The sequence below is a fragment of the Caballeronia sp. LZ065 genome (assembly GCF_031450975.1).
Lineage (GTDB): Bacteria > Pseudomonadota > Gammaproteobacteria > Burkholderiales > Burkholderiaceae > Caballeronia.
Map to the genome: position 1 here is coordinate 56,265 of NZ_JARUXV010000003.1, position 55,431 is coordinate 111,695.

General features: G+C 64.4%; 56 protein-coding genes (2 of these 56 running past the window's edge). 23 read left to right on the forward strand and 33 right to left on the reverse strand.

From position 1 onward, the window contains the following. The 3 genes from QCE63_RS20550 to QCE63_RS20560 form a co-directional block, all read right to left on the reverse strand. A protein-coding gene (locus QCE63_RS20550) for an anti-sigma factor domain-containing protein (RefSeq protein ID WP_309835595.1) crosses the window boundary here: on the reverse strand, positions 1-211 show its 5' portion. It extends 530 nt beyond the left edge of the window; the window shows 211 of its 741 coding nt (coding positions 1-211); its start codon is at positions 209-211; the stop codon falls past the left edge of the window. Next, on the reverse strand, positions 208-798 hold the full coding sequence (locus QCE63_RS20555) for a sigma-70 family RNA polymerase sigma factor (RefSeq protein WP_309835597.1): 591 nt from the start codon (positions 796-798) through the stop codon (positions 208-210). The genes QCE63_RS20550 and QCE63_RS20555 overlap by 4 nt, the downstream gene beginning before the upstream one ends. 171 nt (positions 799-969) lie before the next feature. After that, positions 970-1,413, reverse strand: a complete 444-nt coding sequence (locus QCE63_RS20560; RefSeq protein ID WP_309835599.1) for an SET domain-containing protein — start codon at positions 1,411-1,413, stop codon at positions 970-972. 142 nt (positions 1,414-1,555) lie between these two features. On the opposite strand from QCE63_RS20560, the gene QCE63_RS20565 reads away from it, so the two are divergent. Continuing rightward, the gene (locus QCE63_RS20565; RefSeq protein WP_309835601.1) at positions 1,556-1,708 is read left to right on the forward strand and encodes a hypothetical protein; all 153 of its coding nucleotides are present in this window, start codon (positions 1,556-1,558) and stop codon (positions 1,706-1,708) included. Positions 1,709-1,713: 5 nt separating this feature from the next. On the opposite strand, the gene QCE63_RS20570 is transcribed toward QCE63_RS20565, so the two are convergent. Both QCE63_RS20570 and QCE63_RS20575 read right to left on the reverse strand, forming a co-directional pair. Next, a complete protein-coding gene (locus QCE63_RS20570) occupies positions 1,714-1,998 on the reverse strand; it encodes a hypothetical protein (protein WP_309835603.1) in 285 nt (94 codons plus the stop codon). 32 nt (positions 1,999-2,030) lie between these two features. Continuing rightward, the gene (locus QCE63_RS20575) at positions 2,031-3,086 is read right to left on the reverse strand and encodes a DMT family transporter (protein ID WP_309835605.1); all 1,056 of its coding nucleotides are present in this window, start codon (positions 3,084-3,086) and stop codon (positions 2,031-2,033) included. A gap of 144 nt (positions 3,087-3,230) precedes the next feature. Here QCE63_RS20575 and QCE63_RS20580 point away from each other — a divergent pair, with 144 nt between their 5' ends. Both QCE63_RS20580 and QCE63_RS20585 read left to right on the forward strand, forming a co-directional pair. After that, the gene (locus QCE63_RS20580; RefSeq protein WP_309835607.1) at positions 3,231-3,545 is read left to right on the forward strand and encodes a hypothetical protein; all 315 of its coding nucleotides are present in this window, start codon (positions 3,231-3,233) and stop codon (positions 3,543-3,545) included. A 108-nt stretch (positions 3,546-3,653) separates the two neighbouring features. Further along, positions 3,654-3,992 carry a cupin domain-containing protein gene (locus QCE63_RS20585; protein WP_309835609.1) on the forward strand — a complete coding sequence of 113 codons (339 nt, stop codon included), beginning with the start codon at positions 3,654-3,656 and terminating at the stop codon, positions 3,990-3,992. On the opposite strand, the gene QCE63_RS20590 is transcribed toward QCE63_RS20585, so the two are convergent. Then, complete coding sequence (locus tag QCE63_RS20590) at positions 3,989-4,891, reverse strand: LysR family transcriptional regulator (protein WP_309835611.1); 903 nt, start codon at positions 4,889-4,891, stop codon at positions 3,989-3,991. The two genes, QCE63_RS20585 and QCE63_RS20590, sit on opposite strands and share 4 nt — an antisense overlap. Before the next feature lie 143 nt (positions 4,892-5,034). Between QCE63_RS20590 and QCE63_RS20595 the strand changes: the two genes are divergently transcribed. The 3 genes from QCE63_RS20595 to QCE63_RS20605 all read left to right on the forward strand — a co-directional run bounded on the left by QCE63_RS20595 (position 5,035) and on the right by QCE63_RS20605 (position 8,693). Continuing rightward, positions 5,035-5,976 carry a hydroxymethylglutaryl-CoA lyase gene (locus QCE63_RS20595; protein ID WP_309835612.1) on the forward strand — a complete coding sequence of 314 codons (942 nt, stop codon included), beginning with the start codon at positions 5,035-5,037 and terminating at the stop codon, positions 5,974-5,976. A 7-nt stretch (positions 5,977-5,983) separates the two neighbouring features. Further along, the gene (locus tag QCE63_RS20600; RefSeq protein WP_309835614.1) at positions 5,984-7,141 is read left to right on the forward strand and encodes a CaiB/BaiF CoA-transferase family protein; all 1,158 of its coding nucleotides are present in this window, start codon (positions 5,984-5,986) and stop codon (positions 7,139-7,141) included. 112 nt (positions 7,142-7,253) lie between these two features. Next, the gene (locus tag QCE63_RS20605) at positions 7,254-8,693 is read left to right on the forward strand and encodes an MFS transporter (protein WP_309835617.1); all 1,440 of its coding nucleotides are present in this window, start codon (positions 7,254-7,256) and stop codon (positions 8,691-8,693) included. A gap of 113 nt (positions 8,694-8,806) precedes the next feature. Here the strand turns inward: QCE63_RS20605 and QCE63_RS20610 are convergent, their stop codons facing one another. After that, positions 8,807-8,998: a hypothetical protein gene (locus QCE63_RS20610; protein WP_309835619.1), complete on the reverse strand. Its 192-nt coding sequence runs from the start codon at positions 8,996-8,998 to the stop codon at positions 8,807-8,809. A gap of 15 nt (positions 8,999-9,013) precedes the next feature. On the opposite strand from QCE63_RS20610, the gene QCE63_RS20615 reads away from it, so the two are divergent. Beyond that, positions 9,014-9,403: a hypothetical protein gene (locus tag QCE63_RS20615; RefSeq protein ID WP_309835621.1), complete on the forward strand. Its 390-nt coding sequence runs from the start codon at positions 9,014-9,016 to the stop codon at positions 9,401-9,403. A gap of 102 nt (positions 9,404-9,505) precedes the next feature. Further along, complete coding sequence (locus tag QCE63_RS20620; protein WP_309837287.1) at positions 9,506-9,793, forward strand: hypothetical protein; 288 nt, start codon at positions 9,506-9,508, stop codon at positions 9,791-9,793. A 53-nt stretch (positions 9,794-9,846) separates the two neighbouring features. Here QCE63_RS20620 and QCE63_RS20625 read toward each other — a convergent pair whose 3' ends face one another. After that, the gene (locus QCE63_RS20625; protein WP_309835624.1) at positions 9,847-10,167 is read right to left on the reverse strand and encodes a hypothetical protein; all 321 of its coding nucleotides are present in this window, start codon (positions 10,165-10,167) and stop codon (positions 9,847-9,849) included. An 870-nt stretch (positions 10,168-11,037) separates the two neighbouring features. Between QCE63_RS20625 and QCE63_RS20630 the strand changes: the two genes are divergently transcribed. After that, a complete protein-coding gene (locus tag QCE63_RS20630) occupies positions 11,038-12,195 on the forward strand; it encodes a porin (protein ID WP_309835627.1) in 1,158 nt (385 codons plus the stop codon). Between the two features lie 79 nt (positions 12,196-12,274). Here QCE63_RS20630 and QCE63_RS20635 read toward each other — a convergent pair whose 3' ends face one another. Beyond that, on the reverse strand, positions 12,275-14,668 hold the full coding sequence (locus tag QCE63_RS20635) for an ATP-binding protein (RefSeq protein WP_309835629.1): 2,394 nt from the start codon (positions 14,666-14,668) through the stop codon (positions 12,275-12,277). Between the two features lie 299 nt (positions 14,669-14,967). Here QCE63_RS20635 and QCE63_RS20640 point away from each other — a divergent pair, with 299 nt between their 5' ends. Then, positions 14,968-16,755, forward strand: coding sequence for a ShlB/FhaC/HecB family hemolysin secretion/activation protein (locus QCE63_RS20640; RefSeq protein ID WP_309835631.1), 1,788 nt, complete (start codon positions 14,968-14,970; stop codon positions 16,753-16,755). A 20-nt stretch (positions 16,756-16,775) separates the two neighbouring features. Here the strand turns inward: QCE63_RS20640 and QCE63_RS20645 are convergent, their stop codons facing one another. The 4 genes from QCE63_RS20645 to QCE63_RS20660 form a co-directional block, all read right to left on the reverse strand. Beyond that, the gene (locus tag QCE63_RS20645; protein ID WP_309835633.1) at positions 16,776-19,124 is read right to left on the reverse strand and encodes a filamentous hemagglutinin N-terminal domain-containing protein; all 2,349 of its coding nucleotides are present in this window, start codon (positions 19,122-19,124) and stop codon (positions 16,776-16,778) included. A 277-nt stretch (positions 19,125-19,401) separates the two neighbouring features. Next, a complete protein-coding gene (locus tag QCE63_RS20650; RefSeq protein WP_309835635.1) occupies positions 19,402-19,770 on the reverse strand; it encodes a hypothetical protein in 369 nt (122 codons plus the stop codon). 112 nt (positions 19,771-19,882) lie between these two features. Then, the gene (locus QCE63_RS20655) at positions 19,883-20,176 is read right to left on the reverse strand and encodes an STY0301 family protein (protein ID WP_309835636.1); all 294 of its coding nucleotides are present in this window, start codon (positions 20,174-20,176) and stop codon (positions 19,883-19,885) included. 37 nt (positions 20,177-20,213) lie between these two features. Further along, complete coding sequence (locus tag QCE63_RS20660; protein WP_309835638.1) at positions 20,214-20,645, reverse strand: BPSL0067 family protein; 432 nt, start codon at positions 20,643-20,645, stop codon at positions 20,214-20,216. A 238-nt stretch (positions 20,646-20,883) separates the two neighbouring features. Here QCE63_RS20660 and QCE63_RS20665 point away from each other — a divergent pair, with 238 nt between their 5' ends. After that, a complete protein-coding gene (locus tag QCE63_RS20665) occupies positions 20,884-21,633 on the forward strand; it encodes a phosphatase PAP2 family protein (RefSeq protein WP_309835639.1) in 750 nt (249 codons plus the stop codon). A 35-nt stretch (positions 21,634-21,668) separates the two neighbouring features. Here QCE63_RS20665 and QCE63_RS20670 read toward each other — a convergent pair whose 3' ends face one another. Next, positions 21,669-22,763, reverse strand: coding sequence for a hypothetical protein (locus tag QCE63_RS20670; protein WP_309835641.1), 1,095 nt, complete (start codon positions 22,761-22,763; stop codon positions 21,669-21,671). Positions 22,764-23,004: 241 nt separating this feature from the next. On the opposite strand from QCE63_RS20670, the gene QCE63_RS20675 reads away from it, so the two are divergent. From QCE63_RS20675 to QCE63_RS20700, 6 genes are read left to right on the forward strand one after another with little or no spacing between them, the layout of a single operon-like run. Further along, a complete protein-coding gene (locus QCE63_RS20675) occupies positions 23,005-24,258 on the forward strand; it encodes an MFS transporter (protein ID WP_309835644.1) in 1,254 nt (417 codons plus the stop codon). Then, positions 24,255-25,493 (forward strand): FAD-dependent oxidoreductase, encoded by a 1,239-nt coding sequence (locus QCE63_RS20680; RefSeq protein WP_309835645.1) that lies wholly within the window; start codon positions 24,255-24,257, stop codon positions 25,491-25,493. Before QCE63_RS20675 ends, QCE63_RS20680 begins: the two co-directional genes overlap by 4 nt. Before the next feature lie 27 nt (positions 25,494-25,520). Beyond that, positions 25,521-26,423 carry a dihydrodipicolinate synthase family protein gene (locus QCE63_RS20685; RefSeq protein WP_309835647.1) on the forward strand — a complete coding sequence of 301 codons (903 nt, stop codon included), beginning with the start codon at positions 25,521-25,523 and terminating at the stop codon, positions 26,421-26,423. Then, positions 26,420-27,418, forward strand: coding sequence for a 4-hydroxyproline epimerase (locus tag QCE63_RS20690; protein WP_309835648.1), 999 nt, complete (start codon positions 26,420-26,422; stop codon positions 27,416-27,418). The genes QCE63_RS20685 and QCE63_RS20690 overlap by 4 nt, the downstream gene beginning before the upstream one ends. Positions 27,419-27,434: 16 nt before the next feature. After that, the gene (locus QCE63_RS20695; RefSeq protein WP_309835649.1) at positions 27,435-28,670 is read left to right on the forward strand and encodes an amidohydrolase family protein; all 1,236 of its coding nucleotides are present in this window, start codon (positions 27,435-27,437) and stop codon (positions 28,668-28,670) included. 50 nt (positions 28,671-28,720) lie between these two features. After that, the gene (locus QCE63_RS20700) at positions 28,721-29,431 is read left to right on the forward strand and encodes a GntR family transcriptional regulator (RefSeq protein WP_309835650.1); all 711 of its coding nucleotides are present in this window, start codon (positions 28,721-28,723) and stop codon (positions 29,429-29,431) included. Here the strand turns inward: QCE63_RS20700 and QCE63_RS20705 are convergent. The 5 genes from QCE63_RS20705 to glcC all read right to left on the reverse strand — a co-directional run bounded on the left by QCE63_RS20705 (position 29,418) and on the right by glcC (position 35,234). After that, positions 29,418-29,858 carry an aconitase X swivel domain-containing protein gene (locus QCE63_RS20705; protein ID WP_309835652.1) on the reverse strand — a complete coding sequence of 147 codons (441 nt, stop codon included), beginning with the start codon at positions 29,856-29,858 and terminating at the stop codon, positions 29,418-29,420. The two genes, QCE63_RS20700 and QCE63_RS20705, sit on opposite strands and share 14 nt — an antisense overlap. Further along, positions 29,845-31,098 (reverse strand): aconitase X catalytic domain-containing protein, encoded by a 1,254-nt coding sequence (locus QCE63_RS20710; RefSeq protein ID WP_309835653.1) that lies wholly within the window; start codon positions 31,096-31,098, stop codon positions 29,845-29,847. The genes QCE63_RS20705 and QCE63_RS20710 overlap by 14 nt, the downstream gene beginning before the upstream one ends. Positions 31,099-31,173: 75 nt before the next feature. Next, complete coding sequence (gene dld, locus QCE63_RS20715) at positions 31,174-32,898, reverse strand: D-lactate dehydrogenase (protein WP_309835654.1); 1,725 nt, start codon at positions 32,896-32,898, stop codon at positions 31,174-31,176. A 7-nt stretch (positions 32,899-32,905) separates the two neighbouring features. Continuing rightward, complete coding sequence (locus QCE63_RS20720; RefSeq protein ID WP_309835656.1) at positions 32,906-34,216, reverse strand: MFS transporter; 1,311 nt, start codon at positions 34,214-34,216, stop codon at positions 32,906-32,908. A 250-nt stretch (positions 34,217-34,466) separates the two neighbouring features. Next, a complete protein-coding gene (gene glcC, locus QCE63_RS20725) occupies positions 34,467-35,234 on the reverse strand; it encodes a transcriptional regulator GlcC (RefSeq protein WP_309835658.1) in 768 nt (255 codons plus the stop codon). Between the two features lie 226 nt (positions 35,235-35,460). Between glcC and fae the strand changes: the two genes are divergently transcribed. After that, positions 35,461-35,994 (forward strand): formaldehyde-activating enzyme, encoded by a 534-nt coding sequence (fae, locus tag QCE63_RS20730; RefSeq protein ID WP_309835659.1) that lies wholly within the window; start codon positions 35,461-35,463, stop codon positions 35,992-35,994. 113 nt (positions 35,995-36,107) lie between these two features. Here the strand turns inward: fae and QCE63_RS20735 are convergent, their stop codons facing one another. Both QCE63_RS20735 and QCE63_RS20740 read right to left on the reverse strand, forming a co-directional pair. Then, positions 36,108-36,584 carry a transcriptional regulator gene (locus tag QCE63_RS20735; RefSeq protein ID WP_309835660.1) on the reverse strand — a complete coding sequence of 159 codons (477 nt, stop codon included), beginning with the start codon at positions 36,582-36,584 and terminating at the stop codon, positions 36,108-36,110. Next, on the reverse strand, positions 36,581-37,009 hold the full coding sequence (locus QCE63_RS20740) for a DUF6516 family protein (RefSeq protein WP_309835661.1): 429 nt from the start codon (positions 37,007-37,009) through the stop codon (positions 36,581-36,583). The genes QCE63_RS20735 and QCE63_RS20740 overlap by 4 nt, the downstream gene beginning before the upstream one ends. Positions 37,010-37,356: 347 nt before the next feature. Between QCE63_RS20740 and katG the strand changes: the two genes are divergently transcribed. After that, complete coding sequence (katG, locus tag QCE63_RS20745; RefSeq protein WP_309835663.1) at positions 37,357-39,624, forward strand: catalase/peroxidase HPI; 2,268 nt, start codon at positions 37,357-37,359, stop codon at positions 39,622-39,624. A 133-nt stretch (positions 39,625-39,757) separates the two neighbouring features. Further along, the gene (locus QCE63_RS20750) at positions 39,758-40,573 is read left to right on the forward strand and encodes an isocitrate lyase/phosphoenolpyruvate mutase family protein (protein ID WP_309835664.1); all 816 of its coding nucleotides are present in this window, start codon (positions 39,758-39,760) and stop codon (positions 40,571-40,573) included. On the opposite strand, the gene QCE63_RS20755 is transcribed toward QCE63_RS20750, so the two are convergent. From QCE63_RS20755 to QCE63_RS20775, 5 genes are all read right to left on the reverse strand, one after another. Beyond that, positions 40,554-41,030, reverse strand: a complete 477-nt coding sequence (locus QCE63_RS20755; protein WP_309835666.1) for an NUDIX domain-containing protein — start codon at positions 41,028-41,030, stop codon at positions 40,554-40,556. The genes QCE63_RS20750 and QCE63_RS20755 overlap by 20 nt on opposite strands. Then, entirely contained in the window at positions 41,027-42,325 is a 1,299-nt protein-coding gene (locus tag QCE63_RS20760) for an adenylosuccinate synthetase (protein WP_309835667.1), read from the reverse strand. Before QCE63_RS20760 ends, QCE63_RS20755 begins: the two co-directional genes overlap by 4 nt. Positions 42,326-42,335: 10 nt before the next feature. Then, positions 42,336-43,007: an HAD hydrolase-like protein gene (locus tag QCE63_RS20765; protein WP_309835668.1), complete on the reverse strand. Its 672-nt coding sequence runs from the start codon at positions 43,005-43,007 to the stop codon at positions 42,336-42,338. Then, the gene (locus QCE63_RS20770) at positions 43,004-44,098 is read right to left on the reverse strand and encodes a hypothetical protein (protein ID WP_309835670.1); all 1,095 of its coding nucleotides are present in this window, start codon (positions 44,096-44,098) and stop codon (positions 43,004-43,006) included. Before QCE63_RS20770 ends, QCE63_RS20765 begins: the two co-directional genes overlap by 4 nt. Positions 44,099-44,166: 68 nt before the next feature. Continuing rightward, positions 44,167-44,922 carry a HisA/HisF-related TIM barrel protein gene (locus tag QCE63_RS20775; protein ID WP_309835671.1) on the reverse strand — a complete coding sequence of 252 codons (756 nt, stop codon included), beginning with the start codon at positions 44,920-44,922 and terminating at the stop codon, positions 44,167-44,169. 233 nt (positions 44,923-45,155) lie between these two features. Here QCE63_RS20775 and QCE63_RS20780 point away from each other — a divergent pair, with 233 nt between their 5' ends. Beyond that, complete coding sequence (locus QCE63_RS20780) at positions 45,156-46,502, forward strand: pyridoxal-dependent decarboxylase (protein WP_309835672.1); 1,347 nt, start codon at positions 45,156-45,158, stop codon at positions 46,500-46,502. Positions 46,503-46,505: 3 nt separating this feature from the next. Here the strand turns inward: QCE63_RS20780 and QCE63_RS20785 are convergent, their stop codons facing one another. The 5 genes from QCE63_RS20785 to QCE63_RS20805 all read right to left on the reverse strand — a co-directional run bounded on the left by QCE63_RS20785 (position 46,506) and on the right by QCE63_RS20805 (position 51,339). Further along, positions 46,506-47,384 (reverse strand): isocitrate lyase/PEP mutase family protein, encoded by an 879-nt coding sequence (locus tag QCE63_RS20785; protein ID WP_309835674.1) that lies wholly within the window; start codon positions 47,382-47,384, stop codon positions 46,506-46,508. A gap of 34 nt (positions 47,385-47,418) precedes the next feature. Next, a complete protein-coding gene (locus tag QCE63_RS20790) occupies positions 47,419-48,855 on the reverse strand; it encodes an MFS transporter (protein ID WP_309835675.1) in 1,437 nt (478 codons plus the stop codon). Positions 48,856-48,938: 83 nt separating this feature from the next. After that, positions 48,939-49,613: a GntR family transcriptional regulator gene (locus QCE63_RS20795; protein WP_309835676.1), complete on the reverse strand. Its 675-nt coding sequence runs from the start codon at positions 49,611-49,613 to the stop codon at positions 48,939-48,941. A 117-nt stretch (positions 49,614-49,730) separates the two neighbouring features. Continuing rightward, positions 49,731-50,546 (reverse strand): cytochrome c, encoded by an 816-nt coding sequence (locus QCE63_RS20800; RefSeq protein WP_309835677.1) that lies wholly within the window; start codon positions 50,544-50,546, stop codon positions 49,731-49,733. A gap of 10 nt (positions 50,547-50,556) precedes the next feature. Continuing rightward, positions 50,557-51,339, reverse strand: coding sequence for an IclR family transcriptional regulator (locus QCE63_RS20805; protein ID WP_309835678.1), 783 nt, complete (start codon positions 51,337-51,339; stop codon positions 50,557-50,559). Positions 51,340-51,487: 148 nt separating this feature from the next. On the opposite strand from QCE63_RS20805, the gene QCE63_RS20810 reads away from it, so the two are divergent. Continuing rightward, positions 51,488-52,843 carry an MFS transporter gene (locus QCE63_RS20810; RefSeq protein WP_309835680.1) on the forward strand — a complete coding sequence of 452 codons (1,356 nt, stop codon included), beginning with the start codon at positions 51,488-51,490 and terminating at the stop codon, positions 52,841-52,843. 13 nt (positions 52,844-52,856) lie between these two features. Then, positions 52,857-53,303 carry a type II 3-dehydroquinate dehydratase gene (locus QCE63_RS20815; protein ID WP_309835681.1) on the forward strand — a complete coding sequence of 149 codons (447 nt, stop codon included), beginning with the start codon at positions 52,857-52,859 and terminating at the stop codon, positions 53,301-53,303. On the opposite strand, the gene QCE63_RS20820 is transcribed toward QCE63_RS20815, so the two are convergent. Together QCE63_RS20820 and QCE63_RS20825 are read right to left on the reverse strand one after the other, a co-directional pair. Continuing rightward, entirely contained in the window at positions 53,300-54,904 is a 1,605-nt protein-coding gene (locus tag QCE63_RS20820; protein ID WP_309835683.1) for an acyl-CoA synthetase, read from the reverse strand. The genes QCE63_RS20815 and QCE63_RS20820 overlap by 4 nt on opposite strands. Before the next feature lie 62 nt (positions 54,905-54,966). Further along, positions 54,967-55,431, reverse strand: partial view of an MFS transporter gene (locus QCE63_RS20825; protein WP_309835685.1) — the 3' portion only. The gene runs 1,092 nt beyond the window's last position; 465 of the gene's 1,557 nt are visible here — the last part of the coding sequence; the start codon falls outside the window, past its right edge; the stop codon is at positions 54,967-54,969.

A 55,431-nucleotide genomic window follows, 5' to 3' on the forward strand; every position in this document is an offset into this window, starting at 1 on the left:
GGATGCGGGTCCAGACGCGCGCGGGCGGTTCAATCGGGCCGATATCCTGCGCGAGCGGCGCGAGCCGTTGTTGCCATGCGTCGAGCAGGCGTTGCAGGGCGGCGTCGCGCGTCACGTCGGCTTCGAACGCCGCACGCTCGCTCGCGTCCAGCACGCCGAGTGCGTACTCGGCGCAGCGCAGGTCGTCGTCGTCGCGAAGGGGCGTGTTCATTGTTCGAGACAGGTCTTGAGCTGCATCAGGCTGCGGCGGATCCAGCTTTTCATCGTGCCGAGCGGCACGGCGAGACGCTGCGCGAGTTCGCTATAGGTGGCGCCTGTGAAGAACGCTTCACGGACCGCGCTCTTCTGTTGCGCTTCCAGCCGGTCCAGACACAGTTCGAGGCGGCGTCGCTCCTCGTTCCATTCCGCGGCGGCGGCGGGCGTGGGGGCTTCGTCGGCGAGTTCGGGGGTTTCATCGTCGCCGAGCAGTTCTTCACGATGCTGACGCAAGCGGTCGATCGTGCGGTTGCGTCCGAGCGTGATGAGCCACGTGATGGCGCTGCCGCGCGCGGGATCGAATGTATCCGCGCGGCGCCAGGCGCTGGCGTAGACGTCCTGCAGGATGTCTTCGGCTTCGGCGCGATCATGCACCATGCGCACGATGACGCCGAACACACGCGCCGATGTCTCCCGGTAGAGCGAGGCAAACGCCTGCTCGTCGCCGCTCGCGACGCTCACCAGCAACTGGTTCGTACGTTCGCGGCGCTGACGGTCGGCGTCGGCGGAAGGGTTGGTGCTGCCGGAAAAAGGGTCCGTCATGGGCAGAAAGGGCCGCACTGCGCTCCATGCTGAGTATGTCGCGCAATATAGCATTGCCGCCCGCCGTTCAGTCCCAGTCACCATTTCGCTTTCCGCTCCGTCGCTTCCCTTCACTCCATACGGATGTCGCGGCGCGCGGGATGCGCGGGACGTTTCGCTGACGGCCGGAACCTAGCGTGAACGCGACAGCATCGTGCCGCGGCACGCGCTCGCGAGACAGCGGCATGCATAGAGCTGCTTGACGGCCGCGGTGCGCCGGCCTTCCACCGTCAGACGATAGTCGATGAACAGTTCCTGACCGCATTCGATTGGCGAGATGGCGCGGATGAACACGCGCTCGCCGTCCTGCTCCGCCTCGCAATTCGGCGCGCAACTGTGATTGAGCCAGCGCGCCGAATTGCCGCCGCGCGCGCCGTCGATCACGCGGCCGTCGTCGAGACCGAACAGGAACGTATGGCCGTCCTCGGGACTCGCGCGCGCATGCAGCCGTTGCGCTTCCTTCCATGAAACTCGCAGGCCTTTGTATTCGAGCAGCAGGGTGCCTGGCGATAGATCGGCGAGGGCGAAGACGCCCCGGCCATGAACGGGCGAAGTCCGGACAGTGATTCGGCGCATGGTGTGGCGGGTCGCGTTGGGGACGAAGAGTAATTGAGGGATGACGTTCGCGTCGTTATGATGTGGCCGTCATAAATCGCTGTCATCTGCCATGTCCGCAGTTTCCCTCCGCAAGAGCACAAAGCGCAAGCCGTCACGCGGCATGCTTGCGCGTTATCGAAACAGGATTGTCGAAGTGCTTGGGGAGGCGCGCGGGCAGCGCGTGATGATACGGTCGATTCATGACGACGGCGTGGAGCGTCGCACGGCGGTGAAGCGGATCAACTTGATGCCGTTGGAAATGGAACTGTTCTGAAGCGTTCACTGCTCGCCGCGTAACAGGCCGCGCGCCTGTTCGAGCAGCGCAGCCGCTGCGAGAAACTCCTTGCGGCCCGCCAGCGTGAGTGCGGCAATTGCGGTGTCCTTGAAGAGCTCGTTGTCGGACACGGCGGGCGCGTTCGTTTCATTCACGCGCCCTTTCAGCAAGCGAAAGTACGCGAGCGTTTCGAAGGCTTCTGCGCGCTGATCGGCGGGCGCGTCTGCCGCGATCAATTCCGCCGCGCCAGTCAATTGCGCGATGGCCTGTGCGTAGTCCGGGCGTTCCATCTGCGTCTCCTTTTCTCGTGGTGAATGCTGCGCTAGCCGTGTGCGTGCCGGTGATGAACGTCCGGAAAATGCGCGTGCGTATGCGTGATCGGAAAGTGCTCGTGCGGATGCGTATGCGGTTCGTCGCCGTGATACGCGAAGTCGTGCTCATGCTGATGATGCGCGTCGTGTGAGTGTCGATGCGTGTGCTGCAGCCGCTCGTGCGTGTGTTCGTGCTCGTGACGTTCGCGCACGTGCAGCCAGACGCCGAAGGCCATCAACGCGGCCGCGATCCAGAACAGCGCGCCCGGCGTATGCGGCCAGAGGGCCAGTGAAATCGCGACGCCGAAAACGGGTGCAACGGAGAAGTAAGCGCCCGTGCGCGCCGTGCCGAGGTGACGCAGCGCGATCACGAACATCACAAGGCTCACGCCATAGCCGGCGAAACCGGTCGCCATTGCGGCGAACAGTGGCGCCGGCGCGGGCAGACGCGCGCCCAGCGCGAAAGCGATGCAAAGATTCGTCACGCCCGCGACGAGCCCTTTCGCGCACGCGATGACCGTGGCGTCGGCGGCCGAGATCTTGCGCGTCAGATTGTTGTCGATGGCCCAGCACGCGCACGCCAGCACGATCAACAACGCACCGCCCGGCAGGCCGTTGCCTGTCGCGCCATCCGGTTGCCAGGCGAGCACCACGCCGCCCGCGACGATCGCCGCCATGCCGAGAACCACGCGCCGGTCCACGTTCTCGCGGAACACGAGCCACGCGATGGCCGCCGTCAGCACGCCTTCGAGATTGAGCAGCAGCGCGCTGGTCGAGGCGGGCGTGCTGGCGAGCCCGAGCATCAGCAGCGCGGGGGCCACGACGCCGCCCGCGACGATCGCTCCCGCGAGCCACGGAAGCTCGCGCGCCCGCAATCCGTTCGAGTCGAGGCTCGCCGGTCGCAGCAGGATGACGCCGCCCAGGCCGATGCCGCTGCCCAGATAGAACAATCCCGCGACCATGAACGGCGGCACGCCGCCAAGCAGGACCTTGGCGACGGGCGTGGCGGCGCCGAACAGCGCGGCGGCGCCGAGGGCGATCAGGATGGCGGTGAAGCGGCTGGACATGGCGAGGAGGCTCAGGGGGCGGCAAGGGTCAGTTTAGAACGCATCGTCACGAGCGCGCCCCGGTGGACGCGCTCATTTTTCTCTCATTCTCGCGGTGCAGACTTCTTCCATCGACAAACAAGCGGGCAATGAGGAGAGGACACCATGAAAACGATCGGCGCACAAAAAATGAAAATGCTCAAGAAACTCATCCTGGCGGCCAAGCTGACTTTCGGCATCGCGACGGTGGCTTACGCGCATCCGTTCATCGGCGTGGGTATTCTCGGCGGGCCGGTGTTTCCGGTGGCGTCCAGCGCCCAGAGCGCGCCGCCGCTGCCCGTTTATCCCCGCGCGACGGATTCCGGCCCCGCGCCGCTGCCGCTCGATGCGCCGCCGGTCACGTATGCGTCGCCGGTCATCGGCAATCTCGCGGCCATCATGGGGCATGCGAACAACGCGACTGTTCAGGGCGGTATCTGAAACGCGCATGCGTGAATGAAGCTCACATACGTGTCAGAAACATTCGTTTGTGCCGCGTTGCGTGCGGCGTTAGGCTGAAGCGTTCCAGCTGATCGATTACGTGCGCACATGACCGATTCCATCGACTACGCCGCCCTCGCCGATGCCGCCCGCAACGGCTACCTGAACCGCGTGATTGCGAGCGTCAACGATCACGCCGTCCACCTGAGCGTGATGGACGCGCCTTACCGCTGGCATCTCCATCCGGACTCGGACGAGACGTTTATCGCGGTGGAGGGCACGCTGGTCATCGAGTTCGAGGAAGGCCCGGTCGAGTTGCACGCCGGCGAGTTGCTGACGGTGCCGGCCGGCAAGGTCCATTGCACGCGTCCGGGCGGCGTGCGCTCCGTCAATCTCACGATCGAAAAGAAAGACGCCGAAACCGTGTTCTGCGCAGCGCCCGGCTAGCGCCGCGCCCGTGTTTCCAGATGGTCGACGAGGCGTTGCGCCGCAGGCTGCAACGCGTTGAAGTCCCGGAAGCAGATCACGAAGCGGCGCGCGGCGAAATCATCGGACAGCGGGACCGCCGCGATGCCGAGCGCCTGCCGGTAGGTGCCCGCCACTTCCATCGGCACGACGCTGATGCCCAACCCGGCCGCGACGACGCGAAACGCCGCGTCGAAGCTCGACACGATCACGCGATACGACATCGACTTGCCCGCTTGCGCCGCTGCGCGCTGGAGCATCGTGTGAACCGCGGTGGCGGGCGGCAGGCCGACATGCTCGAACGCGAGCGATTCCTCGAAGCTCACCGAACGCCGCTCTGCCAGCGGATGATCCGGCGGCACCGCGAGCGCAAGCTGGTCGTGCCGGTACGTACGGTGTTGCAGGCCGCGCAGATCGACGCTGTCCCAGCACACGCCGACCGACGCCACGCCTTCGCGCAACTGCCCCACGAGCTCGTGCGACAGCCGCTCTTCCACGTCCACCTTGATGTTCTGGTTCGCCGGCTCGCGCATGAACGAGGCGATATCGTCGAGCAGCGCCTCCGCAATCGCCGATGCCGACGCGCAAATGCTCACCCGCCCCACCAGACCGCCGCCGAACGCGGCGACGTCGTTGGCCATGCGCTCCATGGTGAACAGCACGCTGCGCGCGTGTTCCAGCAGCGCGCCGCCCGCCGGTGTGGGCTCGACGCCGCGTCGCGAGCGCGTCAAGAGCGGCACGCCGAGCGCCGTCTCCAGCTGCGCGATGCGCTTGCTGATGGCCGACGGCTCGATATGCGCCTCCTGCGCCGCGCGCGCGATGTTCTGGTGCTCGCAGACCGTCACGAACAGACGCAGCGTTTTCAGGTCGATGTCGCGCATGGCGGGCCGATGCTCCGTTGAAGGTCTGAATGATCCGGAGACATTCCGAACCGGAAGCGTGAGGCTTCCAAATTACCGCTTTCTGCACGATTGCGGAATGTCTAGAGTGAAGAACATTCAGAAAAAACACGGAGACAAAGCTCATGTCCGCGTTCCCCCCGCGCGCTGTGATCCGCGAAGTCGGTTTGCGCGACGGTCTGCAAAGCATTCAGACGCTCATGCCGACGGCGCGCAAGATCGAATGGATCGCTGCCGCTCACGCGGCGGGCCAGTGCGAAATTGAAGTCGGGTCGTTCGTGCCCGCGCGCCTGCTGCCGCAACTCGCCGACACGGCCGAACTCGTCGCCTTCGCGAAGCGCTTGCCCGAGGTGTTCGTCTCGGTGCTGGTGCCGAACCTGAAAGGCGCGGAACGCGCACTCGACGCGCAAGCCGATCTCATGCTCGTGCCGCTTTCCGCCAGCCACGCGCACAGCCTCGCGAACCTGCGCAAGACGCCGCAGGAAGTGATCGACGAAGTGGCGCGGATGCGCGCGGCGCGCGATGCGTCGGGGGCGAAAACGCTGATCGAGGGCGGCATCGGCACGGCGTTCGGCTGCACGATCCAGGGCCGCGTCGATCCCGCCGAGGTGCTGCGCCTCATGCAGGCGCTGCTCGATGCGGGCGCGGACCGCGTAAGCATCGCCGATACCGTGGGTTATGCGGGCCCTGCCGCCGTGCGCCAGTTGTTCGAACAGGCGCGGCGCGTCGCGGGCGAGCGCTTCTGGTGCGGCCATTTCCACGACACGCGCGGCCTCGCGCTCGCCAACGTCCATGCCGCGCTCGACACCGGCGTCGCGCGCTTCGATGCGACGCTCGCTGGCATCGGCGGCTGTCCGCATGCGCCGGGCGCGAGCGGCAACGCGGCGACCGAAGACCTCGCTTTCATGCTCGCCGAAATGGGCATCGAGACCGGCATCGATCTTCGTGCCTTGTTGTCGCTGCGTGCGCAACTCGCGCACTGGCTCGAAGGCGAAACGCTGCACGGCGCGCTTGCCCTTGCGGGCCTTCCCGTCACATTCGCATCACCCTCCGCAATCGAAGCCTGAGGACCCTATGACTCATTCAGCCCTGCCGCTCGAAGGCATTCGCGTGATCGAGTTCACGCACATGGTGATGGGACCGACCTGCGGCATGATCCTCGCGGATCTCGGCGCCGAGGTCATCAAGATCGAACCGCCCGGCGGCGACAAGACGCGCAACCTGCCGGGCCTCGGCGTGGGCTTCTTCCGCTCGTTCAATCGCAACAAGAAGAGCGTCGTACTCGACCTGCACACGGACGAGGGACGCGAAGCCGCGCTGGAACTGATCGGCGGCTGCGACGTGCTGCTCGAAAACTTCCGTCCCGGCCTGATGACGAAGCTCGGACTCGACTACGACACGCTGTCGAAGTCATATCCGAAGCTGATCTATGTCTCGCACAAAGGTTTTCTTCCCGGCCCGTACGAAAAGCGTCTCGCACTCGACGAAGTCGTCCAGATGATGGGCGGACTCGCCTTCATGACCGGTCCGGCGGGACGGCCGCTGCGCGCGGGAACGTCGGTGAACGACATCATGGGCGGCATGTTCGGCGCCATCGGCGTGCTGGCCGCGTTGCGCGAACGCGAGCGCGACGGCCGCGGCCAGGAAGTGCAGAGCGCGCTGTTCGAGAACTGCGTGTTCCTGTCGGCGCAACACATGCAGCAATATGCGATGACCGGCGAAGCGCCGCCGCCGATGCCGTCGCGCGTATCGGCCTGGAGCGTGTATGACGTGTTCACGCTCGCTGAAGACGAGCAGTTGTTCATCGGCGCGGTGAGCGACAAGCAGTTCGTCACGCTGTGCGACGTGCTCGAACGTCCCGACCTCGCGCGCGAGCCGGCGTTCGCCACCAATGCGATGCGCGTCGCGGTGCGCCCGGCCTTGCTCGCGCGGCTCGGCGAGATTCTCGCGTTGCAGCGCGCGGACGAACTCGCGCCGAAACTCGAAGCGGCCGGCATTCCGTATGCGCCCATCGTGCGTCCCGAGCAATTGCTCGACGATCCGCATCTGAAAGCGAGCGGCGGTCTCGTGCCGATGCAGACCGACGACGGCGGCTCGACCGATGTCGTCCTTCTGCCGCTCACGCTGGGCGGACGCCGGCCCGGCGTGCGGCAACCGCTTGCGGCCGTGGGCGAACATACCGAAGAAGTGCTGGGACAGCTGACCAAACTGACGAAGCGCATCACGGCGTGATGCTTCGCGACAGGCGCATATAACAATCCGCGCCGTCGCCTACAGAGTGGCATGGGTCCGTTGTCGGCCGGAACAAGGCGGCAGTCACGGACGCATCAAGGAGACACAGACAATGCAGCCTACCTTCAGCGCGGTCGCAGAGCCGCTCGCCTCGCCTGACATCCGCGTCGACATGACGCCCGGCGCGCAGATCTCCGCGCGCATGGACCGCCTGCCGATCACACGGCATCTGTGGATGCTCGTGTTCCTCATCTCGCTCGGCGGCTTCTTCGAAATCTACGATCTCATCTTCACCGGCTATATCGCGCCGGGCATGGCCCGCAGCGGTCTGTTGCAGACCACCACGCATGCGTTCTTCGGCTTCACCGGCATCGCCGGATTCATTGCGGCGACCTTTGCCGGACTGTTCATCGGCACGTTCTGCTTCGGCTGGTTGCCCGACCGCTATGGACGCCGCAGCGTGTTCACGGTCTCGCTGCTGTGGTACTCGATCGGCTCGGCGATCATGGCGTTCCAGACCACGCCCGAAGGCGTGATCTTCTGGCGCTTCGTGACGGGTATCGGCGTGGGCGTCGAGATCATCACCATCGACAGCTATGTCACCGAACTCGTGCCGCAATACATGCGCGGCCGCGCGATGGCGTTCAACCAGACCGTGATGTTCGCCGCCGCGCCCGTCGCTGCGCTGCTCTCTTACTGGCTCGTGCCCGAGACCGTATTCGGCCTCGACGGCTGGCGCATCGTGGTGCTGGCGGGATCGGTGGGCGCGGTCATCGTCTGGTTCATCCGGCGCGCGGTGCCCGAAAGCCCGCGCTGGCTCGCGATGCACGGCCGTACGGAAGAAGGCGAACGCGTGGTCGGCGACATCGAGCGTGTCGTGGCGCGGGAATCAGGCCAGCCGCTGTCGCCGCCCGCGGCCTTCGTCGAGCAGCCGTCGCATCGGCGCGCCGCGCTCGGCGAACTGTTCAAGGCGCCGTATCGCGCGCGCCTCATCATGCTGATTGCCTTCAATTTCTGCCAGGCGATCGGCTATTACGGTTTCGCCAACTGGGTGCCGACCTTGCTCATCGGACAGGGCGTGACCGTCACGAAGAGCTTGCTGTATTCGTTCGTCATCGCCTTCGCGCTGCCGCTCGGTCCGCTGCTCGCGATGTTCTATGCCGACCGCATCCAGCGCAAATGGTTGATTGTCGGCGGGGCGCTCGTCGTAATCGCGAGCGGTCTTGCGTTCGGTCAGATGAAGTCGCCGGTCGCGCTGATCGCGCTCGGGGTGCTGATCTCGCTTGCGGGCCAGACCATCTCCGTGTGCTATCACGCGTACCAGACCGAGCTCTTTCCTACCGCCGTGCGCTGTCGGGCCAGCGGCATCGTGTATTCGGCGAGCCGCGCCGGCGCGATGATGTCGGGCTTCATCATCGCGTTCCTGTTGAAAGAGTCTGGCGTGCCGGGCGTGTTCGCCGGCATCACGGTGTGCATGCTCCTGGTCGCGCTCGCGATCGGCGTGTTCGGTCCGAGAACCAACGGCTTGCGGCTTGAGGAACTGAACCACTGACACCACGTGCTGACACGAAGACGACTGGTTCGCCGATAGCCGTCTTCACCGCACTTTCAATTGCTTGTCGATGCGCACTGCCTTGAAAAGCTTTCCGCAACCCTGCGCAAGTTTTATTCGAACGCCGATGTAATTGGCTGAACACCGGGGCTCAGATCGACCCGCCAGAGCGGGAACAACTCCTGCATCGTCTGCTCTAAGCGATGCGACGTGGATAACCGACGCTCGCGCACTTCCTTCTTCTTCGCTTCCGCGGCAAGGCCCATGCTGGTGCATCGATAGCAGAGGCGGGTCACGTGGAGCATGCAAGTTCGAGCGCCATGAATACGCAACTCAGTGAGCAATGCAAGTCCCGCCTGTTCCGCATGAAGTTCGAACGTCCAGTCAATAGCGTTGCGTTCGTCCTCGCGGACAGCCGCGAAGCGGCGTGGCGTATCGGCAAGACGGTCATGGCGGTGGTGCATGGCGTCGGCATTCAAAATGTCGAGCTGCATGGTATCCAGTCTTTCAGCGAACTGGTGCGCACCGGAGTCAGCGAGGATCAGGATCTTCGCATCTTTGAACTCGTTACCGCCGGCGATCAGGTCGAACAGTGGTCGCACACGCCTTACTTCTTTACCGACGATGCCTCGCTGCTCGGTAAATGGGCGGAACTGCGCGCTGACCTGGCTTCGGAAGTCGCGCAAGTTGTGCTTCGTCGCGCGCGTTGAGCGCACCCGTAGCGCGGCTACGGGCACATGCGATGCTTTGTTGCAAGGGTCAAGCGTCTTGCACAGCCCCCTTGGCTGCTGATCACGACGCTTCCTTTGAGCGTGGTCAACCAGCGGCGGGGTGCTGCAATGATACGGTCGTACAACCATAAAGGCTTCGTGCTCGAAGTCGCCGTGCAGGCGAACGGCCGGCTTGAACCGGCTCCCCTGACAGCACACTATCTTGCCATCGTGACCATCAGCCGCTCGGGGCGGCCCGTCACGGCCTTCTCGCCGTTACGGGTGGAGAACGCGCACTTCCAGATCTTTGCTTCCGCCGAAGATGCGCTGATGAGCGGGCACACCGCGGCGCGCGCCATGGTCGACGAATGGACTGAAGCGACGGACTGAATGTCTCGCGCAGACAGCTGCGCACATTGGCCGTCTGGAAAGGCGAACTGGAGTCAGGCGGCCACGCGCCGGTTTTGCTGACCTTCCTGAACGTCCGCGGCGGACGAGGCGGAGTCGAGCGCGGAGTCGAGCAGCGCCAGCTTGCGTTGCAGCGAGGCTACCCGCTGACTTTGCGACGGAACGAGGTCGTACTCGGAATCGAGCTGTGCGACGCGCATGTCCCAGTAGCGGGGGGGAAGCCGGTCGGTCGAGCTATTGCGTTCGACGAAATTCGAAAGGACCATCTCGAGATGCTGTAGTTCGCGTTCGGCGAACTGAGCCGGTCGACGCTGTCGAAATGCGGGGACGGAAACTGCGGTGATGCCTCTTTTCATATCGGGGGTTCCAGCCTGGTGCTCAGAAGCTCCTACTTCAGCAAGGGATGTACCCCATTGACGTTTTGCTCCGCTTCAAGATGTTTCCAGATGAAAGCGGCACAGCGACCATCGCGGGTACGCCGCCGTGCCTAGGGGCTGTCAGCCAGTTACAAATTGTCAGAGCAAACGCTCTAATTCCGGCCTTCTGCACTTGGCCGGCGCTTGCATCTCGCGATATGGCACCGCGCCATGCGGAAATTCTTCAAAGTGAACACGCAGTTTTGAAATCGCTACCCGTGTCTGAGGCTTTCAAGCAGAAAGCGTCCCTGCCACGGCATCAATGCCCCTGATAAGCGCCCAAGAGAACTCTCGCCGTTGCGATTAATTTATAACCAGCGAGAATTATTTCTGAAATCGGAATGCATCGCGCATTCAAGAAAATAAAACAATCGGATTCGCATGAGTCTGATTTGCAAGATTACAGAAATAAAAAAAGGAGCGGCTCCCTCTCGCGAAGCCGCTCCTTGCCCCATTAATAACTTCTCGGAGTTCTGCAGGCAGACGCAAGCTTAACAACGCTCGCCAGCAAACTAAACTCCGTCGACCGCAATTAACTTATCCCGAATGCGGAGAAATGGCGTCGCCCAAGCGTAACAATGGCCCATGGTCGATTCGATTGGTGAAACCAGCGAAGCTTTTTTCTTGAAAAGAGCTGAAACCGTGCAGCTGTCCATTCTCAGAATCGGCAAAATATTATTGCGTCCACAGCCTCGACACATTTCCACAACCGTCGAATAAAGTGACTTCCAGTTTCGCAAGGGCAATTGGCCGGTAAATCAGCCAGCCGGCCCCGGGAAGCTTTTCGCTTTAAAAGGACTTCGGACAATCATGAAAAGAAATTTGATCATCGCGGGTGTGCTGGGCACATGTGCAGCCACGGCCCAAGCGCAAAGCAGTGTCACCCTGTACGGCGCACTGGACGCGGGCCTCATCTACACGAACAACTCCGGTGGACATACCAACTGGCAGCAAGGCAGCGGCTCACTCTCGGATAGCTACTTCGGCCTGAAGGGCATCGAGGATCTCGGCGGTGGCCTGCATACGCTGTTCAAGTTGGAGGGCGGCTTCAACATTAACAACGGCCACACCATTGAAGGCAATACGACGTTCAACCGTCAGCTCTATGTCGGCCTGCAACACGACCGGTACGGCACGTTGACGCTGGGCCGCCAGTACGATTCGATGGTCGATTACCTCGGGCCGTTCTCGGAAGCCGGCGCTGGCTTCGGCAACAACCTGAGCGCCCATCCATTCGACAACGACAATCTCGACCATTCGTTCTCGATCAAGAACGCGGTGAAGTATCAGAGCGTCAACTATGCGGGCTTCAAGTTCGGCGGTCTGTACGGCTTATCGAATGACGCGGGCCAGTTCTCGAACAACCGCGCGTGGAGTGCGGGCGCGTCGTACAGCAACGGTCCGCTGAACGCCGCCGCCGCGTACCTGCAACTGAACAACTCGCTCAACACTCCGAACGCCACCGGTGCGGTGTCGGCAGGCCAGGGTAATAACGTCAACCTGACGGCGGAACTGCAGCGCACCTTCGGCGCCGCGGTGAACTACACGTACGGCCCGGCCACCGTCGGTTTCGTGTGGACCAACACGCACTTCGACAACCTGATGGCCGGGGTCCAAGGCGGCACGTCGTTCGCGCTGCCGAACGGTGCGAACCTGCACCTGAACAACTTCGAGCTGAACGGCCGCTACATGCTGTCGCCGGCGCTGAGCCTCGACGCCGCCTACACCTACACGGACGGCAAGGTGTCGGGTGCGCAAGGCTCGGGCGATCCGAAGTGGCAGACCTTCTCGCTGGAAGCCGACTACATGCTGTCCAAGCGCACCGACGTCTATGTCGAAGCCGTGTATCAGCATGCTTCGGGTCAGCTCGGCAATGCCCGCGCGAACGTGGCGATGATCAACACCCTGTCGCCGTCGTCCACGGGGAACCAGGTTGCCGCAACGGTGGGCCTGCGTCACCGCTTCTAAGCGGAACCTGGCAGCAACACGACAAAGCGGCCGCGATTGGGAGATCGCGGCCGCTTTGTCTTGACGCGGAGGAAGGACGCTACTCCTTCGCCGGCTCCGAGCCCCCGATGATCTGCCCGACGTCATACGCCGTGCCGCCCGTGCCCGCGACGAGCCGCGCAAGCGCCGTTGCCGCCGTGTCGCGCCGCGCGCCGCTCTCCGGTCGATACTGCTTCGGCAGCGCGAGATAGAAGGTCGCGCCGGCGTCGGGCGTGCCTTCCGCCCACACCTTGCCGCCGTGCCGCTCGATGATGCGCCGGACATTCGCGAGTCCGATGCCGGTGCCGTCGAAGGCATCGCTGACGTGCAGGCGCTGGAACACGCCGAACAGCTTGTCCACATAGCGCATGTCGAAGCCGATGCCGTTGTCGCGCACGAAATACACGACATGCCCGGCCAATTCCCCGCTGCCTTCCTGTGCGCCGACATCAATTTCCGGCTGTGGCCGCTGCGCGCTGAACTTCACCGCGTTGGACAGGACGTTCGTCAACGCCACATGCAGGAAGACATGGTCCGCTTCGACGGGCGGCAGCGCGTCCACCGTCCAGCGCACGCGCGCGGATGATGATTCGTCGATGTCGTTCTGGATCACGGTGTGGACGAGCGCGCGCACGTCCACTTGATGCGGTCGCAACGCCGCGCGGCCCAGTTGCGCGAACGAGAGCAGGTCGTCGACCAGACGGCCGCCGAAACGTGCCGACGTCACCACGCGCTCCAGATAGCCGCGTCCGCGCTCGGAGAGCTTGTCACCGTCGATCTGCGCGAGCAGGTCCGCAAAACTCACGATATGCCGCAGCGGCGCGCGCAGATCGTGCGAGACCGTGTAGGAAAAACCTTCCAGCTCGTGATTGGCGCGGCCGAGTTCGGTCGCAAGCTGGGCGATTTCTTCCGCGCGCCGCAGCACGATGCCGAGCATCGCCGCGCGAAACTCGAGCGCGATTTCCCGCTCGGCGGGCCGCCATGGCAGCGAGCGGTCGCGCACGACGTCGGTCCAGGTTTCGAAGCTGAGACGCGGCGAGAGCGACTCGGCCTGTCCGGTGAGCTTGGCGCGCGGATCGCCGGCCCATTCGATCGTCTGCACGACTTCCTGGCGAAACCAGACGACGTAATTGCGATAAATCTTCGAAATCGACACCGCCAGGAAACCCGCGACGTCCGGCGAGCCGGCCAGCGCCGGGCAATCCTGCGACGCATGGTCCGACATCACTACATCCTCGCTCTGGTCGTCGAGCCAGTCGACCAGCGCGGTCACGGCTTGCTCGCCGGGCGTCACGCCGACCAGCGACGTGCGTCCCTCGAAGATCACCGCGGCCCCCGACGAGCGCGTGAAGCCGAGCAGGTCCGACGGGTCGTTGACGAGCGCTTCGACGAAGCTGTCGGTATTCGCCATCGACGAGAGCAGCTTGGACAGCATGCGTCGCAGTTCGAGCCGGTAATGCGCCTCGTCCTGCGTCTCGCGCGCCTCGATCTGCAGCGACACGATCTGCGCGACGTGCTCGCACGCGGTGCGCACTTCGAAGGGCGGCAGCCGCGGTGTCGCGTGGTGGCAGGAAATCAGGCCCCAGAGTGTGTCGTTGACGATGATCGACATCGACATCGAAGCGAGCGTGCCCATGTTGCGCATGTACTGCAAGTGAACCGGCGACACGCTGCGCAGCGACGCATACGTGAGATCGGTCGGACGGTCCGTCTGCGGATGCAGCATGGGAACGAGCGGCGCGGCCTCGTAGTTGGCGTTCGAAATCAAACGGATGCGGTTTCTGCGATACAGCTCGCGCGCCTGCGCCGGAATATCCGAGGCCGGGAAATGCTGACGCAGATAGGACGGATAGCCGGGATCGACGGCTTCGGCCAGCACGTTGCCGTGGCCTTCATCGTCGAACTTGTAGACCAGCGTGCGGCCGAAGCCGGTGATGCGTGAGATCTCCGTCGCGGCGAACTGGCACAGCTGTTCTACCGTGCGCATCGTCTGGACTTCGGTGACGAACGAGCGCACCAGCGGATAAATGGTCGAGAACACATCGGCGGTGTCCTGCGCCGGCTCGACTTCGACGAACAGCAGTCCGTCATGCCGGTGCACGATGATCGCCATCGGCCCATGCGAGGTCCAGCCATCGAGCATCACGTTGCCCACGTGCAGCGCCATGCCGTCGCGTGACAGGTGTTTCAGGCTCGCGACCGCGCGCTCGCTGGCGGCCGGGCCGAGCACGTCGGACAGCGCGTGGCCCAGGCACGCGTCGGGCGCGAGGTGCGCGAACTGCGCGACGTTGCCGCTCACCTGCAGGATGTGGCCATGCGCGTCCACGCTGAAGAACACGCCATGCGGCTGGATTCCACCCGGAATGTGGATCGGCTCGCGTGCGCAGTCGTCAAGGGCGAGTGCGTCACGCGGGTCGGGGCGGGCGGTGCCGGCGGTGGAGGTTTTGTCCATCATCGTCCTGAATGCGGTCCGGCTTCTTTATCGCGCCGGTTGCGAAAAGCGGGATACGGTGGGTCGGACGGCATGCCGCGTGCGGCATGCCGGTGATTTGTACAGGTCACGCGCCACGCTGCGCGTCATTTCTACGGGACGGGCGACGAGCCCGTGAGCGGCGAACGCGGCGAACGCAGGAACCGTTCCGCGAAGGGTGCGTAGTGGCCGCATCATCGTACGATCGGCCACACGCGCGGCACAAACGCGGCTGATACCATGCGAAGCCCAATGACGATTGCCGGAGCAGCGGCACTGCATGCATGGCTCAGCTTGCCGGAAACCGCATCATACGGGGTTCGCGCCTTATTGCCGCGGCGCTGTCCACGACATTGCTGTGCGGCGCGTCGATACGCGAGGCCTGCGCGCAATCCTGGCGCGATGTCGCGCCGCTGGCGCCGCCGTCGTCCGGGCGTCCGCGTGAAGCGCCGCAACCGCCTCAGTCCGGTGACGATTCCCAGCGCGTCGCCATACAGGATCTGCACGGCCTGGCCTTCACGAGCGCGGAACCCACCGTGGCGTCCGCCACGCAGACGGGTTCAGGCGGCGCGGTCACGGCGGCGAATCTGCCGCTGCTGACGCCCGATTTGCTCGACCGCTTTTCAGACGACCTGCACCGGCCGCTCACCTTCGCGCGCCTCGCCGAGATTCGCCGAGCCGTGGTGGCGCGCTATCGTGAGGCGGGGCAGCCGCTCGTCGATGTGTACGTGCCCGAACAGGATGTGAGCGGCGGCGTCGTGAAGATTGTGGTTGCCGAATACCGGACTGGCCGTGTCGTGCCGAAGGGCAATCGCTGGTTTTCCGACGCGCTGCTCGAACGCGAGATGCCTCTGACGAGCGGCGCGCCGATTCGCGAGGCGGATGTCGCGACCGGCCTGGCGCTGCTCAATGCGAATCCATACCGCCGTGTCGATGTGGTCTACGCGCCGGGCGCGGCGCTCAACACGACCGACGTCCTCCTGCAAACCGAAGACCGCTTCCCGTTCCGGGTCTACGGCGGCTACAACAACGACGGCGTCCGCGCACTGGGCCGCGACCGGCTCCTGGCGGGCTTCGACTACGGCAATCTGTTCGGCATCGACGCGCGCTTCAGCTATCAGATGACCGCGAGCAACGACCTCGTGAGCGGCAATCCCGAAATCGAAGGGCGGCCGGACCGCGCGCGCTTCATCGCGCATGCGTTCAACTTCGTCACGCCGCTGCGTTGGGGCGACCGCATCGAGTTGTTCGGCGTGTTTGCACAGAGTACGCCGCGTCTGCCCGACAGCTACGGGCAAACCGGCCTCAGCGCCCAGCTGAGCCTGCGCTACGACTGGCGCTTGCCGCCGCTCGATCACGCGGGCGCCTGGCAGCAGCAGGTGCAGCTCGGCTATGACTTCAAGCGCTCGAACAACGACCTCGAATTCGGCGGCTTCCAGGTGTTCAACGCCAACACGCACATTCACCAGTTCGTGCTGGCCTACGATCTTTCGAACAGCGACGTGGGCGGCGACACCCATCTGAACGCCGCGCTGTACGCCAGCCCCGGTTACTTCGACGGCAGCAGCAACGACGTGGCCTACGACACCGCGCGCCTCGGCGCGAAGCCGCGTTATCAGTATGTGCAGTTGTCGGCATCGCGGGATCTGGCCATTGCTGCCACGGGGTTTTCGGTATCGGCGCGCGGACTGGCGCAGTGGACCGGCAGCACGCTGTTGCCGAGCGAGGAACTCGGCCTGGGAGGCGATGCCACCGTGCGCGGCTACGAACCCTACGCGGCGCAGGGCGACCGCGGCTGGAACGTGCAGACGGAGGTGCGCGCGCCGGCGCTCACGGCCGGGATCGCTGCCGTGCAGCCCTTCGTGTTCTTCGATGCCGGGCACGTCTGGAACCGCATCCCGGAGTTCGGCGAGGTCAATAATGCGTCGCTGGCGAGCGTCGGCGCCGGCATTCGCGTGCAAATGGGGCGCTTCGTCAGCGTGCGCGGCACCTATGGCTTTCCGCTGCGGGCCGTCGTGCCCAACGGCTCGAAAGCGCCCCTCGGCGAGATCTTCCTCGTGATCGGCAGCTAGGGGCGCCTTCGTTCAACGCCTCAATGCGCCTGCTGCCACTGGAGCACCGGATGCGTGGCGCCGGCGGGCATTGCCCACACGCCGCCTGCCGGGATGTTCCAGTTCAGATAGTTCGATGCGTTGCTCATCTGCGCGGTGCTGAGCCCGTGTGCGTCGGACGGCGCGGTGCCCGAGTTGGACGCGGCGGCGGTGCTGCGGATGGTGGTGTCGCGATTCCAGTAGACGTTGTTGTGGATGGCGCCCGTGTTGTAGGCCGCGATGCCGCCTTCCGGATCGCCCGGAGGCCCGCCGCCGCCCACCTGTCCCGTGGCGAAGGATTCGTTGATGACCCCGGTCGTGCCGTTGCTGTACACCAGTCCGCCGCCGCCGAAGCCGCCGACGCCACCCGTCGCGTACGACTGCGTGATGAGCCCCGAGTTGAACGCGACGAGTCCGCCCGTGTTGCCGTGCGTGCCGCCGCGCGTGAAGCCGGTCGCATACGACTGCGCGATGGTGCCGTTGTTCACGCCGACGAGTCCGCCCGCCGCCGTCTGGTAGCCGACGTCCGCCGTGCTCGACGAGCGTGCGATGGTGCCGTTGTTGACGCCCGCGACGCCGCCCGCGCCAAAGCCGCCGAAGCCGTTCTGCGAGACGCTGCCGGTGGTGTTGACATAGGTGACGTAGCCGTTGTTCTGCCCAACGAGCAGGCCCAGCCCGCCTGACGTATTGCCGCCCGTGTTGCCGTTCGTCAGGTTCAGGTCGCGCACGACGCCTTTCGTGCCGATGACGCCGAACATGCCGAAGTAGTCGTTGTCGAGATCGGCGGTGGTGGCGAGCTGGTCGATGGTGTGGCCGAAGCCGTCGAACTGGCCGGTGAAGGGCGCGGCGGTGGTCTGGCCGATCGGCGTGAAATAGTTCGGATAGGCGGTTGCGCTCGCGTCGATGTCCTTGCCCAGCGCATAGTTCCCCGCAAGGTTCTGCGAGACGTTCTTCAGGTCCGCCAGCGTGTTGACGAGTTTGTAGCCGGTCGCCTGCGTGACGAGGCCGCTGTATTGCGCCGCCGTCCAGCCGCTGTTCGTGAGCACCGTGCCCGGCGCGTAGCTGCCGTTCATGTCGTACAGCGCGCTGACGATGCCGCCGCTCTTCGACCAGTCGATGGTGCCGCCGTTGGTCACGCTGCCGCCGTTGTCGGCGCCGCCTGCATCGGCGCGCAGGGTGAGGTTGCCGCTGCCGCTGTTGGCAAGCGTCGATCCGGCGCCGATCGACACGCTGTGCGCCGCATTCAGCGTCAGCGAGCCATTGCCGTTCCACTGCACCGGGCCGTTCACCGCGAGATCGCCGCTGCTGCTCTGGGCCACCACCGAAGTGCCGTTGGCGAGACTGCGCGCGAGCGCGGCGCCGGTCGGTTGATCGACGGTGAGCGCAGGCGCGCCGAGCGTCCAGGTCCCCGCATGCACGTCCGCGCCCGCGACATCGAGCGCGTTGGCGTGCGTCTCCACCGCGCCGCCGCTGCCGTTCGCATTGGCTGCCGTGATCGTGCCGTTGGCGTGTACCGCACCCTGATCGGCGACGAGCCAGACGTGGCCGTCGCGCGTCGCGGTGCCGGTCGCGCGGATCGCCGCGCTGTTGCCGGCGAGCGCGAAGACGTTGCCGTCGGCGGCTTGCAGGCTGGCTTGCGCCGCCTGGATCGCGCCGGCGTTCATCACGGAGCCGCCGCTTCCGGCCTGCACGAAGACCTGCTGGCCGCCCGACGCATCCTGCAGCAGCACCTGGCTGCCGCTCGCAAGTTCGGCGGTGCCCTGCGGCGCGCTGATGGCGCCGGCGTTGATGACGGCCGTGCGCGACACGAGGAACACGTCGCCGCCGCTCGAACCGATCTTGCCCAGGTTGATGACCATGCCATTGCCGCCGCCCGCGAGCGTCAGCGGGCCGCCTTGCATGAACGCGGCGTCGCCGACATCCAGCGCGGAGGCGACGAAGCGCCCACCCGTCGCGACCACGCCGCCGGGTCCGACAAGCACGCCTTGTGGATTGACGAGATAGACGCTGCCGCTCGCGCTCAGCCGGCCGAGCAGCACCGACGCGTCGCCGCCGGTCACGCGATTGAGCGTCGCGCCGCTGCCGTTGTTGAACGTGACCTGCCGGCCGCTGCCGATCGAAAAGCTGTTCCAGTCGATCACGCCGCGCGACGTCGTCTGATTGATGGTGAGCGACTGACCGCCGCCGCCGATCGAGCCGCTGCCCGCGACGAACTGGCCGCCGCTCGGAAGCGGCGGCGCGGCGTGGGCAACGGCGGCATAGGTGAGGCCCGCGATCAAAGGCACGAGCGCCGCGAGCGGTCGCAGGCGCGTCGAGGATGGTGGAACGGGCGAATGAATGCAGCGGGGCATGGCGACCTCCGTTCAGTGTCCATTTGTTTTCGGTTATTCCGGATCGGGTGGCCGCTGACGGTGGTGCCAATTCGCTTCGGGATCAATGAGGATCGCGAGGCGCGAACATCGACGTGCGAGCAGGCGCGCCGATGGTAGCAACGCGCTGCACGCCGTCAATGTGGGGTGGCGCACATTCTTCAGAGCGAAAAAAAAGTCGCTGCCGCAACCTCCGGCGCATCAAGACGCGCGTTCGCCGCGGCATGAAATTTGATCGCTGCGCGCGGTCGCAAACGATTCAATGCAGAGGTTTGCCCTTGTTGGCGAGCGTGGCCCGGCATTCGTGATAGATGCGCTGGACCAGCGCGTTCTCGTAGTCGAGCTCTTCGCTGTCCAGAATGCGTTCGACGTCGTCGCGTGCGGTGTCGTTGTCCAGCAGGGTCGACAGACGGGAAGCGAGCGCTTGCGCCGTGACCGAGAGCCGCGCGGTTTCGATCCAGTCGGCTGCGCGATGATGCCGGTCGAGCCAGCGATGCGCCGCGCGCACCTGGAAGGAGGGATCGGGCCAGTCGCCGTCGAGATAGAACGCGCCGAGGAATCCGCACGTGAGCCAGCACAGCAGATGCACCCGGTCATCGGGTCCGAGAGGATAGCGGACGTGGCTCATGAGGGCGGCGCGCGGCAGGCGATACACGACGCAATGACGATAGCACGCGGGCCGTGTGTCGGGCAGGCCGTCGCGCGCATGAGTGCGCCTTGAACGGCCGAGCGGTGACGCGTTACTCGCAATCGAGCTTTGTCAGGCCGGCGCTGTCTGTGCGATAGCGACACACGTCGACGCGCCCGGGAATGGCGATGTCGCGCATGGCCTGATTGGCGTAGACGCATTGCAGCGTGAGCGAGCGACCCTGGTCGTACACGTAACCGACTTTCCAGCTGCCGCGATGGTCGTCCCACTGGTCGGCGACGAGGGAAACCTGCTCGCCTGGCGCGCCATCGAATAACTGGACGTAGCGTTCGTGGGTGTCGGGCAGCACGGGGCAACTGAGTTGCGCCGCGCTGACTGGATTCACGGTGGCGGCGCAGGCGCACCACGCCCAACGCGCAGCCTTACTCGACGACATAAAACTTGTCCCCGTTGTTCACATCCGATGCATGGCCCCAGCGCAATACCCGCGGCCCGACGGGCTTGCGCGGATGAGCGTACTGGTCGTACACAGAGACGCCCGCCGGCCCTTGACCCACATAGATGGCTGCATGCCCATGGAAGTGACCGTAACGGTCGAAGGTGGCGATGACCGTTCCTTCGACGATATGCCCGTTTCCCTTTACCGGCGCCCCTTTGCGCCAGACGGACGTTTCCGGAAGCGAAGGGCATACTTGCTTGACGTATGACACGCATTCGCCGCAGTAATGCGGCGGGCCCTCGAGTGCGGCGGGAAACGCATCTGCATACGGGCCATTCGGAGAACTGGGGGCGCATACCCACATACCTTCTCGCGCATGGGTGGCGTGCTTGTAGTTTCGGCTGACGTAGCTCATGGGTCCGGACAGGATAGCGAAGGTTGAGCAAGCAATGCTTGCCGGGCCGTCAGGCAAGACGTCAGGCAAGACGGCTGCGGCAAGGGCATGCCGTTTCGATCCAAGGTTATCAACATGAAGTGCTTTTCATAACGCGATTTGTCCGATTTAGTTACTCGAAGATCGAAGCCAGATGCAGCGTCGGCTACCATGATCTCCGTGCATGCAGCCCTTCATCGAGTGAGGAAACCGACACCTTATGGATTACACGGCGCTCGCCCAACGCCATGCCTTGCCGATCATCGCGATGCTGCTGGTCGTCGTGCCCACCGTGGCCTGGTTCGCGTGGACGCATGCCGCGCGCCGGCCGCACATGTCCGCGCCGGGCGTCGCTATCGCCACGTTCCTGCCGGCGGCATTCGGCGCGGCCGTCTTCATCGCCATTGCAACGCGTATCGCGCACGGCAGCGCGTTTGCATCAGCGGATCAGCTGATGCTCGATGCCGTGCGGAACGGCGTGCCGGTCGCTGCCGCGCGCTGGTTCGGGCGCGCCACGCATCTCGGCGACCCCTGGTTGCTCACGCTGTTGTGCGCGCTCGCCTGCGTCGCGCTTCTGTTCGCGCGCCGCGTCGGGCTTGCGATCTATCTCGCGGCGGTCACCGGCGCGGGCGCGCTGCTCAATCACGCGCTCAAGTCGCTGATGGGCCGCGCTCGCCCGTCGGGCGCGCTCGTGCCGCTGCCTGAGAGCTTCGCGTTTCCGAGCGGGCATACCTTCGGCTCCATCGTCTGTTATGGCATGTGCGCGTACGTGCTGCTGCGTATCGCGCCCACGCGCTGGGACCCGCTCATCGTCGCGCTGGCCTGTCTGTTGGTGCTGACAATAGGCGCGAGCCGTATCGTGGTCGGCGTGCATTTTCCCGGCGATGTGATCGGTGGCTTCGCGGCAGGCGGCGCGTGGCTGGCGCTGTGCATCGGCGTCGCGGAACTGGCGCGGCGGCGCATCCGTTGAGGCCCGTGGCGTCGAGCCCATGCTCATACCGTGAATCAGACGCGCGTCCCATGATTCAACGCGATATCGAGATTCATGCGCCCCTGTCCGACGACCCGCGCCAACCCGGACCAGTAGTCCTCGATGAAGTGTCGCAGGAACGGGCTGGCGCTCGTCGCCGGCAGATCGAACCGCGTGCCGACGTCCTTCGGAAGATTGGCGTGCTTGTTCTGCATGTTGATCAGCGCGTCGCCATCGACGCGGTACGAGTAGATTTGTCTCGGCTGGGGCGTTCCGCCGTAGCGCGTCACCGTGGCCGGGTGAAGGCCCGCGGCGCCGAACGTGAAAGCGGTCGCGCCGCTGGCCGTGGCCGCCGCCGCCGCGAGACCGCCGCCCAGCGAGTGGCCGGCCAGATAAAGATCGCCGGCCGCGCCGTGCTGGCGGATCTGGTTGCCGATCTGCACCGCCCGCTCATATTGAGGCGCGCTCACCGCCAGATTGAAGGCCTGCGCAACGTTGGTGCTCCAGTCCTTGGCTCTGGGAATGTCGGTTCGTTCGAAAGCCAGCGTGGGCTTCAGGTCATGACCGAAGATCGCCGCGTCGGGTTCGAACAGCCGCGCGGCGAGTCCCGAGCCCGGCAGCTTGAGATCGGCCGGCGTCAGGCCGAAACGCTCGAGCTTCGGGGCATCGTCGGAAATGTCCTGCCAGCCGATAGGCGGCGTCAGACGGTGCCTATGGTCATGCACCGCCTCGACCAGAAACGCCTGCTGCTGGGCAACGGCGTCGCGCTCGAGGTCGGCGGCGGCGCGGCGGACTTCCGGTCTTTCGTCGGCCTCGCCGCGATGAACGAGGTCCATTGTGTTGCTCCACTGCCGCGCCGCTTCCTGAGCCTGAGGTCCGGTCCACCTCGGGATCAGCGCGCCTCCGCGTGGGAGCGTGTCTGAAGTCGCCGACGACGCGCCAGTCGACGGATCGCCGGATGGCGGCGTCGCGTAGTCGGTGAAGCTGGTCTGATCGAGATAGCCGCTGTATTCCCGGACCATGTCCCGATCGACCGTCGAAGGAAGCGTGGCGAGGGTTTCGTCGGAGGGCGACGTGTCCGTTGAATCGGCCGCCGGCGAAGGCGAGCGGGATGAGGACGTGATCTGCATGACGACTCCTTGTTGGCGCACGCAGACACTTTACGGAGCATCGGCGCGCGTCATGCGGTGATCTCGCATCCCATCTCGCCCGATCATTTTTGGATCCAAAATCCTTGATTCAGGAAACAGATCGGCGCACAATCGCCCGGAACCGAATCGCCTGTCCAGATATCGCATCCTCTCCGGAGCTGTCATGACCGATCGCGCCCAAGCAGTTGCAAGCCCTTACGCCGCCAGCGAAAGTCCACGCATGTCCACGCAGACCAGCCGCGCGGTGACGGCGGCGGTGGTCGGCAATATCCTCGAATGGTTCGACTTCGGAACCTACGCGTTTCTCGCGAGCGTGATCGCGAAAGTGATGTTTCCCACTGGCGACGACTTCGCCGCCATGCTCGGCACCTTCGGCGCGTTCGGCCTGGGCTTTGCTGCGCGGCCGCTCGGCGCGATCATCTTCGGCTGGCTCGGCGACAAGAAAGGCCGCAAGTGGACGCTGACCTTCGTCATGCCGCTGATGGCCGCCGCCACGCTGTTCATGGCCTTGCTGCCGACGTACGCGTCCATCGGCATCATGGCGCCGGTCCTGCTCGTGGCGGCGCGCATGCTGCAGGGCATTTCCGTCGGCGGGGAACTGGGCAACGCGGTGGCGTTCCTGGTGGAGTGGGCGCCGCCGAAGAAGCGCGGCCTGTACGGCAGCTTCCAGCAATGCAGCACGCTCGGCGGCATGCTGCTCGGCTCCGGCGCGGCCGCGCTGATGACCACGCTGCTCTCACCGCAGGCCATGCTCGACTGGGGCTGGCGCGTGCCGTTCATCATCGGGGCGATCGTGATCGGGCCGATTGGCTGGATCATCCGCAAGCGCAGCGAGGAGACGCCCGTCTACCAAAGCGCCAGCGAAGATGCGCCCGCCACGCCGCGCCGCGCCCCCGCGTTGCTCGGCTTGCAGGCGTGCGGCCTCGTGATCGTCTGGACGGTTTCGCTGTATGTGCTGCTCAACTATCTGCCCTCGTTCACGACGAAGTACGTCGGCATGAGTTCTTCCACGGCGCTCTGGCTCAACACGGCCGGACTGATCGTCATGACGGCGTCGATTCCGTTCTGGGGCGCGGCGTCCGACCGCTTCGGACGCAAGCCCATCTACGCAATCGGCTGCGTGGCGTTCCTCGTCCTGCCCTATCCCATCTTCCATCTGATGCTTGCCTACAAGTCGGCGGCTGTCGTCGGCGCGGTGCAAGTGGTGGGCGGCGTCATCATCGGCATCTTCTCGGGTGTCGGGCCGGCCGTGCTGTCCGAATTGTTCCCGACGAAGATCCGCACGACCTGGATGTCGATCGGCTACGGCATTGCCAACGCGGTGTTCGGCGGCTTTGCTCCGATGATCTCGATCGCGCTCATCAAGGCCACCGGTTCGCCGCTGTCGCCGGCGTTCTTCGTGATGCTGGCCGCGCTCCTTTCCACGCTCACCGTCATGACCATCCGCGAAACGGCGCACGATCCCTTGCAATGAACGAAGAAACACATGATGTCGTGGTGATCGGCGCCGGCGTGATCGGCCTTGCGTGCGCGTGGGCGGCTCTGCGCGACGGCGCTCGCGTGACCATCGTGGACCGTGATTTCGAAGGCGACCGCGCGTCGCACGGCAACGCGGGCGGCATCGCGGTGAGCGAGAGCACGCCGATCGCCGTGCATGGCATGGTCTCGAAGGCGCTGAAGTGGCTGATGGACCCGCTCGGGCCGCTGGCCGTGGACTGGAAGCATCTGCCGAAGGCGCTGCCGTGGTTCATGGCGTTCCGACGCGCCGCCGAGCCGGAGCGATACCAGGCGGTGTCGCATGCGCTCGCGCTGCTGAACAACCGCGTGTACGACGACATCCTGCCGATGTTCGACGACATCGGCGCCACGGCCATGCACTATCGCCGTGGCGCGCTGACCGTCTATGAAACCGATGAAGCCTTTGCCGCCGATCAGGACGAATGGGCCTTCAAACGTGAACTGGGCGCGCGCTGGCACGCGCTGAACGCGCAGCAGGTGCGCGAATGCGAGCCCGCGCTCGCGCCGGTTTTCAAACACGGCGTGTTTCTCGATGACTGGTCCCATATCGGCGACCCGCGCCGCATCGTCACGCTGCTGCGCGAACGCGTGCGCGCGCTCGGTGCGCGTTTCGTGACGGGCGTGGCGCGCGCTGTCGAGGCGCCCGGCAGCGTCGCGCTCGATGACGGCACACGCGTGAGCGGACGCCGCATCGTCGTGGCGGCGGGCGCGTGGTCGGAGGCGCTGGCGCGGTCCATCGGCGACCGGGTGCTGCTGGAAAGCGAGCGCGGCTACAACGCCACGCTGCCCCGGCACGGCATTGCGCTGAATCGCGAGGTGATCTTCGCGGAACGCAAGTTCGTCGCGACGCCGCTCGATGTCGGCATGCGCATCGGTGGCGCGGCCGAGTTCGCGGGCCTCGACGCGCCGCCGAACTACCGCCGCAGCGACGCGCTGCTGACGCTCGGCAAGCGCTTCCTGCCCGGCATCGACGACACCGGCGCCGCGCGATGGATGGGTCATCGTCCCGCCACGCCCGATTCGCTGCCGGTGATCGGCGTGTCGCCGCGCGTGCCATCGGTTGTCTACGCATTTGGCCACGGCCATCTCGGGCTGACGCAGTCGGCGACCACCGCCGCACTCGTCGCCGACGTGCTGGCGGGCCGCACGCCGCGCGTGCCGCTCGCGCCTTATTCGATTGCACGTTTCTGAGCATTCACATCCACTGGAGGAGCAAACATGCAAGTGAACTGGAAAGGTGTCTTCCCCGCTGTCACGACCAAGCTGAAGCAGGACGGCTCGCTGGATCAGGAGGCGATCGTCAGCGGCTTGAACCGGCTGATCGAGAGCGGTGTCGGCGGGGTCGTGATGATGGGCATGGTCGGCGAGAACGCCCAGCTCACGCCGGACGAAAAGCGCACGGTGCTGAAGATCGCAGTCGAAACGGTGAAGGGGCGCGTGCCGGTCATCTCGGGCCTCGCGGAGCTGAATACGGCGAACGCCATGCAGTTCGCGAAGGATGCGGAAGCGATCGGCGTGCAGGGTCTGATGGTGTTTCCGGGGCTGACGTACCGCTCGGACGATCGCGAGACCGTGGAGTACTACCGTTCGATCGCGCGCTCGACGCGCCTCGGCCTGATGATCTACAACAATCCGCGCGGCTATGGCGTCGACATGCGTCCGGACCTGCTTGCCCAACTCGCCGATGAGGCCAACGTCGTCGCGATCAAGGAAGAGACCTACGACACGACCCGCGTGACGGATCTCTATGCGCGCTTCGGCGAGCGCTTCGTCGTGTTCTGCGGCGTGGATGACCTGATCGTGGAATCGGTCGCGCTCGGCGTCACCGGCTGGGTGTCCGGCATGGCGAACGCGATGCCGAAGGAATCCGTCGCGCTGCTGAATCATGCGGTCAACGGCGAATACGACAAGGCGCGCGCACTGTATCGCGCGCTGATCGACCTGTTCCATCTCGACACGCACGTCAAGCTCGTGCAGTACATCAAGCTCGCGGAGAACATCACGGCCGGCTATCCGGAATACGTGAAAGCGCCGCGCCTGATGCTGGAAGGCGAGGAGCGGCAGCGGACCATCGAGATCGTGGAGAAGGCGATCGCCAGTGTGCGGGCACTCGAACAATGAAGTCCACGTTCTTCTGCATCGACGGACACACTTGCGGCAATCCGGTGCGCGTGGTCGCGGGCGGCGCGCCGCCGCTCGAAGGCGCGAGCATGATCGAACGGCGCGCGCATTTTCTGCGCGAGTTCGACTGGATCCGCACCGCGCTGATGTTCGAGCCGCGCGGCCACGAAGTCATGTCCGGCAGCATTCTCTATCCGCCGACGCGCCCCGATTGCGATCTCGCGATTCTCTTCATCGAGGTGAGCGGCTGCCTGCCGATGTGCGGACACGGCACCATCGGCACCGTCACGACGGCAATCGAGAACGGTCTCGTGCGGCCGCGCGAGCCGGGCGTGCTGCGGCTCGACACGCCCGCCGGCGTAGTTGTCGCGCGTTATCGGATGAACGGCGAGCATGTGGACTCGGTGCAGCTCGTCAATGTGCCGTCCTTCCTGCATTCGCGGGATCTCTCGGTGGACGTGGACGGTCTCGGCGAGATTCGCTTCGACGTGGCCTACGGCGGCAACTTCTATGCGATCGTCGAACCGCAGCGTCACTACGAAGGCCTGCACACGCTCAAGCCTTCAGACATTCAACGTCTGAGCCCGCTGCTGCGGCAACGCGCCAACGAGAAGTACCGCTTCGTGCATCCCGGGAACGATGCAATCAACGGCCTCAGTCACGTAATGTGGACCGGCGAGCCCACCGTGACCGGCGCCAGCGCGCGCAACGCGGTGTTCTACGGCGACAAGGCCATCGACCGATCGCCGTGCGGCACCGGCACGTCGGCGCGCATGGCGCAGCGGGTCGCGAAGGGCCAGTTGAAGATCGGCGAGCGCTTCGTGCACGAGAGCATCATCGGCACGCTGTTCGAAGGCGTGCCGATGGAAGCGGCACGCGTCGGCGAATACGATGCCATCGTGCCGGCCATTGAAGGCTGGGCGCGCGTGACGGGCCACAACACGATTTTTGTCGATGACCGCGATCCGCTCGCGCACGGCTTCCTGCTCAAGTAACCGGAGAGACTCATTCATGCTGATCCTGAAGAATGCACGCGTGCTCGACGTCGATCATGAACGCGACGACGGCCGTTACTCCATCGTCATCGAAGGCGGCACGATTCGCGAAGTCACGCGCGAGCCGGTCGACGCGGGCGGCGCGGAGGTGATCGATGTCGGCGGCAAGACGGTGATGCCGGGCATGATCGATTGCCATGTGCATGTGATCGCGTCGGTGGCGCATCTCGGCAACAACAGCCGTCTGCCGAACACCTTCGCTGTGCTGCGCGCGGTGCCGATTCTCGCGGGCATGCTCAACCGCGGCTTCACCACCGTGCGCGACGCGGGCGGCGCGGACTATGCGCTGTCGCGCGCCGTCGAGGAAGGCGTGATCGCGGGGCCGCGCCTGTTCGTCGCGGGCAAGGCGCTCTCGCAGACCGGCGGGCATGGCGACTTCCGCGAACGCTTCGACAACTCGGACCCCGATCCGTGCGGCTGCAATCGCAACATGGGAGCGATCGGACGCGTGGTGGACGGCGTCGATGAAATGCGCAAGGCCGTGCGCGAGGAAATGCGCGCCGGGGCGAATCACATCAAGATCATGGCGTCGGGTGGCGTGGCGTCGCCCACGGATCCGATCGGCAACCTACAATTCTCCGTCGATGAAGTGAAGGCCGCCGTCGAGGAAGCGGAGTCGCATCAGACCTATGTGATGGCGCATGCCTATACGCCGAAGGCGATTGCGCGGGTCGTGCGGCTCGGCGTGCGGACCATCGAGCACGGCAATCTGATCGACGAGGAAGCCGCCGACGCCATGCTCGAACACGGCGCCTATGCCGTGCCCACGCTCGTCACCTATGACGCGATGGCCCGCGTCGGCGCGCAGATGGGCCTGGGCGAGGACACGCTTGCGAAGAACGAGTCGGTGCGCAAGCGCGGTCTCGAAGCCGTCGCGATGCTGCACAAACGCGGCGTGAAGATGGGCCTCGGCTCGGACCTGCTCGGCGACATGCATCAGTTCCAGAGCGATGAGTTGTCGATTCGCGCGGAGATCGTCGGCGCGTTCGAGGCGATTCGCCAGGCGACGGCCATCGGCGCGGAAATCGTCAACATGAAGGGCAAGCTGGGCGTCGTGGCGGCGGGCGCGTTCGCGGATCTGCTCGTCGTGGACGGCGATCCGTTGAAGGACATTCGCGTGCTGACGGGGCAGGGCGAGCGCATCGCGGGCGTGATGAAGCAGGGCGCTTGGGTGCGCGAGACCTTGCGCTGAAGTTGCGTGCCAGAATGGCAACTTCCATCGACACCGCATAAACGATTCACATGCCTTCAGCCGTCACTTCAACCCGCCGCAGCGCCGAAGCGCCCGATTCCGCCGATACCACGCGCAGGATCGTGCGTACGACGACGGTCGAACTCGTCACCACGGCGCTGCGGCAGCGCATCCTGTCCGGCGATCTCGCGCCCGGCGAAGTGCTGCGTCAGGAAGCGCTTGCCGATGAACTCGGTGTAAGCCGCGTGCCCGTCCGCGAGGCCATCACGCGGTTGGTCGGCGAAGGCTTGCTGACCAAGGTGCCGCATAAGGGCGCATATGTGGCGGAGTTGTCGATAGGCGAGGTGCAGGAGACGTTCGAGATCCGGCTGCGTCTGGAGCCGTGGCTGTTTTCGCAGGCCATTCCGCATATCAGCGACGCCGATATCGCGCGGGCCGAAAAGCTCGTGAACGAGATGGATCAGGCCGAGTCGGGCCTGTGGGGCCAGCTGAACTGGCGTCTGCACGAGACCCTCTATCTGCCCGCCGGACGCGACATCACCTTGCAGATGCTGCGCGGGCTGCATGACCGCAGCGACCGCTATTTCCGCTTTCAGGTCGTGCAGGTGCCGATCCGCGAGCAGTCGCACGACGAACACATGAATCTCGTCGAGGCATGCCGGAAGCGCGATGCGAAGCTCGGCGCGAAGCTGCTCGAACAGCACGTGAAGACGGCCGCGCAGCAGATCATCGCGGTGGTCGAGACCATCATGGCGCGATGAGGCGGACGCGCGCGGGCAGCGCCGGGTCGCGCGCGTCGATGTCGATTTGCATGGGGTCAGGCGCGGCCGCGATCTGTGCGAACGCGGCTTCATCGACCATCACGACGGGTACGTGCTTCGCGTAAAGTTCGTTCGCGACGATGGCGCCGATCGACACAATCAAATCGCGCTCGGTCAGCACGATGCCGACCGGCCCTGTCCCGTTGCGCACGGCTTCCGCGAGCACGCTGCTGCTCGAACTCGATCCGCGCGCACGCGGCATCACGAGGATGCGCGCCGCGAGACTCGCGCCGTGGCCTGCGTGCGTGGCATCGACGATCACGCCGTTCGCCGCATCATAGCCGCCCCAGAAACTCAGCGGCGGCAACGCGATGCCGGCCGCGCGCGCTTGGCCCGGAACCAGGGCGACGGCTTCAAATGCTTTCATCGAACCACACCTGTCCTTCGAAGGCCGAACGCACGCATTCGCTCATGCTGCCGAACGCCACCGTCACGCCGATGTTCGCGGGCGCGTAGTGCGCCCATTTGCCGGAATTGGTCATCACAAGCCCCGTCACCTGTTTCATCACTGGCGTGATGTACGTGCAGGTATCCACGACGATCTGCACGCCGCGCTCGCCGAGCGTCTGCGCGATGCCTTCCTGTTCGAGTTGCCAGAGCACGAAGCGGCTTGTATTGACGTAGAAATCGCTGCGCGGCTTGCCTTCGTGACGCTCGAACAAGGCGGCGAGCGTACGGAATTCATCGACGGAGAAGTGCGGCGTGCCGAGACTCACGGCGGCCAGCGCATCGCCGGGCCGCGCGCGGCTCCAGCGTGCGCGTACAGCCGCGAGATCCGCCGGACTCACGCGCAGCGTGCGTTCGGGCGCGCGGCCTTGCAATGCGGCGTCGAGCGTCGCGGCTTCCGGCGTGATGCCGACCGCATGAAACAGCGCCACCGAGCCGCTCGATGCCGCCGCCGCGCCGAGCGCCTTCAGTTCGTCTTCGGTGGTGTCGGCGGGCAGGCCGGTGATCGCGGCGACCGTCGCGCCCACTTCACCGCCGAGCACGAAACCGAGCGCGGCGAAGTGCGCGTCACGATGCGGCGACGCGCTCACGTCCGGCGCTTCGATCACGACGCGGGCCGCGCGATTCTCGGTCACGTGCAGTCCCGCGTGCGGCACGCGGCCGGTGATGGCGGCGGCGAGATCGAGGAAGTCGCCATAGCGGCTCGTGCGCGCGCCGAGCACGGAATTGGCGAACACGATGGCATTGGATTCGGCCCAGGCAATCTGATCGCCCAGCTTTGGCCGATGCCGCAGTTGATACGGCGCGCACGTGAAGCTCGCCTCGCAGCCGAGTTCGACATGCGCCTGCATCAGCCGCGTGCCCGCGCGGGCGAGATCGGCTTCGCCGCGAAACAGTTCGGGATGGATGAGATCGAGCGAGCCGACATTGAGCGTGGTCGGCACGGACACTTTCGCGCCGCTCGCGACGAACCGTTCCACGAAGTCGAGACTGGCCGCGCCGTGATAGAGACAGCCGTCGATGTGCGCCGACGTGATGTCGATCAACGCGCGGGCGTCCATCACGCGAGCCGTCGCGACGACGATGCGCATCGCCAGCGCGACGCCTGCGCCGAAATCGCCGTTGAGCATCGCGCGGTCGCGCGGACTGAGAGTGAGCATCGAGCGGAACGAGATGAAGAGGTCCGCGTCAGGATAGCGGATTTGCGCTTCTGGCTCAAAGACTCTCAGCGCCTTTCACTCCCGATACGCGGCGAACTTCGAAGTCTTGCCGATGCCCGGATTCAAGCAGTTGCACGGATCGAGCGTGCGGTAGAACTCCGCAAGCTGCGGCTTCGCTTCGTACAGATGCCCCACATTGTGTTCGGCCGGATATTCGGCGCCGCGTTCATCGAGCAGGGTGAGCATCTCGTGTTCGAGCGCCATGCAGTCGTGGCCCTTCGCGACGATATAGTCCTGATGGAACACGTGACACAGGAAGTGCCCGTAATACAGCTTCAGCAGGATCGGCTGCTCGATTTGCGGCGGCAATTGCTCGAACCATTCGCGATCGTTGCGGCGCAGCGCGATGTCCAGTGCGACGATATCCTCCACGTCGCGATGATGCACCGCGCGATAGCGCACCGCCGCACTCGCCGCCGCGAAGCGATGCAGAAAAGCCCGGCGGCCTTCGTCATCGGTGCATTCGAAGTACGCGCCCTCACCGCTCGCGAAGTGCTGCTCCAGATACGCGCGCGCCTCCGCGACGCCGGCGGCCGGAATCTTCAGCATCAGGTGATGCGCGTAACGCTCGCGAAACTCCAGCAGACGCGCCGGCAGATGTTCCGGCAGACGCTCGCTGAACCATTGGAGCAAACGGTCCGTCAGGTGCTTCGACATGAAGCCGAAGCGCTCGAACCAGGCATCCGCGCGCGTCTTGAGATTGAAGAACAGCGGTAGACGGCGCGTACCGAACCGGTCGATGATGACGAACAGATCCTTGCCATAGCGGCGCGCGACGTCGAAGGCATCGCGGTGCAGATATTCGCCCGCCACCGGCAGATGCGCGAAGTTCGCCAGCACGTGTCGCCGAAGATGCGTCAGCACGGCCGTATCGTTGGTGCCAATGTAGAAAACCTGCGCGCCGCGTTCGGCCTCGAAGGTATCGAGCCGTACCGCGAAGATCATCACCTTGCCCGCCGAGCCCGACGCTTCGAACAGCCGTCGCGGGTCGGCGTTGAAGCGCGCGGGCGTGGGTGCATCGACGTCGCGGACGTGCGTCGCGTAGTCGTGATCCGAAGCCGCGGCGCCGGCGTGGACATCGGCGTCGCGGAACGCACCGCTTTCGACGCGCGTCAGCATCTCCTCCGGCGAGCCGCCCAGTTCGATGCCGAGGTGATTCACGAGGCGCGGCGTGCCCGAGGCATCGACGACGGCGAACAGCGCCATTTCCGTGTAGGCCGGTCCGCGATGCACGAGCGCGCCGCCCGAGTTATTGCTGATGCCGCCCAGCACCGACGCCCCGATGCACGACGAGCCAATCACCGAATGCGGTTCGCGTCCGAGCGGCTTGAGCGTGGTTTCGAGCTGATCGAGCGTCGTGCCGCCGATGCAGACCACCTGGCTGCCCCCCTTTAGCAGATGCACGCGCCGGATGCGCGTCGTGCTGACAATGACGACATCGCGGTCATAGCCGTTGCCGTCGGGTGTCGAGCCGCCGGTCAGCCCGGTATTCGATGCCTGCGTGATGACGATGGCGCGCGCCGCGCAGCATGCGGCGAGCGTGCGCCATTGTTCCAGCAGCGTGCCAGGACGCACCACGGCCAGCACGCGGCCGCTGCCGAAGCGATAGCCGGTGCGATAGCGGCGGGTTGGCGCGTCGCCGGTGAGCACGTTGCGCACGCCGACGATCTCACCCAGCGAAGCGAGCAGGTTCTTGCCGGCGTTCTCGAACGGGATGGAGGTTTGAGCCGTATCGGACATGATGGCCTCACGCCTGTCTCGGGCCCGAGGCGGCGGGCGCTGCGACCGTCGCGCGTTGCGTGAGCGTCAGCAGCGCGCCCAGCAACAGCGCAGCGGCGACCACGGCAAGTCCCGCATTCGTGCTGTGGGTGACGTCCTTCATCCAGCCGATGATCGACGGGCTGACGAAACCGGCCAGATTGCCGATGGAATTGATCATCGCGATTCCGGCTGCGGCCGCGGTGCCGGTCAGCACGCTGCTCGGATAGGTCCAGAAGACCGGCATCATCGAGAGCACGCCGGCCGTGCCGAGCGAGAGCGTCAGCATTGAGAGCATCAGGTTGCCGCTGTGCAGCGTGCTCGCGTAGAAGCCCACGGCGGCCGCGAGCGCCGCGACGGCAAGATGCCGGCGCCTTTCGTTGCGGCGGTCCGAACTGCGGGCCACCAGCGTCATCGCAACGATCGCGACCGCATAAGGAATGGCCGTGAGCAGACCGACATCGAAGGCATCCTTGACGCCCGCCGCCCTGATGAGCGTCGGCAGGTAGAAGCTCACGCCGTACAGGCCCATCATGCAGCAGAAGTAGATCGCCGCCAGATGCCACACGCGGCCGTTCGTCACCACGCTTTTGAGCGAGTGATCGGCGTTTTCGGGGGCGTCGCGCGAAATGTTGTCCTCCAGAAGCTGCTTTTGACGCTCGTTCAGCCACGAGGCCGCGCGTATGCCGTTGGGCAGCATGAACAGGGTCAGCACGCCGAGCAGCAGCGAGGGAATGGCTTCGAGCAGGAAGAGCCATTGCCAGTTGGCGAGTCCGTGAACGCCGTTGAACGCCGCCATGATCCAGCCGGACAACGGGCCGCCAAGCACGCCGGCGACCGGAATGCCCATCATGAAAAGCGCGTTCATGCGGCCGCGTCGCGTGGTGGGATACCAGTACGTCAGGTACAGCACGATGCCGGGAAAGAATCCGGCCTCGGCGACGCCCAGCAGGAAGCGCAGCGTGTAGAACATGGCCGGCGTCTTGACGAAGAGCGAGGCCGCCGACACCAGCGCCCACGTGATCATGATGCGGCTGATCCACACGCGCGCGCCGACGCGATGCAGAAGCACATTGCTCGGCACCTCGATCACGAAATAGCCGATGAAGAAAATACCCGCGCCGAGTCCGTAGATCGATTCGCTGAACTTCAGGTCGTTGAGCATCTGCAGCTTCGCAAAGCCGACATTGACGCGGTCCAGATAGGCCGCGACATAGCAGATGAAGAGAAACGGCAGCAGGCGCCAGGTGACGCGGGCGTAGGTGGCGTTCTCGAAGGCGGGGGTGGATTGTGGCGTCATCGCGTGTCTCCTGGTGCGTGTGCGACGTGTGCGGACTTGCGCCGCAACTGAGTGGCTGACGCGCATTGTTCCGCGACTGCAGGAGGCTGTCGAGACACCGGACCAGTGGTCCGACCAGTTATTGTTGGCGTGCCAGCGGGGTTTGACCATCGTAGTCAATGGCGGCGCGGCAGGGGGGATTTCCGCACGGCAGTGCGGCGTGTGCGGCGCGTGTGCTATGTGTGCCGCGCCCTCCGCATGTGCTGTCGAGCTACTGCCAGCCCTTCAGCCGCAGCGTCGCCCGCACGAGGCGCTGTTCCTCGGCCTCGATCTCACGCAGGCATGCCGTGGTGGTGTCGATGTGCGTGCTCGCCGCCTTGCGCGCGAGTTCGGGCTGCTTGCCGAGCACGGTCTTGTAGAGGCGAGCGTGCTGTTTGTCGATGACGCGCTTCTCGGCCGCACGGTGATAGAGGTTGTTGACGGACGCGAAGACCGAGCTCAACAGAAGGTCGGTCAGCGAGCTGAGCGTATGCACCAGCACGGGATTGTGCGATGCCTCGCAGATGGCGAGATGGAAGTTGTAGTCGAGCTGGGCGCGCTTCGACTCGCCGATTTCGCTCTCGCTGGCGGCAAGCATCTCTTCGTAACGGCGGGTGATGAGCGCGAAATCCGCCTGCGTGCCGCGCAATGCGGCGAGGCGGGCCGATTCGGCTTCGAGCATCGCGCGCACTTCGAAGATGTCGTAGAGCGTGCGGGGCTGCGAGCCGAGCAGATGCATCATCGGCGTGAGCGCGGGCTGTGACGTGAGCGAGGCGACAAACGAACCGCGTCCGTGCGAAGTCTCGATGATTCCCCGCGTGCGCAGCACTTTCAATCCTTTACGCACCGCCGAGCGCGACGCGCCGAGCTTCACCGTCAGCCGCCGTTCGGACGGCAGCGCCTGACCGGGCTTCAGGACGCCATCGACGATCAGGTTTTCGATACGTTCCGCCACGACGTCCGCGATCTGCGACGCGTCTTCCGGATGAGATGAATGCATGGTGCGCCTCACTGGTCGGACCACTTCGAGCACTCTAGCATGGCTGTTGCGGAGCGAGCCCCGTTCGGCGCGGTCAGCCATTCTGTCACGCCACACGGACAGTGTGTCCCTGCGGATCGACGGCACACCGCGCCCGCGCCTTGTGCAGGGCAATGGCACCGTACTTGCGTGAGGGTGGCCCCTTGATCGATCGAATCTTTATTTCGTCCTGAAAGGAGACGTTCTCATGAATCCGGATCTGACCTTCCGCGCCGGCGAGGCCACCGTGCTCGCCGCTCCCGGACAAGCCACCGATCCGATGCCGGAAATATTGATTGGCCGGGTCGACGGTCCTGTTGGTCACGCTTTCGCCAACATGATGGCGCAGTCGAAGGGGCACACGGCCATGTTCGCCATTCGGGCGTGCAACCAGATGGTCCGCCCCGCGACCATGATCGTGCCGAAAGTGACGCTGAAGGACATGGCGAATATCGACCTGTTTGGCGGCGTGGTGCAGTCCGCGACGGCGGATGCCGTGGTTGATTGCCTGATTGAAGGCATTCTGCCCAAGGACCAGGCAAACGAGCTGTGCATCATCAGCCTGGTGTGGATCGACCCGCGTTGCGCAACCGACGCGAACTTCGACAAGAAGGACATGTACCGCACGAACTACGAAGCCACCAAGCTGGCCATACGGCGCGCGATGAACAACGAGCCGAGCGTCGACGAACTCATCGCGAACCGCCACAGCATCAAGCACGACATGGACGACTGGAGTTAGTCCGAATCCATGGCGCGGCATGCTTCTGACGGCGCATCGCGCCGTTGCAGAACGAGCGCGGCAGATTGACCGCCGCCGCCACGCGTCACGCAGCAACTCAGCAGTCCAGCGATTCAGCGACTTCCTGCCGCGCGTGCTTCCCGCTTGCGTGGAGCGGCCTCCTTGCGCGGTCCGGGCGACGCCTTCACGGCATCCGCCGGCGGCGCCGCGGCAAGTGCCTGAACCCCGGAAGCGGCGGGCTGGGCGAGATCCGCGGTTTTCAAGGTGAAATTGACATGCACCGTGTCATAGGGAAACACGATGCCGCCGCTCTCGTCATGTTCCAGCAAGCCGGTTTCGAGCAGCGCCTTGACGTCGCCGTGAACGCCTTTCACGTCGCGCTCGAGACGCCGCGACAACTCGCGGATGGACATGGCGCCGGCGCCGGTCATGGCGCGGATGATCTGCCAGCGTGACGTGGTGAACGTGCGAAACAGCAGTTCGGGGGTGGCATAGGAAAAGTGCGCGCCCTGAGCCTTGCCGGCGGCTGCGGCCTGTGCGCGTTTCATGACGTCGTCGAGGGACGACACGCTTATCGTGACGGTCTTCATGGTCTTGACCTCCATCTCTGCAAGATTTCCATATCCATCCTGAAATCGGCCAACAGCTGATTCAGTGATGAAAATTCATAAGGTGACTCGGTGTTCGTGAAATGACGATTGTCGCCCTTGCGACGCTCGTTGTCGTAGCGCAGCACGCACACGTTCCTCGCGACGAACGCAAGCCTGTACTTCCACACATGCGAGCATCCCGGAACCGGCACAGGGACTTGCCAGATCTTCATTTCAACGAGCGAGTCTGGCGAGCGCTCATGGCGCTCGCCAAGGATCAGAATTGCTTTGCCTTTACTGTTGGATATTTTGACAACACCTTGTTGTGTTGTCAAATCTTCCAACGTCTGTAGTTCGCGCACCATTTGCCGGACAGCGGACTTGACGAAGCACGCGACAGGCGGCACGAGCCGCGCAGCCACCACGAGTGAATCGCGAGGCGCGCACAGTCGTCATACCGGGGCCGTCATACGCTGCTAGACTGAAAAGCTCGTTGCGGAGGCTCCCATGCATCCCGCAGCGCAGCATCGGCAAGCAGTGAGCGAGTGGCGAGCTTATAGCCGGCCCCTATCGGCCGCATTGCAAAAATCGCATTCTATTGAGGGTTGCTCTCACGTATTTTCTGAAATACGGCAGGGCTGGCAAGCACTCGATTTTCACGCCACAGAAAGCAGCGACTTCACTCAAGGGTTCGGGGCGTGTTCACCGGACTCGATCAAGGCAGGAGCACAGCAGAACAATTAGTGGGACCGTCCTCGCAAGGAGATAGCGCATGTCAAACGAATCGAAGTGTCCGTTCACTCATGCCGCCGGTACCGGCACGACGAACCGTGACTGGTGGCCCAGGCAGCTACGCGTAGATCTGTTGAATCAGCACTCCGGCAAGTCCAATCCACTCGATACCGGCTTCAGCTATGTCGAAGCCTTCAAGAGTCTCGATCTCGCCGCGGTCAAGAAAGACCTCGCGGCATTGATGACCAACTCGCAGGAATGGTGGCCCGCCGACTTCGGTCATTACGGTCCGCTCTTCATTCGCATGGCGTGGCATAGCGCCGGCACCTACCGCATCGGCGATGGCCGGGGAGGCGGTGGCCGCGGCCAGCAACGCTTCGCGCCGCTCAACAGCTGGCCGGACAACGTCAGTCTCGACAAGGCGCGTCGCCTGCTCTGGCCGATCAAGCAGAAGTACGGCCAGAAGCTTTCCTGGGCCGACCTCATCATCCTGACCGGCAATGTCGCGCTGGAAACCATGGGCTTCAAGACCTTCGGCTTTGCCGGCGGCCGCGAGGAAACATGGGAGCCGGACCAGGACGTTTACTGGGGCAATGAAAAGACCTGGCTCGGCGGCGATGTCCGCTATGGCAAGGGCGCCGCCGGCAATGACGACGACCAGGGCGTCATCACCGCCGACGTACAGAAGCACGGCGAGGAAGCGAGCCGGACCGACGGCGGCCGCAATCTCGAGAATCCGCTCGGCGCGGTGCAGATGGGCCTGATCTACGTCAATCCGGAAGGCCCGGACGGCAATCCGGATCCGCTTGCCGCCGCGCACGACATCCGCGAAACCTTCGCGCGCATGGCGATGAACGACGAGGAAACCGTCGCGCTGATCGCGGGCGGACATACCTTCGGCAAGACGCACGGCGCGGGTCCGGCTGACAACGTCGGCCCCGAGCCGGAGTCCGCCGATCTCGAGAACATGGGCCTCGGCTGGAAGAATAGCTTCGGCAGCGGCAAGGGCGCGGACACCATCACCAGCGGTCTCGAAGTGACCTGGACCACGACGCCGACGAAGTGGGGCAGCGGTTTCTGGGAAAACCTGTTCGGCTACGAATGGGAGCTGACCAAGAGCCCGGCGGGCGCGAATCAATGGGTGGCGAAGGATGCGGGTGAAACCGTTCCGCATGCATACGATGCATCGAAGAAGCTGAAGCCGACGATGCTGACCACCGACCTGTCACTGCGCTTCGATCCGGAATACGCGAAGATTTCAAAGCGTTTCTGGGAGAACCCCGACCAGTTCGCCGATGCCTTCGCGCGCGCATGGTTCAAGCTGACGCATCGCGACATGGGACCGAAGGCGCGCTATCTCGGACCGGAAGTGCCGCAGGAAGAACTGCTGTGGCAAGACCCGATTCCGGCCGTCGATCATCCGCTCGTGACCGATCAGGAAGTCGCCGCGCTCAAGCAGAAAGTGCTGGCGTCGGGGCTGTCGGTGGCGGAACTGGTGTCGACGGCATGGGCGTCGGCGTCCACGTTCCGGGGCTCGGACAAGCGCGGCGGCGCGAACGGCGCGCGCATCCGGCTCGCGCCGCAGAAGGACTGGCAGGTCAACGAGCCCGAGCAGCTTGCGAAGGTGTTGAAGTCGCTCGAAGGCATTCAGGGCGAATTCAATGGCGCGCAATCCGGTGGCAAGCGCATTTCGATGGCCGATTTGATCGTGCTGGCGGGCGGCGCGGCCATCGAGAAAGCGGCGGAGACGGCGGGGCACAAGGTGACCGTGCCGTTCACGCCGGGCCGCATGGATGCGTCGCAGGAACAGACCGATGTTCTTTCGATGTCCGCCATGGAACCGGTCGCCGATGGCTTCCGCAACTACATCAAGGACGGCATCCGCGTGCCGGTCGAGGCGCTGCTGATCGACAAGGCGCAACTGCTGACGCTGAGCGCGCCGGAAATGACGGCGCTGGTCGGCGGACTGCGGGCGTTGAAGGTGTCGTCGGGGAATGGCGCGCACGGCGTCTTCACCGACAAGCCCGAAGCGCTGACCAACGACTTCTTCGTCAACCTGCTCGACATGAACACGGAGTGGCAACAGGTGTCGTCGCGCCGCGATGTGTTCGAGGGCCGCGATTGCAAGTCGGGGCAGCGCAAGTGGACCGGCAGCCGCGTCGATCTGATCTTCGGTGCGCATTCCGTGCTGCGGGCGTTGTCCGAGGTGTATGCCAGCGCGGACGGCCAGGCGAAGTTCGTCAATGACTTCGTCGCCGCGTGGAGCAAGGTGATGGATCTCGACCGCTATGAGTTGAAGAAGAGTTGAAGACGTAAGCGCAGGTCGGCCTCCGGCGTGATGAACGGCGACCTTCCCGGGTCGCCGTTTTTCATGGCGGGCGCATTCATGCGGAAGCGGGTATCGTCTACGCTCACGCTCGATCATCGACAGGAGACACGCCATGCCCCGCACCATCGCCGAGAAGCGCGCGGCCTTTCGCGCGCTGCACGAATCGGGCTGCTTCATGCTGCCCAATCCGTGGGATACGGGTTCCGCGCGCTATCTCGAATCGCTCGGTTTCAAGGCGCTCGCGACGACGAGTTCCGGCTTCGCCTGGTCGCGCGGGCACGCGGACAATCACGTCTCGCGCGATGACGTGCTCGCTCACCTGCGCGAGATCGTCGCCGCGACGGACCTGCCCGTGAACGCCGACTTCGAAAGCGGTTTCGGCGCGACGCCGGCCGAGGTGGCTGAAAGCGTCAGGCTGGCGGTGGCGACGGGCGTCGCGGGCTTGTCGATCGAAGATTCGACCGGCGATGAAGCCGCGCCGCTGTTTCCCATTGAAGTTGCGGTGGAACGCATGCAGGCCGCGCGGCGCGCGATCGATGAAACGGGCGGCGATACGCTGCTCGTCGGGCGTGCGGAGAATTTTTTCGCCGGCAAGCCCGATCTCGACGACGCCATCGCGCGTCTCAAGGCTTATGCCGAAGCCGGCGCCGATTGTCTCTACGCGCCCGGCATCAAGACACGCGAACAAATCGAGGCCGTGGTTCGGGCCGTCGCGCCGAAGCCGGTGAATCTGCTGATCGGCGGCGGGTCCGACTTCACGCTGGATCAGGTCGCCGCGCTCGGCGTGCGGCGCGTCAGTGTAGGGGGCGGACTGGCGCGCGCGGCGTGGGGCGGCTTCCTGCGCGCGGCGCAAGGTCTCGTCGACGGCCGTTTCGACGGATTCAAGGACGCCGCGGCGGGCAACGATCTCAACGGCATCTTCCGCTGAACGGCGGCATCATGCTGCGCTCGGGCAAAGGCGGCGCCGCTTCGACGATCTCGAGCGGCGCATCGAAGCGAAGCCCGGGATCCAGCGCGAGCGGGATCAGCCAGCGCAAGTTGGGAATCACGTTGTCCGGCAGCGCGTCGACTGGAAAGATGCCGATCTCCTCGGCGTCGCCGCGCCGTGCGGAAAACGCCTGGGCGTTGCTCATGAAGAAGAAGTCGATCTTGTACGAACCGGGCCTGACGAGGCGCACGTAGTTGACCCACTCGTCAGCCGTCGAGGCGACCATCGCTTCTTCCATGAACTCGCGCGCCATGGCGTCGGCGGCGGTTTCGCCCGGCTCGACCTTGCCGCCCACGCCATTCACCTTGCCATGCTGCCATTCGGGCTTCAGCTTGGACACCAGCACCACGTGACGCCTGCACGTGGAAAACATGAATCCAGTGACGTACTCGATCATGCGCTCATCTCGGCAATCGCAGCCGGATGATGGCTGCCGATCCTGAGGGTCTCGCTGCGGTCGGGGCCGTAGGACACGAAGCGGATCTTCGCGGACAGGTGCGACTGGATGAAGCCGAGGTAATGCCTCAGTTCGGCGGGAAACGCGTCGATTGAATGATAGCGGCCGGTCAATGGCGGCCAGCCGGGCAAGCGCTCATAGACTGGTTCGATGTCCGCAAACTGCATCAGCGCCTCATTCGCCGACACCGAGCGTCCATTCAGGCGATAGCCCGTGCACACCCAGATCTCCTTCATGCCGCCCAACACGTCCACGTTGGTGATGGCGATTTCCGTCACGCCGGCCAGTCTCACCGCATGATCGACCAAGGGCAGATCCAGCCAGCCGCAGCGTCTGGGCCGCTTCGACACCGTTCCGTACTCATGACCTCGCTCGCGAATAGTGTCGGCGCGCTCATCGTCGAGTTCCGTGGGAAACGGCCCGTTGCCGACCCGGATCATATAAGCCTTCATGACACCGAGCACATGCATCCTGTGCGCAGGGATGCCTATCATGCCGAAGCAGTTCTGCGGCAGCGTCTGATAGGCCACCGTATAGGGATAGGTGCCGAATGCGCAGTCCAGAAAGGCCGCCTGCGATGTTTCGAGCAGCACGCCTTCGTTCGCCGCAAGTGCGGCGCTGATTTTCTCGTCGGTGAAGCATTCGTAGTGTCGGACGGTCTTGCCCAGTTTGAGCAGTTTTTCGAATTCGGCATCGAATTCGAGATCCAGCGTGCCCTCGAATACCTGTTCGATCTGTTTCTTCCGAATGTCCCACAGCATTAAAAGTTTCTGCCGCAGCGTGTCGGGATTTTGCGTGTCGATCAGCCGGATGCCATGGCGATTCGCCTTGTCCTCGAAACACGCGCCTACGCCTACGCCCACCGATCCAATCTTCTTCTTGCCCTTGAAGGCTTCAGACGCCCGGTTCAGCTGGGCATGAATCGGCAACACGATATGACAGCGAGGGTCGATATGAATCTTGTTGTCGGGGTGGACGGACTGGATATAGTTGATTTCGCGTTCCAGAGTGTCGAGACTGAGCAGCGAACCCTGGCATACATAGAGTTCCTTGGCGCCTTCGAGCGTGGCGGGAATCTGCGAGAACGCGGCCTTGGTTTCACCGACATTCACCGTGTGACCGGCATTCGCGCCGCCGTTGAAACGGGCGATATGCCGGTAGCGCCTCGACAGATAATCGACGAACTTGCCTTTGCCTTCATCCCCGAATTGCAGGCCCATTACAGCGTGAAACATGAATGACTTCCTAAAAGGTTTGATTCAGCGCGATCGCGTCGGCGAACGTCGCGGCTTGCGTCAGGGAATGAGCGACCGGAACGCCGATTTGCGAAAGGCGTTCATGGCTATGCGTCCCCGATGAATACAGAACAACGTGAATACCGGCTGCGCGTGCGGCCAGTGCGTCATCGATCGAATCGCCGATCACGACAATCGTATTGGCCTCGACGCCATGCGTTCGTTTCAGCAGATCGACATGCGCGGCCAGGTGATCGAGCTTGCCATTGCGCGTGAGCGGAAAATCGCGCCCGTGAACGCGGCAAAAGTACGCATCGATCTCGAAGCGGCGGATCATGCCGGTGAGGATCGGCTGCTTTAAAAGCGAGCAGATGGATTGACTTTTCCGGCTCGCGATAACCTCGCGTGCATCGTGAGCCAGCGGTGCGAGATGAATGGCGTCCCGATAGAACGCGTTGAAGATCACGCCGATTGCATCGAGTTCGGCATCCTGTATCTCTCTTCCAAGCATGCTGCTGTAGAAGTCGTGTACCGGAACGCAGTAACGCGCGCGATAGTCTTCGAGCGATAACGCTTCAAGATTGAAGTGCCGCAGCGCGCGATTGGTGGCTTCCAGGGCAATGCTCACATCGTTCAATAATGTGCCGTTCCAGTCCCAGACGATATGTGCTTTGGTATTCATTGCATTGTGCTATGTGTGCAGGAACACGACTTGACGAGCGCGAAGAGTCCGGCCGGCGCACGCGGGCGGTTTTTCAGCATCGCCATATCGCGCCTCGACTGTTGAATGGAGACAGGCATGGCACCGATATCTTCCACGAGCGACAACAGCGATGTCGAGAAATCGGCCCATTGGTCGAGCGTCGTGTGATAGAGATTCGAATCCTGATCGACAGGAAATTTCTTGAGCAACCGGTGATGTCTGAAACTCCAGGGAGAGAGCGTATCGAGCCGCCGCGCATCGAAAATGGCCTCGTCATGCTGATATCCCGTGACGCGAAGCATCTTTTCCCAATGCAGTTCGGCAGCCCAGGGCCCGACCACCGCGCGATGCGCCGCATTCAGGATCTGTTCGCCCCGGTTCAACGTATGGCCTGTTCCACAGTTATCGTCAATAAGACGAATTCTTCCGCAATGGGCCATGCTGCTTCCCCAGATCATGTCCGAGTCATTCGCGGAGTCATCGTAAGCAGACAGCTTCAGGAAATTCAGTTGAGCGTCATGAATAGCTGAAAGCAAGGCGGCCGGCGCACCGCCGCCCAGCAAAATGCCGATGCAGCAATCCCAAGCTGTCTCCCGTGAAAACATGCCGGCCGAGATCGAGAGTGCGTGATTGTCGCCTTCGAGAAACACTCGGGGCACCGAATCCAGTGCTTCGCGCGGCATGGCGTCTCTGAAAAAGCGCGCGGCGTGTGGCACATGGCTCGAACCAAGAAGCAGCGCCACCAGTTGTCCGGCGTAGACCTTGATGGCATCGATGAGCGGAATGATTGCGTCATTGCTGGTCTTGCTTGCAAGACACGCGTCGAGCATTCTCAGCAATTTGTTTAATAGGTGATCGGCGAGAATGTAGCGCGCCGGTCGAGAGCACATGCCGCTATCGCACTCGAGATCCTCGTTGATCGCGGAAAGGACAAGGATGTCTTCGAGCAGGTCGCGGCCGTTCGCCATTCGATAGTAGTTTTTCGAGCGCGATGCAATGCCGCTTTCGTGCGTGCCAATCAGCGCGGGAAAATTTCGCACCTCATGGTGAATCAGATCGAGTTCGTGCAAGCCTCCTCTCATGTCACCGAGAAGGCCGAACGTGGACAGGCTCGGGAAGCGGCTCAACCATGAATGGGTCATACGGTTGTGGTCTGCCTGAGCTGTGCTTCAATCTCGCCGTATGACAGGCTGCCGCAATGCAGCGCCTGTCCCAGCACCGTTCCTTCCACGGCGATAGCCTCGAGAGCGAAGATATCCTCGACGCTCGACACGCCCCCGCCGGACACGATGGGTCTGCTGGTTCTTTTCGTCATGGCTTCGAGCAAGCGAAGATTGGGATGATTCATGTTTCCGCCGCGGTTCACGTCGGTGACCACGTAGCGCGGGCATCCGAGTTGGTCCAGTAAGGCCAGTTTCGGCCACACGTCTCCCGACTCGTCATTCCATCCACGGCTCGTCAGCGTATAACCGGAATCCGATTCGCGGACATCCAGCGCAATGGCAATCTTTTCGCCATATCGCTTGAAAAGACTTTCGCACCAATGCGGATTCTCGAGTGCCGCCGTGCCGATATTAATCCGGCCGCATCCTGCATCGATTAATCGGGCGACGTCGTTTTCGGTCCTGATTCCGCCGCAAACCTGCACGTTGGCTTTAACCTGCTTCAATAATTCGAAGACCAGATGGCGGTTGCTGCCTTTGCCCGCGGCGGCGTCCAGATCGACCACGTGAATCCACTGCGCGCCCGCATCCTGAAAGGCGAGCGCCAAATCGATGGGACTCCCCAGCCCCTCCGCTTTAATGTCGTGACCGAGCGTGGCGGCAATCGCGGTTCTGGAAGTCAGCGCATTTGCATTAACGATATCGACCGATGGATATAAGGTGAATCTCACACTCCTCCTCGAAGTTGGGTTGTTCAAAACAGGCGCTTTGAAACGAATGTTTTGAGTAGGGGTAAATTGGGATTGAAAATATAGTCCTGATAGTTTTTTGAGAGTGAGGCCGAGATATCTGCTTTTAGACAACTATCAAGGAATCGCTGGCTTCGGCGTAACGCCCGGCGATACGCGCGCGATCGGCGCGAGCAGGCGACAATGAAGCTCTTCTCGACATTGCCAGGAACCGCATGGACGAACTCACGCTGCTCGCAGACGCCAACGATCGCGCCCGCCGCTATCTCGAATCCGCCGCCACGCGCCGCGTGTTTCCCGATGCCGCCGCACTCGCCGGCCTCGACGCCTTCGACGAGTCCTTGCCCGACCACGGCCACCCGCCGTCCGATGGCCTTCGGCTGCTGGACGAGAAAGGCTCTCCCGCCACGGCGGTATCCAATGGACCGCGTTACTTCGGCTTTGTCGTCGGCGCCACGCTGCCCGCCGCAGCGGCGGCCGAACGGCTGATGCTGGCGTGGGATCAATGCGCGTCGTCGTTCGACAACTCGCCGGTTTCGGCGGCCATCGAACGCATTGCTGCGCGCTGGGTCGTGGATGTGCTCAAGCTGCCGGAAGGCAGCGCGGTCGGCTTCGGCACCAGCGCGACCGCCTGCACGATGGCGGCCATCGCGGCGGCGCGCCGGGCGCTGCTCGCACGCAAGGGCTGGGACTTCGACGCGGACGGCTTGATCGGCGCGCCCGAAGTGAAGGTCGTGATTTCGGAGATGTCGCACATCACCGTCAGGAAGGCGCTGCGCATCCTGGGCTTCGGCATGAAGCGCGTGATCGTCGCGCCGGCGGACGAATACGGGCGCATCGATCCCGAACGCGTGCCGCCGCTCGACGACATGACCATCTTCTGCATGCAGGCCGGCGAAGTGAACACCGGCGAATTCGATCCGTTCGCCGTGCTCGTGCCGCGCGCGAAAGCGGCCGGTGCGTGGGTGCACGTGGATGGCGCTTTCGGTCTGTGGGCGCGGGCGTCGTCGAAGGCGTTCCTCACGGACGGCATCGACGGCGCGGACAGCTGGACCACGGACGGCCACAAGTGGCTCAACACGCCTTATGACGGCGCCATGGTGATCTGCCGCGATGCCGCCGCGCTCGCTTCCGCGATGAACAGCGATGCCGTCTACCTGACCGGCGCGCCCGATGCGCAGAAGAACCTGACGCTGGAGTTCTCGCGCAGGCCGCGCGGCATTCCAGTATGGGCGGCGTTGCGCTCGCTCGGGCGCGCGGGTGTCGCGACGATGATCGAGCGGCATTGCGCGCAGGCTTCACGGATCGCTGAAGGCCTGCGCGAGGCGGGCTACGAGGTGCTCAATCGCGTGGTGATCAATCAGGTGCTGGCGCGGGCGGCGACCGACGAGCAGACCGTCGCGATCCGTCAGGCGGCGCAGGCCTCCGGCGACACGTGGTTCGGCGCGACCGTCTGGCAGGGGCGCCCGGCGTTCCGGATCAGCGTGTCGTCGTGGCGCACGACCGACGAGCACGCGGACCAGTTGGTCACGCTGCTCGCCGATCTCAAACGGCGCCTCTGAGCCTCAATCCGCGTGCGCGCGATCGAAGGCCCAGACATCCGGGAAGCCCATCAGCTCGCACATCGCGGAGAACGGATACATCGCGTCCGGGGCGCTCTCCGTATTCTTGCGCGCGAGGATCTGGCCGTAGGCGTCCTTGAGCGCCTTCGCGGCTGTCAGGAAGCCTGTCGCCGGATAGATCGCCAGCGTGAAGCCGAGCTTCTGGAACTCGTCGGGCGCAAGCTGCGGCGTGCGTCCGCCTTCCACCACGTTCACCAGCAGCGGCTGGTCGAAGCTGCGGCCAATCGTCTCCAGTTCCTCGACGCTCTCCGGCGATTCGATGAACAGCACGTCCGCGCCCGCCTTCGCGAACGCTTCCGCGCGACGCAGCGCTTCGTCGAGTCCGAGCGAGGTGCGTGCATCGGTGCGCGCGATGATCTGGAAGTTGCTGTCGCTGCGGCTTTCCGCGGCGACCTTGATCTTGCGCACCATGTCTTCGAGCGGAATCACCCGACGGCCCGGCGTGTGGCCGCACTTCTTCGGAAACTCCTGGTCTTCGAGCTGAATGCCCGCCGCGCCCGCCTGTTCATAGCCGCGCACCGTATGCGCGACGTTGAGCAGGCCGCCGTAGCCGGTGTCGCCGTCGCAGATCATCGGCGTATTCGTGCCGCCGCAGAAGGCCGCGACGCGGTTGACCATGTCGGTGTAGGTGGCGAGGCCCGCGTCCGGCAGGCCGAGGTACGACGCCACCGTGCCGAAGCCGGTCATGTATAGGCATTCGAAGCCCATGGAGTCGGCCATCTTCGCGGAGATCATGTCGAAGATGCCCGGCGCGGTGACGAGGTCCTTGCGCGCGAAACGCGCTTTCAATGCCTGGCGCTTGCTTTCGTGTGTGACGCTCATGAGGTTTTCCTTTCGTGACGATGTGAAGTAAGGATCAACGCTGCGATTCGTGCGAAAGCGGCGAACGGGCGAGCGGGTCGCCGGGGTCGAGCGACGGCGCGATGTCTTCCAGCGAGCGCCGGTTCGTCTCGATGCCGAACACCGCCAGCACCACGGTCATCACGACCAGCGTGCCGATGATCATCGACAGCACGTCCTTGACGCCGCCCGCCGTGTACATCACGACGACGAGCTGCGGCGCGAAGATGCCCGTGATGCGACCCGCGCAACCCGCGATGCCGTTGGCGCGCATGCGGTTCTCGGTCGCGAACAGTTCGGGAATGTACGTGGCGATGCCGAGCGCGACGAGCAGATAGGTGAGCGTGAACAGCAGGAAGCCGAGCAGCGTCGCCATTTCGATGCCGGTCGAGTGCCCGTACAGCCAGCCGACCACCGCAGCCAGCGCCGAGACCACGATGAGCCCGTTCCTGCGGCCGATACGGTCGGCGAGAAACACGCCGAGCAGCGCGCCCGCCGGTCCGCCGAGCGACATCAGCGACGAATAGCCCAGCGACGACGCCATGCCGATGCCCTGTTTCATCAGGAAGGTCGGCACCCAGACGATGAAGCCATAGATGACCATGTTGACCGCGACCTGCACAACGATGGACACGAAGGTGCGGCGAATCTGCGCCGGCCCGAAGAGTTCAAGCAGCGTGGTCTTGCGGGTGACGGTGCGGGGCACGTCGGCGATGGGCGGCAGCGGCGCGGCGCGCGACGACTCGTCCTCGGCGGCGCGCAGGATGGCTTCGGCTTCTTCATAGCGGCCTTTCGATTCGAGCCAGCGCGGCGATTCCGGCATCTTCTTGCGGATCACCCACACGATCATCGCGCCGATCCCGACAATGGCGAACATCGCGCGCCAGCCGATCGACGGAATGATCAGATAGCCAAGGAAGGTCGAGAAGAACAGCGCGGAGTTCGTCATCAGCGACAACATCGCCGACCACTTGCCGCGCACGGCGGGCGGCATGAACTCGCCGATCGAGCCATAGCCGACCACGATCTCCGCGCCCAGCCCGAGCCCCATGAAGAAGCGGCAGACGATGAGCCACGTCATGTTGGGTGCGAACGCCCCCGCGATCGACGCCAGTCCGAAGACCGCGAGATTGAACTGATACGTGAATTTGCGGCCTTTCGCGTCGCCGAGCACGCCGGCCGCGAAGGCGCCAATCAACATGCCGATGAAGGTCGACGAGAGAAACGCGGCGTTCAGTTGCAGGTTCGACCAGCCCATCTTGGTGAGCGCGCCGAGCACGCCGCCGGCCAGATAGACATCGAATGAATCGAGAAACATGCCCGCGCCGATCAGCCATAGCACGCGCTTGTGAAAGCCGGAAATCGGCAGCCGGTCCAGACGCGGACCGGCGTTGACGGTGCTGACGGTGCTGACGGTGGCGTCAGCGGTGGTGGTGCCTTCGTTGCCCGGCATGTCGTGTCTCCTCTGTCGTCCAAGCGACTTTTTCAACGACGGTTCATCAATGCTGTTGCTGCTCGACGGTCATGCACGACGCGTCATGCGGAAGCCGCATGCTCCCGGTCGTAACGGTCGAGCACCGCCTTTTCGGCGGCGAGAATATGGCAGCGCGTGATGGCTTCCGCCCACGCGACGTTGCGCTGTTCGAGCGCCATGACGATTTCGAAATGCTGTCGCGCACTGCGTTCGCGGTCTGCGTCGCTATAGGTGTCGAAGGTCCACTTGATGAGCGGCGTTTCCTTCATCGACTTGAGCGAGCGGTCGAGCCGCGCATTGTTGGCGGCGGCCGTGATGATGGCGTGGAACTCGCCGTTGGCGGCGAACCAGGCTTCGCAGGACTCGGGCGTGGACGGATGCTGCGTGATGGCGAACATCGCATCGGCGAGTGTTTTCAGATGCGCGATGTCCGGCGCACCGATCCCAAGCGCCGCGCGGCCCGTGAGATACGGCTCCACCAGCAGGCGCGCTTCGAAGATTTCGCGCGCGTCCTGCAGCGTCCACGCCTTGACCCGCACGCCGTAGTTCGGCCGGGTTTCGACCCAGCCCTCGGCGTCGAGGCGGCGCAGCGCCTCGCGCACCGGCGTGCGGCTCACGCCAAGGCTGCGGGCGAGCTGTTCCTCGCGCAGATACTGGCCCGCGCCGTACTGGCTGCCAGCGAGCGCCTCCTTGATCGCGAGATAGACGTCATCGGCCGAGCGCGCGGGTTCCGGCAAAGTTGTATGCAAAACCTGCTGAGATTCGGCCACCTGGCACCCGTTTCACGCGTTCGACGGGAGCATTGTATGCAAAGTCAGCCTGACGATCCGTGGGGGATTTCCCGCAGTGCCTGCTTACTTGCGGTGTTTCGCCATGTAGCCGAGATACGCGATGAGCGCGTCGAGATCGCTGTCGCTGATGGCATTACGGTCGAAGGCGGGCATTTTCATATCCTGCCAAGCGCGGATCGACTTCGGATTGCGGACGAACGATTTCAACACCCACGGCTGAAAATATTCGGTGGGGTTATGCGGGAGATTGAGATCGGGACCCATCGACGCATCGCCGGCGCCGTTCATCTTGTGGCACACGATGCACTGCGTCGCGAACACGGCCTGGCCGCGTCGGATGGGCGAATTCGCGGGCACGCTTGGGTCGACCGCGAGTTGCGGCCAGCGCGCGGCGAGCGTTGGCGCGACGCGGATCGAGTCGACCTTGTAGGGCCATTGCTCGCTCGACACGCCCGATAACGCGGGATCCAGCCACACGACATAGAACGGACCGATGTCGCCGCCGTCGGCCAAGCGCGGCCAGGGCGCATCCGGCGCCTCGATGGCAAGCCACGGTTCGGCGCGCTTGCCGGCTTTGCCGAACAGCAGCTGCGGCGCAAGATGCGTGACGAAGCCATCGCTGGCGGTGATCTGCAGTTCCTGTTCCGCGGGCAAGGCAGTGACGCCGAGCAGCGCGCGCAACGGCACGGCGCGATAGGTCATCGTGCGATGAAAAACGACGTCGTTCGGCACGTGGATGGTGGCGGCGTCGGGGCGCGCGAGCAGCTGCTCGGTCGTGAGCGAGCGCTCGCCGCCGACGTTGATCGCAAGGCTCGCGGCCCACGATGCAACGCTGAAGCACATCAGGCTGGCAAGGACGAGGACAGGACGCAGATTCATCGTATGTCCTTCAGCGCGTGTTGCTGAACAGCGGCGACGCGAGACTGGCCGCCGCCAGTTCGTTCGCCGCAGCGAGCAAGGTGGGGCCGAGCGTGGCCATGCGTTTCTCTGTGAGCCGGATCAGCGGCCCCGCGATGCTGATGACGCCGATCGCCCGATGGCCACGTCGCTGCACCGGCGCGGCCATCGCCGTCATGCCGGGCGCGAAGACCTCGTTGATGGTCGCGTAGCCGCGCGCGCGGGCCGCATGCACGAATTCGAGCAGGCCGGTCACGGTGGTCGGCGCGCGTGGCCCGTACTGCTTCGGCGTGCCGAAGCCCTGGCGCGACACGAGTTCGAGCGCGCGTTCGTCGGTCATCGTCATCATCCAGGCGTGGCCGGTCGCGCTGCACGAAAGGATGGTGTCCATGCCCATGTCCGGGTCGTAGCGCAGGCCCTTGAGCGCGCCTTGCGCCTTCGCGACCCACGTGAGGCGGTCGCCGTCCACGATCGCCAGCCGCACCAGTTCGCCCGATTGTTCGGCGAGGCGATCGAGCATGCTCTGCGCGATGTCGACGATGCCGGAAGTCGCCAGATAGCTCAGCCCGAGACCGACGAGCCGCGTGGTGAGCACATAGTCGCCGTGTTCGCGCAGCTGGCGCACATAGCCGCATTGCTTCAGATCCACCAGCAGGCGATGACACGCGCTGCGCGGAATGTCGAGCTGGTCGGAGATCATCGCGAGCGGCGTGCCTTCCATTTGCGTCGCGAGAAATTCGAGGACCGCCATGGTTCTTTCGGTGACGCCGGGCATTGCTTCCTCGTGTTGGGTCGGGCCGTAACGAGCCGCATGATTGCATATGACGGGATGAAATTCCACCCTGGAACGATGTCCCAGCGCTGCTGATAATCTGTGCGCCATGCCGGTTCTAACGGCGATAAATGGAGAGGAGACAGACACAATGCACGCACCAACACAAGCGCATCAGTCGATGCGTACACGCGCCGTCACGGCCGCCGCCATCGGCACGGCGCTCGAATGGTTCGACTTCACACTCTACGGCGCGCTGGCCGCGACCGTCTTGCCGAAGCTGTTCTTCCCGTCGATGGACGCGACCTCCGCATTGCTCGCCTCGCTCGCGACCTTCGGCGTGGGACTCGCGGCGCGTCCGCTCGGCGCGATCATCTGTGGACACCTGGGCGACAAGCTCGGCCGCCGCAACCTGATGCTCGGCACCGTCACGGTGATGGGCCTCGCGTCGATGCTGATGGGCTTTCTGCCGACCTACGCGAGCATCGGCGTATGGGCGCCGCTGTTGCTGGTGATCCTGCGCATTTTGCAGGGCTTCGCGCTCGGCGGCGAATCGACCGGCGCGCAACTGATGGCGATCGAACACGCCAGTCCGGATGCGCGCGGCAAGTACTCGGGCCTGCTCGGCCTGTGCTCGCCGCTGAGTCAGATCATGGCGAACGGCGTGCTGCTCGGACTGTCATCGACGATGTCGGCGGAAGCCTTCGACAGCTATGGCTGGCGCATCCCGTTCATCCTGAGCTTCGTGCTGGTGGTCGTCGGCGTGTATATCCGGCTGCGCGTGGCGGAAACGCCTGCGTTCGTGGCGCTCGCGAAGACCGAAGTCGCGGAGGTCGGCAGCCCGCTGCGCGATGCGCTGCGCCTGCACTGGCGCACTGTGTTGCGCTGGATGCTGTTCTTCTGCGGACCGGCGGCGATCTTCTATCTGATCGTCGTGTTCTCGCTGAGCTATGTGACGAAGACGCTCGGCGTGCCGAAGCAGACCGGCTTCCTGCTGCTGATGGGCGCGAATGTCTGCGCGATCGTCGGTGCGCTGGCGGGCGGCATGCTGAGCGACCGGATCGGCAGGCGGCGTGCGCTGGCTATCGGCTCGACGGCCACCTTGCTGATGCTGTTCGTGTACTTCCAGATCCTCGACACGAAGAGCTTCATGCCGATGCTGCTCGCGATGGGCTTCTTCCTCGGTTTCACGCAGTTCCAGAGCGGCATCCAGCCGGTGGCCTTCGCCGAAGCCTTTCCGACCAACGTGCGCTATTCGGGCTCCGCGCTGGCCTACACGGGCGCGAATCTCGTGGCAGGCGGCCCGATGCCCGTGCTCGCGGTGTGGCTCTTCGCGGTCTGCAACGGCTCGCCCTGGGGCGTGGTGGCGGTGTGCGTCGTGTTCAACCTGATTTCGCTCGCGATGATTCTGACCGCGCCGGAAACGCTGGGCATCGACATGAACCGTACCGACTCCGCGGCCGAAGTCGCGGGCGCGTCCTCGCCTTCTTCCCTGCAATCACACTGAACCGACGAAGCTGATGAATCCTACTGTCTATGTCCTGAACGGCTCGAACCTGAACATGCTCGGCAAGCGCGAGCCGCATCTCTACGGCACCACGACGCTCGCGCAAGTGCAGGCGCGCACCGAAGCGCTCGCGGGCGAGCTCGGTCTCGCCTGCGAGTTCCGCCAGACCAATCATGAAGGCGTCATGGTGGACTGGTTGCAGGAAGCCTTCGAGAAGGACGCCGCCGTGATCATCAATCCGGCCGGTTTCTCCTTCTCGTCGATTCCCGTGCTCGATGCCATCAAGCTCATCCGCAAGCCGGTGATCGAAGTGCACATCACGAATATTCATCAGCGCGACGAGCAGTATCGGCATTCGCTGGTTTCGCTGGCGGCGCGGGGGGTGATCTGCGGGTTGGGGCCGCAGGGGTATTTGCTTGCGTTAAGGGCGGTGGCGGAGATGTTGCGGGAGGCGGATTAGCCTTCGCCCGCCGCAAACTGCCCCCGCAACGACTTGCGAATGATCTTCCCCGTCGCGGTCATCGGCAGTTCGGCGGCGAAGCGCACTTCACGCGGATATTCATGCGCGGCGAGCCGCGTGCGCACGTGGTCCTGCAATTCGCGCACGAGGGCCTCGCCGGGTTCGAAGCCCTCATTGAGCACGACCACCGCGCATACGATCTCCGTGCGCCGCGCATCCGGCACGCCGATGACCGCCGCGAAGCGCACCGCCGGATGCCGGATCAGGCAGTCCTCGATCGGTCCCGGTCCGATGCGATAACCCGCGCTCGTGATGACATCGTCGTCGCGGCCGAGGAAGCGGAAGAAGCCGTCTTCGAGCGTGCCGAGGTCCCCGGTCAGCAGGAACTCGCCGCGAAACTTCTGCGCGGTCGCGGCTTCGTCGCGCCAGTAGCCGAGGAACATCACCGGGTCCGGCCGCTGAATCGCGATGTGCCCCGGCGTGCCATCAGGCACCGGCACGCCGTGATCGTCGACCACGGCCACGCGATGTCCCGGCACCGCCCGGCCAATCGCACCGCTTTGCGGCTCGAACCAGCGCGCGCACGATGACAGCACCATGTTGCATTCGGTCTGTCCATAGAACTCGTTGATGGTGACGCCGAGCATCGCGCGTCCCCACGACAGCAATTCCTCGCCAAGCGATTCCCCGCCGCTCGCCACCGAACGCAGCGCCAGACCGTCAGGCTTGGCGCCAGATGTCGCGCGCATCATCTTCAGCGCGGTCGGTGGCAGGAAGGTGTGGCTCACTTGATGTCGAACGAGCAGGTCATACGCGGCCGCGCCGTCGAACTTGTCGAAGCGGCGCGCCAGCACCGGCACGCCGTGATGCCACGAGGGCATCAGCACGTCGAACAGACCGCCGATCCACGCCCAGTCGGCGGGCGTCCAGAACAACGTGGCGTCGAGTGGAAAGCATTGCTGCGACATCTCCACGCCCGGCAAATGGCCCAACAAGATGCGATGCCCGTGCAGCGCGCCCTTCGGCTTGCCGGTCGTGCCCGAGGTGTAGATGATGACGGCGGGATCGTCGGCGGCGGTATCGACCAGGGCCGGTTCATCGGATGCGGCTTCGATCGCGGGCCAGAAGTCCGATTCGGCACAGAACACATGATGCAGATCGGGCAAGGCGGCGCGGATCTGCGCGATCTTCGCGGCGCCTTCGGCATCGGTGATGACGGCCTTCGCGCCCGAATGGCCGAGGCGGAATTCAATCGCGTCCATGCCGAACAGCGCGAACAGCGGCACGGCGATGCAGCCCATCCGGTACGCCGCGAGATGCGCAATGGCAGCTTCCACCGACTGCCGCACGAAGATGGCGACGCGATCGCCGCGTTCGACGCCCCGCGCCTTCATCGCATTGGCGAAGCGGTTGGAGATCCGAAGGAGGTCATCGAAACTGTAGCGCTGCTGAGAAAGATCCGCGGCTTCGACGATCAGCGCCAGGCGGCCGGAACCGTCCGCCCATTTGTCGCAGACGTCCTGCGCGATGTTGTAGCGCGCCGGAATGCGCCATTCGAACTGCGCTGCGACGGCTTCGTAAGAGTCACCAGACGGGAGCATGGGGCGAGGGCGGGAAGGTTGATCGTGGGGACATCATACTGGCTCCCTGCGCGGCAACGCGTTCAGTCGATACGTTTCTGCCAGGCCGCCACCGCCCCGGCGACGAGCGCGACACCGATCAAATAATAGAAGCCATCGAGCGAACTCAGGAAGTTGGCCTGCTGCGCAACGAGGCGGCTGATCTCGCCCAGCGCGAGACTGCCGGCCTCCGACGCGCTGTGCCCGGTATTCGGGAAGCCGCCGAGCAGGCTCTTGTAGGCATTCTCGAAGACCGGGTTGTACGGATTGATCGTTTCGACGAGCCGCGTCTGATGCAACGCCACGCGATGCTGTTCGAGAATGATGATGGTCGCCGTGGAGAACGAGTAGGTCAGTTGCTTGACGATGTTCTTGAAGCGATAGCTGTGGCTGTACTCGTCGATTGCGAAGACGCGGAAGGTGAGATTCGCCACCGGCAGCGCGATGAAAAGCAGCAGCATGCCGCGCAGGATCATCGGGGCGATGAGCCAGCCCATGCTGACGTCGGG

Excerpts from the sequence above, each read along its gene's own strand:
- QCE63_RS20555 (WP_309835597.1), bottom strand. The coding sequence starts at position 798 with ATGACGGACCCTTTTTCCGGCAGCACCAACCCTTCCGCCGACGCCGAC.
- QCE63_RS20560 (WP_309835599.1), bottom strand. The coding sequence starts at position 1,413 with ATGCGCCGAATCACTGTCCGGACTTCGCCCGTTCATGGCCGGGGCGTC.
- QCE63_RS20565 (WP_309835601.1), top strand. The coding sequence starts at position 1,556 with ATGCTTGCGCGTTATCGAAACAGGATTGTCGAAGTGCTTGGGGAGGCG.
- QCE63_RS20570 (WP_309835603.1), bottom strand. The coding sequence starts at position 1,998 with ATGGAACGCCCGGACTACGCACAGGCCATCGCGCAATTGACTGGCGCG.
- QCE63_RS20575 (WP_309835605.1), bottom strand. The coding sequence starts at position 3,086 with ATGTCCAGCCGCTTCACCGCCATCCTGATCGCCCTCGGCGCCGCCGCG.
- QCE63_RS20580 (WP_309835607.1), top strand. The coding sequence starts at position 3,231 with ATGAAAACGATCGGCGCACAAAAAATGAAAATGCTCAAGAAACTCATC.
- QCE63_RS20585 (WP_309835609.1), top strand. The coding sequence starts at position 3,654 with ATGACCGATTCCATCGACTACGCCGCCCTCGCCGATGCCGCCCGCAAC.
- QCE63_RS20590 (WP_309835611.1), bottom strand. The coding sequence starts at position 4,891 with ATGCGCGACATCGACCTGAAAACGCTGCGTCTGTTCGTGACGGTCTGC.
- QCE63_RS20595 (WP_309835612.1), top strand. The coding sequence starts at position 5,035 with ATGTCCGCGTTCCCCCCGCGCGCTGTGATCCGCGAAGTCGGTTTGCGC.
- QCE63_RS20600 (WP_309835614.1), top strand. The coding sequence starts at position 5,984 with ATGACTCATTCAGCCCTGCCGCTCGAAGGCATTCGCGTGATCGAGTTC.
- QCE63_RS20605 (WP_309835617.1), top strand. The coding sequence starts at position 7,254 with ATGCAGCCTACCTTCAGCGCGGTCGCAGAGCCGCTCGCCTCGCCTGAC.
- QCE63_RS20610 (WP_309835619.1), bottom strand. The coding sequence starts at position 8,998 with ATGCTCCACGTGACCCGCCTCTGCTATCGATGCACCAGCATGGGCCTT.
- QCE63_RS20615 (WP_309835621.1), top strand. The coding sequence starts at position 9,014 with ATGAATACGCAACTCAGTGAGCAATGCAAGTCCCGCCTGTTCCGCATG.
- QCE63_RS20625 (WP_309835624.1), bottom strand. The coding sequence starts at position 10,167 with ATGAAAAGAGGCATCACCGCAGTTTCCGTCCCCGCATTTCGACAGCGT.
- QCE63_RS20630 (WP_309835627.1), top strand. The coding sequence starts at position 11,038 with ATGAAAAGAAATTTGATCATCGCGGGTGTGCTGGGCACATGTGCAGCC.
- QCE63_RS20635 (WP_309835629.1), bottom strand. The coding sequence starts at position 14,668 with ATGATGGACAAAACCTCCACCGCCGGCACCGCCCGCCCCGACCCGCGT.
- QCE63_RS20640 (WP_309835631.1), top strand. The coding sequence starts at position 14,968 with ATGGCTCAGCTTGCCGGAAACCGCATCATACGGGGTTCGCGCCTTATT.
- QCE63_RS20645 (WP_309835633.1), bottom strand. The coding sequence starts at position 19,124 with ATGCCCCGCTGCATTCATTCGCCCGTTCCACCATCCTCGACGCGCCTG.
- QCE63_RS20650 (WP_309835635.1), bottom strand. The coding sequence starts at position 19,770 with ATGAGCCACGTCCGCTATCCTCTCGGACCCGATGACCGGGTGCATCTG.
- QCE63_RS20660 (WP_309835638.1), bottom strand. The coding sequence starts at position 20,645 with ATGAGCTACGTCAGCCGAAACTACAAGCACGCCACCCATGCGCGAGAA.
- QCE63_RS20665 (WP_309835639.1), top strand. The coding sequence starts at position 20,884 with ATGGATTACACGGCGCTCGCCCAACGCCATGCCTTGCCGATCATCGCG.
- QCE63_RS20670 (WP_309835641.1), bottom strand. The coding sequence starts at position 22,763 with ATGCAGATCACGTCCTCATCCCGCTCGCCTTCGCCGGCGGCCGATTCA.
- QCE63_RS20675 (WP_309835644.1), top strand. The coding sequence starts at position 23,005 with ATGTCCACGCAGACCAGCCGCGCGGTGACGGCGGCGGTGGTCGGCAAT.
- QCE63_RS20680 (WP_309835645.1), top strand. The coding sequence starts at position 24,255 with ATGAACGAAGAAACACATGATGTCGTGGTGATCGGCGCCGGCGTGATC.
- QCE63_RS20685 (WP_309835647.1), top strand. The coding sequence starts at position 25,521 with ATGCAAGTGAACTGGAAAGGTGTCTTCCCCGCTGTCACGACCAAGCTG.
- QCE63_RS20690 (WP_309835648.1), top strand. The coding sequence starts at position 26,420 with ATGAAGTCCACGTTCTTCTGCATCGACGGACACACTTGCGGCAATCCG.
- QCE63_RS20695 (WP_309835649.1), top strand. The coding sequence starts at position 27,435 with ATGCTGATCCTGAAGAATGCACGCGTGCTCGACGTCGATCATGAACGC.
- QCE63_RS20700 (WP_309835650.1), top strand. The coding sequence starts at position 28,721 with ATGCCTTCAGCCGTCACTTCAACCCGCCGCAGCGCCGAAGCGCCCGAT.
- QCE63_RS20705 (WP_309835652.1), bottom strand. The coding sequence starts at position 29,858 with ATGAAAGCATTTGAAGCCGTCGCCCTGGTTCCGGGCCAAGCGCGCGCG.
- QCE63_RS20710 (WP_309835653.1), bottom strand. The coding sequence starts at position 31,098 with ATGCTCACTCTCAGTCCGCGCGACCGCGCGATGCTCAACGGCGATTTC.
- dld (WP_309835654.1), bottom strand. The coding sequence starts at position 32,898 with ATGTCCGATACGGCTCAAACCTCCATCCCGTTCGAGAACGCCGGCAAG.
- QCE63_RS20720 (WP_309835656.1), bottom strand. The coding sequence starts at position 34,216 with ATGACGCCACAATCCACCCCCGCCTTCGAGAACGCCACCTACGCCCGC.
- glcC (WP_309835658.1), bottom strand. The coding sequence starts at position 35,234 with ATGCATTCATCTCATCCGGAAGACGCGTCGCAGATCGCGGACGTCGTG.
- fae (WP_309835659.1), top strand. The coding sequence starts at position 35,461 with ATGAATCCGGATCTGACCTTCCGCGCCGGCGAGGCCACCGTGCTCGCC.
- QCE63_RS20735 (WP_309835660.1), bottom strand. The coding sequence starts at position 36,584 with ATGAAGACCGTCACGATAAGCGTGTCGTCCCTCGACGACGTCATGAAA.
- katG (WP_309835663.1), top strand. The coding sequence starts at position 37,357 with ATGTCAAACGAATCGAAGTGTCCGTTCACTCATGCCGCCGGTACCGGC.
- QCE63_RS20750 (WP_309835664.1), top strand. The coding sequence starts at position 39,758 with ATGCCCCGCACCATCGCCGAGAAGCGCGCGGCCTTTCGCGCGCTGCAC.
- QCE63_RS20755 (WP_309835666.1), bottom strand. The coding sequence starts at position 41,030 with ATGATCGAGTACGTCACTGGATTCATGTTTTCCACGTGCAGGCGTCAC.
- QCE63_RS20760 (WP_309835667.1), bottom strand. The coding sequence starts at position 42,325 with ATGTTTCACGCTGTAATGGGCCTGCAATTCGGGGATGAAGGCAAAGGC.
- QCE63_RS20765 (WP_309835668.1), bottom strand. The coding sequence starts at position 43,007 with ATGAATACCAAAGCACATATCGTCTGGGACTGGAACGGCACATTATTG.
- QCE63_RS20780 (WP_309835672.1), top strand. The coding sequence starts at position 45,156 with ATGGACGAACTCACGCTGCTCGCAGACGCCAACGATCGCGCCCGCCGC.
- QCE63_RS20785 (WP_309835674.1), bottom strand. The coding sequence starts at position 47,384 with ATGAGCGTCACACACGAAAGCAAGCGCCAGGCATTGAAAGCGCGTTTC.
- QCE63_RS20790 (WP_309835675.1), bottom strand. The coding sequence starts at position 48,855 with ATGCCGGGCAACGAAGGCACCACCACCGCTGACGCCACCGTCAGCACC.
- QCE63_RS20800 (WP_309835677.1), bottom strand. The coding sequence starts at position 50,546 with ATGAATCTGCGTCCTGTCCTCGTCCTTGCCAGCCTGATGTGCTTCAGC.
- QCE63_RS20805 (WP_309835678.1), bottom strand. The coding sequence starts at position 51,339 with ATGCCCGGCGTCACCGAAAGAACCATGGCGGTCCTCGAATTTCTCGCG.
- QCE63_RS20810 (WP_309835680.1), top strand. The coding sequence starts at position 51,488 with ATGCACGCACCAACACAAGCGCATCAGTCGATGCGTACACGCGCCGTC.
- QCE63_RS20815 (WP_309835681.1), top strand. The coding sequence starts at position 52,857 with ATGAATCCTACTGTCTATGTCCTGAACGGCTCGAACCTGAACATGCTC.
- QCE63_RS20820 (WP_309835683.1), bottom strand. The coding sequence starts at position 54,904 with ATGCTCCCGTCTGGTGACTCTTACGAAGCCGTCGCAGCGCAGTTCGAA.